48 protein-coding genes and 4 pseudogenes (1 of these 52 cut by a window edge) are annotated in these 57,671 nt (G+C 71.2%); 25 read left to right on the top strand and 27 right to left on the bottom strand.

The window, feature by feature from the left end; translation table 11 throughout:
- The 5 genes from FRADC12_RS23030 to FRADC12_RS23010 form a co-directional block, all read right to left on the bottom strand.
- Positions 1 to 1,775 carry the 5' portion of a potassium transporter Kup gene (locus FRADC12_RS23030; RefSeq protein WP_232303985.1) on the bottom strand. The gene continues 121 nt to the left of window position 1, outside the view, so 1,775 of the gene's 1,896 nt are visible here — the first part of the coding sequence; it begins with the start codon at positions 1,773 to 1,775; the stop codon falls past the left edge of the window.
- A 158-nt stretch (positions 1,776 to 1,933) separates the two neighbouring features.
- Positions 1,934 to 3,598, bottom strand: a complete 1,665-nt coding sequence (locus FRADC12_RS23025) for a SulP family inorganic anion transporter (RefSeq protein ID WP_045878193.1) — start codon at positions 3,596 to 3,598, stop codon at positions 1,934 to 1,936.
- A gap of 88 nt (positions 3,599 to 3,686) precedes the next feature.
- A complete protein-coding gene (locus FRADC12_RS23020) occupies positions 3,687 to 4,238 on the bottom strand; it encodes a dihydrofolate reductase family protein (RefSeq protein ID WP_045878192.1) in 552 nt (183 codons plus the stop codon).
- A gap of 149 nt (positions 4,239 to 4,387) precedes the next feature.
- Positions 4,388 to 5,590, bottom strand: a complete 1,203-nt coding sequence (locus FRADC12_RS23015; RefSeq protein WP_045878191.1) for an RNA polymerase sigma factor — start codon at positions 5,588 to 5,590, stop codon at positions 4,388 to 4,390.
- A gap of 28 nt (positions 5,591 to 5,618) precedes the next feature.
- Positions 5,619 to 6,011 carry a YciI family protein gene (locus FRADC12_RS23010; RefSeq protein ID WP_045878190.1) on the bottom strand — a complete coding sequence of 131 codons (393 nt, stop codon included), beginning with the start codon at positions 6,009 to 6,011 and terminating at the stop codon, positions 5,619 to 5,621.
- Between the two features lie 249 nt (positions 6,012 to 6,260).
- Here FRADC12_RS23010 and FRADC12_RS33920 point away from each other — a divergent pair, with 249 nt between their 5' ends.
- Together FRADC12_RS33920 and FRADC12_RS23005 are read left to right on the top strand one after the other, a co-directional pair.
- Positions 6,261 to 6,383, top strand: a complete 123-nt coding sequence (locus FRADC12_RS33920; protein WP_255355222.1) for a hypothetical protein — start codon at positions 6,261 to 6,263, stop codon at positions 6,381 to 6,383.
- Positions 6,380 to 6,715 (top strand): helix-turn-helix domain-containing protein, encoded by a 336-nt coding sequence (locus FRADC12_RS23005; RefSeq protein WP_045878189.1) that lies wholly within the window; start codon positions 6,380 to 6,382, stop codon positions 6,713 to 6,715. The genes FRADC12_RS33920 and FRADC12_RS23005 overlap by 4 nt, the downstream gene beginning before the upstream one ends.
- Before the next feature lie 93 nt (positions 6,716 to 6,808).
- Here FRADC12_RS23005 and FRADC12_RS23000 read toward each other — a convergent pair whose 3' ends face one another.
- The 3 genes from FRADC12_RS23000 to FRADC12_RS31670 all read right to left on the bottom strand — a co-directional run bounded on the left by FRADC12_RS23000 (position 6,809) and on the right by FRADC12_RS31670 (position 10,729).
- The gene (locus FRADC12_RS23000; protein ID WP_045878188.1) at positions 6,809 to 8,983 is read right to left on the bottom strand and encodes an MMPL family transporter; all 2,175 of its coding nucleotides are present in this window, start codon (positions 8,981 to 8,983) and stop codon (positions 6,809 to 6,811) included.
- Between the two features lie 488 nt (positions 8,984 to 9,471).
- Positions 9,472 to 10,104 carry a DoxX family protein gene (locus FRADC12_RS22995; RefSeq protein ID WP_232303983.1) on the bottom strand — a complete coding sequence of 211 codons (633 nt, stop codon included), beginning with the start codon at positions 10,102 to 10,104 and terminating at the stop codon, positions 9,472 to 9,474.
- Positions 10,105 to 10,141: 37 nt separating this feature from the next.
- Positions 10,142 to 10,729, bottom strand: coding sequence for a transposase (locus tag FRADC12_RS31670; protein WP_232303982.1), 588 nt, complete (start codon positions 10,727 to 10,729; stop codon positions 10,142 to 10,144).
- 16 nt (positions 10,730 to 10,745) lie between these two features.
- Here FRADC12_RS31670 and FRADC12_RS35115 point away from each other — a divergent pair.
- Positions 10,746 to 11,245, top strand: a pseudogene (locus FRADC12_RS35115) (MmyB family transcriptional regulator).
- 19 nt (positions 11,246 to 11,264) lie between these two features.
- Here the strand turns inward: FRADC12_RS35115 and FRADC12_RS22990 are convergent.
- A complete protein-coding gene (locus tag FRADC12_RS22990) occupies positions 11,265 to 11,993 on the bottom strand; it encodes a DNA alkylation repair protein (RefSeq protein ID WP_198153012.1) in 729 nt (242 codons plus the stop codon).
- Between the two features lie 278 nt (positions 11,994 to 12,271).
- On the opposite strand from FRADC12_RS22990, the gene FRADC12_RS22985 reads away from it, so the two are divergent.
- Positions 12,272 to 14,539, top strand: coding sequence for an MMPL family transporter (locus tag FRADC12_RS22985; RefSeq protein ID WP_045878187.1), 2,268 nt, complete (start codon positions 12,272 to 12,274; stop codon positions 14,537 to 14,539).
- Positions 14,540 to 14,829: 290 nt separating this feature from the next.
- Here the strand turns inward: FRADC12_RS22985 and FRADC12_RS22980 are convergent, their stop codons facing one another.
- Positions 14,830 to 15,270: an NUDIX hydrolase gene (locus FRADC12_RS22980; RefSeq protein WP_045878186.1), complete on the bottom strand. Its 441-nt coding sequence runs from the start codon at positions 15,268 to 15,270 to the stop codon at positions 14,830 to 14,832.
- A gap of 839 nt (positions 15,271 to 16,109) precedes the next feature.
- On the opposite strand from FRADC12_RS22980, the gene FRADC12_RS33420 reads away from it, so the two are divergent.
- From FRADC12_RS33420 to FRADC12_RS22940, 8 genes are all read left to right on the top strand, one after another.
- Positions 16,110 to 16,739, top strand: coding sequence for a polysaccharide deacetylase family protein (locus FRADC12_RS33420; protein WP_232303981.1), 630 nt, complete (start codon positions 16,110 to 16,112; stop codon positions 16,737 to 16,739).
- A 512-nt stretch (positions 16,740 to 17,251) separates the two neighbouring features.
- Positions 17,252 to 18,943, top strand: coding sequence for a TIGR02677 family protein (locus tag FRADC12_RS22970; protein WP_157489167.1), 1,692 nt, complete (start codon positions 17,252 to 17,254; stop codon positions 18,941 to 18,943).
- Positions 18,934 to 20,208, top strand: coding sequence for a TIGR02678 family protein (locus tag FRADC12_RS22965; RefSeq protein WP_045878185.1), 1,275 nt, complete (start codon positions 18,934 to 18,936; stop codon positions 20,206 to 20,208). Before FRADC12_RS22970 ends, FRADC12_RS22965 begins: the two co-directional genes overlap by 10 nt.
- The gene (locus tag FRADC12_RS22960; RefSeq protein WP_232303980.1) at positions 20,205 to 24,395 is read left to right on the top strand and encodes a TIGR02680 family protein; all 4,191 of its coding nucleotides are present in this window, start codon (positions 20,205 to 20,207) and stop codon (positions 24,393 to 24,395) included. The genes FRADC12_RS22965 and FRADC12_RS22960 overlap by 4 nt, the downstream gene beginning before the upstream one ends.
- 13 nt (positions 24,396 to 24,408) lie before the next feature.
- Positions 24,409 to 25,815: a TIGR02679 family protein gene (locus tag FRADC12_RS22955; RefSeq protein ID WP_084011128.1), complete on the top strand. Its 1,407-nt coding sequence runs from the start codon at positions 24,409 to 24,411 to the stop codon at positions 25,813 to 25,815.
- A 188-nt stretch (positions 25,816 to 26,003) separates the two neighbouring features.
- The gene (locus FRADC12_RS22950; protein ID WP_232303979.1) at positions 26,004 to 27,518 is read left to right on the top strand and encodes an AAA family ATPase; all 1,515 of its coding nucleotides are present in this window, start codon (positions 26,004 to 26,006) and stop codon (positions 27,516 to 27,518) included.
- 261 nt (positions 27,519 to 27,779) lie between these two features.
- Entirely contained in the window at positions 27,780 to 28,208 is a 429-nt protein-coding gene (locus FRADC12_RS22945) for a hypothetical protein (RefSeq protein ID WP_045878183.1), read from the top strand.
- A gap of 341 nt (positions 28,209 to 28,549) precedes the next feature.
- Positions 28,550 to 29,620 (top strand): polysaccharide deacetylase family protein, encoded by a 1,071-nt coding sequence (locus FRADC12_RS22940; RefSeq protein ID WP_232303978.1) that lies wholly within the window; start codon positions 28,550 to 28,552, stop codon positions 29,618 to 29,620.
- A gap of 420 nt (positions 29,621 to 30,040) precedes the next feature.
- Here the strand turns inward: FRADC12_RS22940 and FRADC12_RS22935 are convergent, their stop codons facing one another.
- Positions 30,041 to 33,244 carry an AAA domain-containing protein gene (locus FRADC12_RS22935; protein WP_198153011.1) on the bottom strand — a complete coding sequence of 1,068 codons (3,204 nt, stop codon included), beginning with the start codon at positions 33,242 to 33,244 and terminating at the stop codon, positions 30,041 to 30,043.
- 474 nt (positions 33,245 to 33,718) lie between these two features.
- The gene (locus tag FRADC12_RS22930) at positions 33,719 to 34,111 is read right to left on the bottom strand and encodes a hypothetical protein (protein ID WP_045878181.1); all 393 of its coding nucleotides are present in this window, start codon (positions 34,109 to 34,111) and stop codon (positions 33,719 to 33,721) included.
- A 550-nt stretch (positions 34,112 to 34,661) separates the two neighbouring features.
- Here FRADC12_RS22930 and FRADC12_RS22920 point away from each other — a divergent pair.
- Positions 34,662 to 36,263 (top strand): NB-ARC domain-containing protein, encoded by a 1,602-nt coding sequence (locus FRADC12_RS22920; RefSeq protein WP_045878179.1) that lies wholly within the window; start codon positions 34,662 to 34,664, stop codon positions 36,261 to 36,263.
- A 526-nt stretch (positions 36,264 to 36,789) separates the two neighbouring features.
- Here FRADC12_RS22920 and FRADC12_RS30350 read toward each other — a convergent pair.
- From FRADC12_RS30350 to FRADC12_RS33410, 3 genes are all read right to left on the bottom strand, one after another.
- A complete protein-coding gene (locus FRADC12_RS30350; protein WP_232303977.1) occupies positions 36,790 to 38,715 on the bottom strand; it encodes a lamin tail domain-containing protein in 1,926 nt (641 codons plus the stop codon).
- Positions 38,716 to 38,923: 208 nt separating this feature from the next.
- The gene (locus tag FRADC12_RS33415) at positions 38,924 to 39,307 is read right to left on the bottom strand and encodes a 2OG-Fe(II) oxygenase family protein (RefSeq protein WP_052711103.1); all 384 of its coding nucleotides are present in this window, start codon (positions 39,305 to 39,307) and stop codon (positions 38,924 to 38,926) included.
- Positions 39,304 to 39,606, bottom strand: coding sequence for a 2-oxoglutarate and iron-dependent oxygenase domain-containing protein (locus tag FRADC12_RS33410; RefSeq protein ID WP_232303976.1), 303 nt, complete (start codon positions 39,604 to 39,606; stop codon positions 39,304 to 39,306). Before FRADC12_RS33410 ends, FRADC12_RS33415 begins: the two co-directional genes overlap by 4 nt.
- A 145-nt stretch (positions 39,607 to 39,751) precedes the next feature.
- Between FRADC12_RS33410 and FRADC12_RS22905 the strand changes: the two genes are divergently transcribed.
- Positions 39,752 to 39,994: a type II toxin-antitoxin system VapB family antitoxin gene (locus FRADC12_RS22905; protein WP_232303975.1), complete on the top strand. Its 243-nt coding sequence runs from the start codon at positions 39,752 to 39,754 to the stop codon at positions 39,992 to 39,994.
- Positions 39,991 to 40,434, top strand: a complete 444-nt coding sequence (locus tag FRADC12_RS22900; protein WP_045878177.1) for a type II toxin-antitoxin system VapC family toxin — start codon at positions 39,991 to 39,993, stop codon at positions 40,432 to 40,434. Before FRADC12_RS22905 ends, FRADC12_RS22900 begins: the two co-directional genes overlap by 4 nt.
- Before the next feature lie 75 nt (positions 40,435 to 40,509).
- Here FRADC12_RS22900 and FRADC12_RS22895 read toward each other — a convergent pair whose 3' ends face one another.
- The 3 genes from FRADC12_RS22895 to FRADC12_RS22885 form a co-directional block, all read right to left on the bottom strand.
- Positions 40,510 to 40,701 (bottom strand): hypothetical protein, encoded by a 192-nt coding sequence (locus FRADC12_RS22895; RefSeq protein WP_045878176.1) that lies wholly within the window; start codon positions 40,699 to 40,701, stop codon positions 40,510 to 40,512.
- A gap of 261 nt (positions 40,702 to 40,962) precedes the next feature.
- Complete coding sequence (locus FRADC12_RS22890; RefSeq protein WP_084011125.1) at positions 40,963 to 41,370, bottom strand: type II toxin-antitoxin system VapC family toxin; 408 nt, start codon at positions 41,368 to 41,370, stop codon at positions 40,963 to 40,965.
- Positions 41,367 to 41,597, bottom strand: a complete 231-nt coding sequence (locus tag FRADC12_RS22885; RefSeq protein ID WP_045878175.1) for a FitA-like ribbon-helix-helix domain-containing protein — start codon at positions 41,595 to 41,597, stop codon at positions 41,367 to 41,369. Before FRADC12_RS22885 ends, FRADC12_RS22890 begins: the two co-directional genes overlap by 4 nt.
- A gap of 158 nt (positions 41,598 to 41,755) precedes the next feature.
- On the opposite strand from FRADC12_RS22885, the gene FRADC12_RS28680 reads away from it, so the two are divergent.
- Positions 41,756 to 43,477 carry a plasmid pRiA4b ORF-3 family protein gene (locus FRADC12_RS28680; protein ID WP_157488993.1) on the top strand — a complete coding sequence of 574 codons (1,722 nt, stop codon included), beginning with the start codon at positions 41,756 to 41,758 and terminating at the stop codon, positions 43,475 to 43,477.
- 955 nt (positions 43,478 to 44,432) lie between these two features.
- On the opposite strand, the gene FRADC12_RS22875 is transcribed toward FRADC12_RS28680, so the two are convergent.
- Genes FRADC12_RS22875 through FRADC12_RS22865 form a run of 3 tightly spaced genes read right to left on the bottom strand, consistent with a single transcriptional unit; the run spans position 44,433 to position 46,158 of the window.
- A complete protein-coding gene (locus FRADC12_RS22875) occupies positions 44,433 to 44,969 on the bottom strand; it encodes a PIN domain-containing protein (protein ID WP_198153010.1) in 537 nt (178 codons plus the stop codon).
- Positions 44,966 to 45,814, bottom strand: a complete 849-nt coding sequence (locus FRADC12_RS22870; protein ID WP_045878174.1) for an ImmA/IrrE family metallo-endopeptidase — start codon at positions 45,812 to 45,814, stop codon at positions 44,966 to 44,968. The genes FRADC12_RS22875 and FRADC12_RS22870 overlap by 4 nt, the downstream gene beginning before the upstream one ends.
- Positions 45,811 to 46,158, bottom strand: a complete 348-nt coding sequence (locus FRADC12_RS22865; protein ID WP_198153163.1) for a helix-turn-helix domain-containing protein — start codon at positions 46,156 to 46,158, stop codon at positions 45,811 to 45,813. The genes FRADC12_RS22870 and FRADC12_RS22865 overlap by 4 nt, the downstream gene beginning before the upstream one ends.
- Before the next feature lie 73 nt (positions 46,159 to 46,231).
- On the opposite strand from FRADC12_RS22865, the gene FRADC12_RS33405 reads away from it, so the two are divergent.
- Entirely contained in the window at positions 46,232 to 46,396 is a 165-nt protein-coding gene (locus FRADC12_RS33405; protein ID WP_232303974.1) for a hypothetical protein, read from the top strand.
- 546 nt (positions 46,397 to 46,942) lie between these two features.
- Positions 46,943 to 47,446 (top strand): annotated as a pseudogene (locus tag FRADC12_RS22855) (HARBI1 family protein); the annotation flags it as partial.
- Between the two features lie 95 nt (positions 47,447 to 47,541).
- Here FRADC12_RS22855 and FRADC12_RS22850 read toward each other — a convergent pair.
- Positions 47,542 to 48,387: a phosphatase PAP2 family protein gene (locus tag FRADC12_RS22850; RefSeq protein ID WP_045878172.1), complete on the bottom strand. Its 846-nt coding sequence runs from the start codon at positions 48,385 to 48,387 to the stop codon at positions 47,542 to 47,544.
- A gap of 366 nt (positions 48,388 to 48,753) precedes the next feature.
- Here FRADC12_RS22850 and FRADC12_RS35110 point away from each other — a divergent pair.
- The 5 genes and pseudogenes from FRADC12_RS35110 to FRADC12_RS22825 form a co-directional block, all read left to right on the top strand.
- Positions 48,754 to 49,383: pseudogene (locus tag FRADC12_RS35110) on the top strand (BREX-2 system ATPase PglY family protein); the annotation flags it as partial.
- A pseudogene (locus FRADC12_RS35105) lies at positions 49,373 to 49,501 on the top strand (hypothetical protein); the annotation flags it as partial. The pseudogenes FRADC12_RS35110 and FRADC12_RS35105, both read left to right, overlap by 11 nt.
- 191 nt (positions 49,502 to 49,692) lie before the next feature.
- Positions 49,693 to 49,995 carry a hypothetical protein gene (locus tag FRADC12_RS22835; RefSeq protein WP_232303972.1) on the top strand — a complete coding sequence of 101 codons (303 nt, stop codon included), beginning with the start codon at positions 49,693 to 49,695 and terminating at the stop codon, positions 49,993 to 49,995.
- Positions 49,992 to 50,201, top strand: a complete 210-nt coding sequence (locus FRADC12_RS22830) for a hypothetical protein (protein WP_045880072.1) — start codon at positions 49,992 to 49,994, stop codon at positions 50,199 to 50,201. Before FRADC12_RS22835 ends, FRADC12_RS22830 begins: the two co-directional genes overlap by 4 nt.
- A gap of 12 nt (positions 50,202 to 50,213) precedes the next feature.
- Positions 50,214 to 50,732, top strand: coding sequence for a hypothetical protein (locus FRADC12_RS22825; protein WP_045878168.1), 519 nt, complete (start codon positions 50,214 to 50,216; stop codon positions 50,730 to 50,732).
- A 245-nt stretch (positions 50,733 to 50,977) separates the two neighbouring features.
- Here FRADC12_RS22825 and FRADC12_RS22820 read toward each other — a convergent pair whose 3' ends face one another.
- The 3 genes from FRADC12_RS22820 to FRADC12_RS22810 all read right to left on the bottom strand — a co-directional run bounded on the left by FRADC12_RS22820 (position 50,978) and on the right by FRADC12_RS22810 (position 54,633).
- Positions 50,978 to 51,697, bottom strand: a complete 720-nt coding sequence (locus FRADC12_RS22820) for a hypothetical protein (protein WP_045878167.1) — start codon at positions 51,695 to 51,697, stop codon at positions 50,978 to 50,980.
- 52 nt (positions 51,698 to 51,749) lie between these two features.
- Positions 51,750 to 52,784 (bottom strand): thiamine pyrophosphate-binding protein, encoded by a 1,035-nt coding sequence (locus FRADC12_RS22815; RefSeq protein WP_198153009.1) that lies wholly within the window; start codon positions 52,782 to 52,784, stop codon positions 51,750 to 51,752.
- A 94-nt stretch (positions 52,785 to 52,878) separates the two neighbouring features.
- Positions 52,879 to 54,633 carry a glutamate synthase-related protein gene (locus FRADC12_RS22810; RefSeq protein ID WP_084011123.1) on the bottom strand — a complete coding sequence of 585 codons (1,755 nt, stop codon included), beginning with the start codon at positions 54,631 to 54,633 and terminating at the stop codon, positions 52,879 to 52,881.
- Positions 54,634 to 54,828: 195 nt separating this feature from the next.
- Between FRADC12_RS22810 and FRADC12_RS22805 the strand changes: the two genes are divergently transcribed.
- On the top strand, positions 54,829 to 55,494 hold the full coding sequence (locus tag FRADC12_RS22805) for an RNA polymerase sigma factor (protein ID WP_045878166.1): 666 nt from the start codon (positions 54,829 to 54,831) through the stop codon (positions 55,492 to 55,494).
- A complete protein-coding gene (locus FRADC12_RS22800; RefSeq protein WP_084011122.1) occupies positions 55,491 to 55,751 on the top strand; it encodes an anti-sigma factor family protein in 261 nt (86 codons plus the stop codon). The genes FRADC12_RS22805 and FRADC12_RS22800 overlap by 4 nt, the downstream gene beginning before the upstream one ends.
- Positions 55,752 to 55,960: 209 nt before the next feature.
- On the opposite strand, the gene FRADC12_RS22795 is transcribed toward FRADC12_RS22800, so the two are convergent.
- Together FRADC12_RS22795 and FRADC12_RS22790 are read right to left on the bottom strand one after the other, a co-directional pair.
- Entirely contained in the window at positions 55,961 to 57,103 is a 1,143-nt protein-coding gene (locus FRADC12_RS22795; protein WP_045878165.1) for a saccharopine dehydrogenase family protein, read from the bottom strand.
- A gap of 33 nt (positions 57,104 to 57,136) precedes the next feature.
- A complete protein-coding gene (locus FRADC12_RS22790; RefSeq protein WP_157488991.1) occupies positions 57,137 to 57,514 on the bottom strand; it encodes a hypothetical protein in 378 nt (125 codons plus the stop codon).
- Positions 57,515 to 57,671 lie beyond the last annotated feature (157 nt).

Genomic DNA, 57,671 nt, shown 5'->3' with positions numbered 1-57,671 from the left:
GTCGGCGCCTCGCCGCTCGTCAGCTGGATCTTGGAAAGGAAGAAGGACGCCTGCGCCAGGTCCAGCTGTCCCTCGGTGACCTCCGGGTCGAGGGCACGCAGGATGCCGATGACATCGGGTGTCTCCATGTAGCCGAACCAGGCGGTCACATGGGTGATGCCGTCGTCGGTGTAGCCGAGGTCGTCCACGGCCGTTCGCCGGCCCGCCGGTACGCGCGGAACCGGCAGCGTCTCGATGGACAGGATCACGACGAGGTCGTGCCGCACGTGGTTGTGCTCGACGTTGGCCCGCAACGCGAGCGGCGCGGTCTGTTTGCCCCGGTTGAGGAAGACCGCCGTCCCCGGCACCCGCGTCGTGGGCAGGGCACCGGTGCGCAGCTGGTCGACGAACTCGCGCAGAGATCCCTCGTGCCGTTGGCGTTGCGCGGTGACGATCTGGCGGCCTCGCTGCCACGTCGTCATGACCGTGAACGCGGTCAGGGCGATGAGCAGCGGTAGCCACGCGCCGTGGACGATCTTGGTCAGGTTCGCCGCGACGAACAGCAGGTCGACGAGCAGCAGCCCGCTCGCGCCCAGGCCGAGCACCCAGCGCGGGACCTGCCATTTCCAGCGGGCGACGTAGAAGAACATCAGGGTGGTGATAGTGATCGTGCCGGTGACCGCCATCCCGAAGGCGAACGCCAGAGCCGCCGAGCTGCGGAACGCGAAGACCAGCGTGAGAACCGAGACCATCAGCACCCAGTTGATCCAGGGAACGTAGATCTGCCCGAAGGTCGACTCCGACGTGTGGACGATCCGCAGCCGGGGCAGGTAGCCGAGCTCCGCGGCCTGGGACGCGACCGAATAGGCCCCGGTGATCACTGCCTGCGACGCGATGACGGTCGCCGCTGTGGCCAGCAGGACCAGTGGCAGCCGGGCCCAGCCGGGGGCGAGCAGGAAGAACGGCCCGCTGCGGTTGTCGGCGTCGTCGAGAATCAGCGCGCCCTGGCCGAGATAGCTGAGCACGCAGGCCGGAAAGACCAGCAGCAGCCAGGCCCGGCTGATCGCCGGCCGGCCGAAGTGACCCATGTCGGCGTACAGCGCCTCGGCCCCGGTGACCGCGAGCACGACCGCCGCCAGGGCGAAGAACGCGGTGCCGAAATGGTTGACCAGAAACCCGAGCGCGTAGGTCGGCGACAACGCCTTGAGAATGGCCGGGTGACCGGCGATGCCGGCCACTCCCAGCGCCCCGACGGTGACGAACCAGACGATCATGACAGGGCCGAACATCCGGCCGACCGCGGCCGCGCCGAAACGCTGGACGAGGAAGAGCACCACGATGATCATCGCGGTGATCGGCACCACCAGCTCCTCCAACGACGGCTCCACGATCTTGATGCCCTCGACGGCCGACAGCACCGAGATCGCCGGGGTGATCATGCTGTCGCCGAAGAACAGCGCCGCGCCGAAGATGCCCAGCCCGGCCAGCAGCGCGGCGGTCCGGCCGCCCCGCCCCTTCCCCATCCGCCGCAGCAAGGTGATCAGGGCCATGATGCCGCCCTCGCCGTCGTTGTCGGCCCGCATCGCCAGCAGCACATAGGTGACCGTGACGATGATCATTACCGACCAGAACACCAGGGAGACGACGCCGAACACATTGCCCTGGCTGACGGGGACGGGATGCGGGTCGTGCGGGTTGAAGACGGTCTGCAGCGTGTAGATCGGGCTCGTCCCGATGTCCCCGAACACCACACCGAGCGCACCGACCACCACGGCGAGCCGCACCGCGTCGCGCACCCCCGGACCGTCAGTCTCCGACGGCGGTGTCGATCCAGGCTCCGGCGCCGGACTAGTCGCCACGCAAACCCCCACATCCGGTCACACCAAGCGCCCTTGCGCATCCTCTCAGCCCGATCAGCTTGTCGCACCCCGGGGATCGCCAGACTTCGTTGAGGTCACGGCGGTCCGGCCAGCGCGGCGACGGCCTGCTCCACGGTCGAGTAGAGGTGCCGCGGCCCGATGGCGTGGACGAGCCCGGCGTGCTGGAGGTCGTGGTGAACGAGATGGGAGGACCGGGCTATCCCCATCGTCACGCCGTGCTGCCGTAGCTCGGTCGCCAGTTCGCCGAGGGTCCGCGCCCCGGTGTAGTCGATGTCGGAAATACCGTTGGCGTCGAGAACAAAAGCACGCACGGGCGGGCTCGTCGCTGCCAGTACCGCCCGGATGCGTATCACGACGAACTCGGCGTTGCCGTACCACAACGGGGCGTAGAGCAGATACACGAGCACGCCGGGTACCTGTTCGACTGGCAGGCCGACATCGGCGGGAATCCAGTGGTCCGTGCCGGGCTCGCGGCCAAGCACCGCGTCACGAGGACGGGCGGCCCGCCAGGTCCGATCGGCCAGGGACAGGAACATCGCCACGACGACGCCCTGCTCGATCCCGACCAGCAACACCGCGAGCACCGTGACAAGGGCGAGGACGAACTCGAAGCCGTCGAACCGCAGGATCGATCGAAGCTCACCCACCCGCAACAGCCGGGAGGCGATGAAAACCAGAATCGCGCCCAGCGCGGCCTGCGGCAGATACCGGAGAGTTCCGGTGGCCGCGGCCAGGAAAGCCAATACGAGGCCGGCGGCGACGACCGACGCCACCTGTGACCGGCCACCCGACGCGACGACCACCTCGGTGCGCGGCGGGCTCGCGTTGACCGCGAACGATCCGCTCAGGCCGGCCGCTACGCTTCCGGCGCCCACTGCCACCAGATCCCGGTTGAAGTCGTCGGCGGCCCGCGGGCCCGGGCCCGACCCGCGAACCGTCGCCGCGGTCTGGACCACGCAGATGAACGCGACGGTCAACGCGGGCCCGACCAGGTGGCGCACATCGGCCCACGACGCCGACGCGAGGCCGAACGCCGGCAGGCCGGCGTGAATCGTGCCGACGACCGCCACCCCGTGCGACGCGAGACCGAACACCGAGAAGACCAGAATCGAGCAGGCCAGGCCGATCAGCGCACCGGGTATACGGCGGTCGACGCGCTCGGCGACCACAATGATCGCGAGCACGCCGAGGGCGATTCCCGCTGCCCACCCGTTCACCTGACCGCTCTGGGCGGCGATGGCCCGCAGGCGGCCGACCGTCGTCGTCCCACCCCCGGGCACGCCGAGAACCGCGGAAAGCTGATGGACCAGGATCTGCGCCGCGATCCCCGCCAGCACCCCCGTGACCACCGGTGTGGACAGGAACTGGGAGATCCACCCCAACCGCAGCAGGCCCACGGCGACGACCAGCCCACCGACCATCAGGGCGAGGATGGCCAACAGGTGGGCGTACCGAAGGGTGCCGACAGCGGCGACGGCCCCGATGCCGGTGGCCATGACGGGAGCGATCGTGGAGTCGGCTCCGATCGACAGCTGGGGTTCGCGGCCGAGCACGGCGAACACCAGCGAGCCGGCGACGAACGCGTAGAGCCCCACCACCGCTGGCGCGCCGGCCAGGCCCGCGGTCGCCATCTGCTCCGGCACGGCGATCGCGACGAGGGTCAGCCCAGCCACGACGTCGCGGCGCAGCCACGCCAGCCGGTAACCGCGCATCGTCGCGACGATCAACCGGCCGGCCATCCCCCATCTCTACACCCCCCGGCCGGTCCACCGATCGGGTGCCGTTCACACGGTCACACCTCGACACCCGACGGCGTGGACGGGCGCTCTACCGGGCCTTCCCCTCCCGGTCGCGGCGCAGGACCGTGAGCGCGGTCAGCGCGTCCGCGTCGGCCGGTTCGGCGACCGTGAAGCGGTAGCCGGCGGTGTTGCCGGTGGCGAGCAGCCGGTCGCCTGTCCCCATGACGGTTGGGAAGGTGATCAGCCGGTACTCGTCGACCAGGTCGGCCGCTGCCAGCGCGTGGACCAGGCTCAGGCTGCCGACCACGACGACGTCGCGTCGCGCCCGCTCGGCGGCGACCCAGGCCAGCGGGTCACCGTCGATGCCCGCCGAGTTCGACCAGGCACTCGCGTCGATGCCGGCCCGGGTGGCGACGCGCTTCGGCACGGCGTTCATCCGCTGGGCGAAGTCCCCGTCGCGGGCCGGCCAGAGCCGGGCGAAATGCTCCCAGGTCCGTCGGCCGTAGAGCTGCACACCCTGATCCATCCGCGCGCCGAGACGGAACTTGTCGCCGTCGACCGGCCCCGCGCCGTGCCGGAACGCCCAGCCGCCGTGGCCCGTCTCCCAACGCCCGTCGGGGTCGGAGACCACACCGTCCAGGGTGACGTTCGCCGACCCGGCGGCCTTCGACCTGCTCGGACTCCCGGGCGTCCCGCCAGACCAGGCACTCGATCACCCGCACGGCGCTGGTGAGGTCTCGGTCTCGAACCGGGAACGGACGCGCCGCTGAGGGCCGAGCCCGCTGCCGGTCAGGTCCAGCGGGCGCGGGTGGCCTGACGCACGAGATGGTCGCGCTCGGCGACGTCCGTGGCCCGGCGGGCCGCCTGCGCGTACGCCGCGCCGGCGGCCGGTAGATCACCGTCGAGCTCGTGGAGGTAGCCGCGGACCGCGTGCCAGCGGTGGCGGTCGCCGAGCACCTCGCGCAGCCGGTCGGTCTCGCGCAGCCCGGCGGCGGCACCGAGGACGTGGCCGACCGCGACAGCGCGGCCCAGCACCGCGGCCGGGTCCTGGCGTACCGGGTCGTCGGTGAGGCCGACCAGGTCGTCGTACCAGGCAAGGATCTGGGGCCAGTCGGTCTCCGGCGCGCTGGCCGCGTCGTCGTGCAGGGCGGCGATGGCGGCCTCGATCTGGTAGCGGCCGGGGCGTCGCACCGCCAGCGCCGACTGCAGGACGCGCACTCCTTCGGCGATCTCGCGCGTGTCCCAGCGGCCCCTGTCCTGCCGGTCCAGGGTGACGATGCGGCCCTGCCCGTCGAGCCGCGCCGGCAGCCGCGCGTGGTTGAGCAGCATCAACGCGAGCAGCCCCCGTGCCTCCGGCTCCTCGGTCGCGAGGGTGAGCTGGCGGGCGAGCCGGATCGCCTCGGCCGCCAGGTCGACCCGGCCCGCGTGCCCGGTCGTGTAGACGAGATACAGGACGCGCAGCACGACCGCGAGGTCGCCGGGCTCGTCCAGGCGCCGCCCGCGCAGGGCGCGCTTGGCCCGGCTGATCCGCTGCGCCATCGTCGCCTCCGGGATGTAGAAGGCGTCGGCGATCTCCCGGGTGCTCAGGCCGCCGACCGCGCGCAGGGTGAGCGCCACCTGGGCGGCCGGCGCCAGATCGGGATGGCAGCAGCAGAAAAACAGGAAGAGAGTGTCGTCTCCGGTCTCGCCGGTGGTCGGCGCCGGCTCCGGCTCCGGCTCCGGCTGTTCGTGCAGCGTGTCCTCGCGGGCGCGCCGGGCGGCTTCGCTACGACGGGCGTCGATCAGTCGCCGGGTCGCGACCGTGGCCAGCCACGCACCCGGATCGCGCGGCGGATGGCCGGGCCAGACACGCAGCGCCTCCAGGAGCGCCTCCTGCAGCGCGTCCTCGGCGGCGTCGAAGTCCTCGCCGCGGCGGACCAGCCCCGCGAGCACCCGGGGGACGAGGGCACGGAGCGCGCCCTCGTCCACCCGGCCGGTGGGCTGGCTGGTCACGCCGGTCGGCCGCAGGTGGCCGACCGGGTCATGACATGACCTCCCGGACGTCGATCCACTCGTAGAGCGGCTCGCCGCCGGGCCCGGGCTCGGAGGAGATGTAGGCCGCGACCTCCAGCGCGCGGTCACGGGACTCCACGTCGATCATGTACCAGCCGGCGACCAGGTCGCTGGTCTCGGGGTGCGGGCCGTCGGTGGTCACCGGCGCCGCCTCCGGGCCGCCGTAACGCACCCAGGTGCGGGTGGGCGTCAGCGCCCGCGCGTCGACGTACTCACCGCGGTCCTCCAGGACCTTCGCGACGTTGTGCAGGAAGGCCATGTGCGCCTCCACGTCCTCCGGCGCCCACTGGTCCATCGGGGCGAAGGGATGGTGCGGCTCAGGGCCACCGCGGTAGTGCTTGAGCAGCAGGTACTTCGGCATGATGATCTCCCGCCGTCGCGGCCGCGCCTCTCACGGCCCTCACCCAGTGAGCGAAGCCGATCCAAGCTTCTCGACATGCAACCACTCATCCAGTCCCAGAACCTTGCCTCAGGGGCCGACCCATCTCTGCCGTGGCGGGGTCCGGACTTCCCTCATGCCGGGCCCCACATCGCTCTGCGATGATGCTTTAGACATTGTCGGAGCGAGATCAGAATCGTCTTCGCGTTCGACCCTTGACGATCGGCGATTTTGCTGATCGGTGGGGACAAGTCGGGCGAATGGTCCGGCTGGTATCAGCGAGCGATTCCGCGCGCGGAGCAGCTGTTCGCCGAGTACGTGAAGGAGCGGGAAGCCGAGGAGGGGCAGAAATGACGGAGTTCCCCGCGTGGAGTGACGTACGCGCCGGCATCGTCAGCGACGCCGGCGGCGAGGAGGCCGTGGCCGAGGCGCGGAAGCGCAACCAGGCCTACATCGACGGCTACCGCCTCGCCGAACGCCGTAAGAGCCTCGGCCTCACGCAGGCGGAAGTTGCTGGCCTCATGCGAATCGCCAAGAGCCGCGTCTCCCAGGTCGAACGCGGCGAGGTCTCCACCGTCGACGCCATCGCCCGCTACGTGCATGCCCTCGGCGGCCAGCCCCAGATCACCGCGGTGTTCGGAGACGACCTCTACATCCTTCGCGGCACCGATACCCGGGCGGCGTGACGGCTCCCCTTGCGAAGGTTCGAACGGTCGGGCAGCCAGGATGCGCGGTCGGCGCCGGCGGGTGGGCCGGCGCCGACCGCGCGGGGTGACGGGTTACTCGGGGACGTGGGACGGGCTGGTGGCGTCGCGCGGCTCGGGCACGGCCACGTCGGCGGTGGCGACCGGCGGGTGCGACGGCGCGACCCGCAGGACGCGAGCCGCCCAGTCCGGCAGCCACCAGTTCCACCCGCCGAACAGCGAGACGAGCGCGGGCACCAGAACCGACCGGACGATCGTCGCGTCGAGAAGGATGCCGAAGCCGAGCGCCGAGGCGAACGTCTTGAGGTCGGTGCCCGGGCCGGTGGCGAGGGCGAGGAACGCCAGGAACAGGATCAGCGCGGCGCTGGTCACGAGCCGCCCGGTGCGGCCGATTCCTTCGACGACGGCCTCATCCGTGTTCCCCGTCCGGTCGTACTCCTCCCGGATGCGGGACAGGATGAACACCTCGTAGTCCATCGACAGCCCGAACAGGAAGGCGAACACCATCAGCGGGATCCAGAAGGTCACCGCGCCGGTGGCATGCACCCCGAAGACCGCGTTGGACCCGTAGCCGTCCTGCCAGAACAGCACCATGAAGCCGAGAGTCGCGCCGAGGGTGATCAGGTTGAGAACGACCGCCTTGATGGGCAGCAGCACCGATCTGAAGGCACGCGCGAGCAGGACGAACGTCAGCAGCGCGATGATCGTCAGCATCAGTGGGAAGTTGCCGTAGACGGCTTTCAGGAAGTCGATCTGGTCGGCACCGATCCCGGCGACGCCGACGACACCGGGCAGGCTGGCCACCGCTGCCTTGACCTGGCGTACCGGCCCCACAGACGTCGAGTTGACCGTCTCCGCCTTCGGGATCACCACCACGATGCTGTGCCCGGCCGCGGTCTGCGCGGTTCCGGTCGCGACCACGGCGCGGTCGACGCCCGCCACCTTGCCCAGGGCCGTGGCGACCGAGCCCGCCCGTGGAGTGTCGACGAGGACCTCCATCGGGGTCAGGACACCCGTCGTCACGCCACCGTTCTTCAGCTCCTGGAACGTCGTGTTCGCCGCACCGTTCTTGGCCAGCGAATCGGACGAGGCAAGGCCGATCTTGATGCCGAAGAACGAGACCACGAGCAGGCCGAGCGCGAGCATGGCCACTCCGGCCGCGATGAACCGGCGCCGCACCATGGCCTGGGCCCACCTGGTCCAGGACCGCCCGGCCCGGTTCTCGTGCCGGATCTTGGGCCAGTCGGCCCTGGGGCCGATGCCACCGAGGATGGCCGGCGTCAGCGTCAGCGTTGTCAACACACTGGCCAGCGGAATCAGCGCGCCGCCCAGACCGATGCTGCGCATGAACGGCACCGGCAGCACCACGAGCGAAAGCAGGCCGATGGCCACGGTGATACCGCTGAACATCACCGCGTGGCCGGCGGTCTCCATGGCGACGACGACGGCCTCGTGGTTGTCACGGCCGCGGTCACGTTCCTCGCGCCAGCGGGTGACGAGGATGAGCGAGTAGTCGATCGCGACACCGAGGCCGATCAGGGCGACCAGGAACTCCACGATGAACGACACGTCGGTGAGGTAGGTCAGCGGCAGCAGCAGGATGAACGTGGTGAGGATCGCGGCCGCCGCGATGACCAGTGGCAGGAGCGCCAGGAACGAGGCGAAGACGAAGGCGAGCACCGCCAGCGCGCCCAGGGCACCGATGAGCACCTCGGCGAACACGCCGAAGCCGCCACCGCCCGAGTCGCCGACCGCGAGCGCGTCCTCGCCGGTCACCCCGACCGTCGCCCCCGCGGGAGCCGCCGACGTCAACGCCGCCTTGATGTCGGCGGTCGGAAGCTTCGCCGTCGGGTCGTGTAGGAACCGGTAGAAGACCAGGGCATAGGCGGTGCGATCATCCTTGGTCCGGAATGCCTTGTCACCGGTGTTCGCCTCGTCGACCACCCGGGTCTGCGGCACCTGCTGCTGCACGGCGGCGAAGGCCTGCCCGATGGCGGTTTCCTGCCCGGATACGGCCTGGCTCGCCGGCATTGTGATGGTCACCACATAGGGCGCGGTTTTACCGCCCGAGTGGAACTCGGAGTCGATCTGGTTGGCGGTCTCGGTACCCGGTTGCCCAGGCAACGAGAAGTCAATGACAAGGCGGCTGTTGGTCCGTCCGGTCAGCGCGATGCCCGCGACCACGACAACGAGCCAACTAACGAGTACCAGCCGACGATGGTGAAGCACGAACTCTGCGATCCGGCGCACGAGGCTCCCCTGCCTTTGAAGATCACATCAAGCGGTTGAACGCTAGCAGGGAAGACCGACAATCTCGCCGCGGCTCATCGGTCGGTCTGGCGACAGCCCTGGGACAGCAGGGTGAAGGACCTGGTACGGCCCCTCGGCACTGGAGCCACCTCGGGAGTGCCCACCCGTCCCGGCGCCCGATGAGGGCGCGGTGTCGATGAAGGCCCTCTCGGCCGACGCTCGGGGGCTGACAGAAATGGTGAGACGATTCTGACGCGCCGGCTGCGAAGCTACCTGACGCGGAAAGTAGCGGACGCGACGGATCGCGCCGGGATCGCCTGTAGGAGGGGATGATCTGGTCATGACCCAGCCGGAGCGAGCGGAGGTCACCGTGCCGGGTCCCGGTCGGCGCGCTGGAGGGCTACGTTGACCGACCTCGGCCTCGAGGTTCCGTAGCCCTTGCCGCGAGGCTATCCACGCCGGTCGACCCACCACGCCGGTCGACCCTCCTACCTCGTGGGAGGCCGTCCAGGTCGCCGCCCGGACCAGGACCCGGGGTCCTCAGGCTCCCGGCCAGCCGGCTCCCGGCCTGGCGACACGCCGACGGCGCCGCCCACCGTCCGCCTGCCTGCCGGACTCCAGCCTCGGTCCGCGTCCGCCAAGCCCGACACGGCAGCGGCATGACGCAGGCGGGCATCGAACGAGTAGGCGCCAGCACCGACGATCAGCAGAAACAGGCTGCCACACAACTGCGCGAGATCCACTCGGGCTTCGTGGAGGAAGTCCCCCCAGCCGGACTCGTCCTTGAACAGCGCCGAACCGCCCCACAGGACCGGGATCTTGGTAACGATCAGGGCGCACGTCATGTCCACGACCATCGGTATCGCGGCGACCCGGGTCAGCAGCCCGACCAGAAGCAGCGTCCCGCAGACGATCTCGAACACACCGGTGAACGGCGCGAAGAAACCGGGCGCGGGGATGCCGATCTTGTCAAAACGGCCGGTGCCCAGCGTGTGAGGACGCAGGAACTTCAGGATTCCCTCGGTAAGGAACACCAGGCCCACGTAAAGGCGGATGAGAACCGTCGCGGCCGGCGCGTCCGTCGCGACCAGCCAGGTCCGCCGGCCGGCCCGCGGCGTCACCCGAAATTCCTTCCAAGCGGAGTCATACCCGGCCCCCTCACCGTCTTCCGGCACCGGCGCTGGCTGGATGCCACGCCCATCCTGCGCCGACGACGCAGACGGACCCGCCGAGCACCTGGGATTCTCGTCCCCCATCCGCAATCCGCAATCCCGCGTTTCTGGCTCTCCGCGGCTCGGTGGAGGCCGCTGTCAGGTGGTCACTCGATGTGTCCGATGGTTGTAACGGTGTACAGCCAGAGCGGGCGACTGCTCCGAGTGGCGATTTGGCGGCGCGGCGTTGCTGGTTGGTGACGTTCGTGAGGCCGAACGCTGATCGGTAGACCAGCCTGATCAGCCAATCGACGCCCTCGGTGGTGGCGTCTGGCAGGCCGCGCAGGATGGCGTTGGCGATCTCCTCGTGCCAGGTGGAGGTGGCCTCGGCGAGGGCGACGATCTCGGGAACGTTCTCGCCGACGGTGGCGCAGTGGGTGAAGAACCTGGTCAGGGCGCTGCTGACCTGTGGACGAAGGCGTGCCCGGCGCCGACCACCTAGGCGGTGCGCAGCCGTCTCAGCTCTCTCTGCCAGGGGGTAGGTCTTCGCGACCTGTTCGGCGGCCCCCTGTTCGCTGCGCCGCCACGACTGCACGCAGGACCACAACGTCGTGTGGCAGTGGTTCAACGACCCGGCGGTGCGGCGCGCGTACCCGGCTGACGAACAGGGCGACCAGGGCCACCGTCTGGTGGCCGACCTGCGCGCGGCCGTGGCGCGCCGAGGTACGACACCGACGCCACCGCGCTCGTCAACAGGCTCAGCGCCACCAGCGAGGAGTTCGTCGCGCTCTGGCAGCCGCATGAGGTGGCGGTGCCCCGCCACAGCCGGATGCGGGTACAGCACCCGGCGATCGGGCCCATCGTGCTCGACTGCGAGATCCTGCTGACGCCGAGCGAGGACCAGCGGCTGTCGACGACGACCAGCGCCTGCTCGCCCACCTGCCCGCCGACGCGGCGACGGCCGCGGCGCTCGACCGTCTCAACCGCGACCGGCCGCAGCCACTACGCCTCGTCACGAGCTGACCCAGCCCTCATCGGTCGATCTGGCCGGCGTCGAGTCCTACGCCGTGGACGCTGTCCGGGCTTACCCACCACCGCGGCGCATGGCTGAACCTCGCGAGCTCCGCGGGCTACTGGGGCGTGATGTTCTTCAGTGCCTCGCGGCGGGACAGCGGCGACAGGGCGTCGCCGCGTGCGGCGACGAAACGGCGGACCTCGCCTGGGTCCGTCCAGGCGTACTGGCGCAGCGCCCAGCCGATCGCCTTGCGGATGAAGAAGTCCCGGTCGGCGAGGTTGGCGTCGATGCAGGCGTACAGCAGGTCGAGGTCCGTCGCCGCCTTGAAGGACAGCTGACAGATGATCGACGTGCGGCGCCGCCACAGGTCGCTGTCCCGGCTCCAGGCCAGCATCTCGGGACGGACGACGGCCGGGTCGGCGGCGAGCAGCGGCCCGATCCGGCGGGAGGCAATCTCGTCCACGTAGTCCCACCAGGCACCGGTGGTGACCATCTCCTCGTACAGGGCCAGCGTCGTCGATCGCTGGTAGGTGCGGTATGCGCGATGGCCGGTCAAGTCAATTGCCGCATACCTCTCTTCCCGATACTCCGCCCGCCGCCACAGCGCGAGGACGGTGGCCGTCCAGCGGTCCGGGTCCGGAAGCGTCCGTGCGGTGAACACGGGGCGAAGCGCGCGTTCGCGGGCCGGCTTCGGTACTCCGAGGAACGGCATCCGCGACTTCATGTACGCCTGCATACCTGGCGCTTTCGCCGGATCGGCCGCAGCGACGAGCGCCACCCGCACCGCCGCCACCAGGTCGTCGTCGCCCGCCTCGCCGGCCAACCCGGCAACCGTCGTCTCCACGCCCGAGATGCTGCTCCGTGCCTGCCAGTGCGCCGATCGCGGGGGTTCCGCGAGGCGGGCCGGGGGCCTCGGCCCTGACCGGCCCCGTCCCGGTCGGCCAATCCGGACTGGCCAGATTGCGCGCGCGGAGCCGCCTCCCACCGGCGGCAGGATGCTCGTCACTCTTTTCCTTCGAGATGCCGACCAGCCAAAAGCCTGTGTAAAACTGCAGCTGATCCGTATTCGGCCGTCGATGTCCTGTTGTTTCGACGGTTGCCAGACGTTGAGCGGGAGTACTGTTGAGAGGGATCGCGGAGTTCGCCGTCCGTCGCCGATGGCTTGTCGTCGCCGGTTGGGTTGTCTTCGTCATCGCGGTGCAGGGTATTGCCGGCGCGATGGGCGGGGCATCATACAAGGACACGTTCAGCCTCCCCCACACTGAGACCGCTTCAGTGGCGAACCTGCTGAAGAATGCGGGGCTGAACAACCAGAACGGCGCGTCGGGCACAGTCGTCCTCAAGGACCGGACCGGCGCGTTCAGCGGGGCACCCGCGCAGCTGCAGCCAGCTCTGGTCAAGCTGTGCGGCTCGGGTGACCACGTGGCCCTGATCGCGACGCCGTGGCAGTCGATCGACTGCTCGAAGAGCGCCGCGGCGGGCCCGGGGAACCCGACCTTGCTCAACCGTTCCCGTGGCTCCACCACTGCGCTGGTCACGGTGATCTGGGAAAATGACCACTACGACGCCACCCTGTTCAAGAACGTCTACGACGAGCTGAAGACCCTGGGCAGCGACCAGCTCCAGGTCGAGTTCACCGGCGACGCCTTCAACGGCATCGGGCAGAGCGGCGGCTCGGGCAACTCGGTCCTCATCGGGTTCCTCGCCGCACTGATCATCCTGGCGTTCGTGTTCCGTACCGTCGCCGCCACGGTGCTTCCGCTGGCCAGCGCGGTGGTCGCCCTCGTCAGCGGCCTCGGGCTCATCTACATCCTCAGCCACGCCATCAATGTGTCAAACATCACCCCGTACCTGGCCGAGTTGATGGTCATCGGCGTCGGTGTCGACTACGCGCTGTTCATCGTCACGCGACATCGCCGCAACCTGCGGCGCGGAATGCCCGTTGCCGAGTCCATCGTGAACGCGATCAACACGTCGGGCCGCGCCGTACTCTTCGCCGGCTCGACCGTCTGCATCGCCATTCTTGGCCTCATTGCGCTCGGCGTGAGCTTCTTCAACGGCATGGCCGTGGCAACAGCGCTCGCGGTCGGCTTCACCATGATCGCCTCGCTTAGCCTACTACCCGCGCTGCTCAGCCTGTTCGGCCTGAAGGTGCTGCCCAGGCGGCACCGGGCGGCCGTGCGGGCCGGCCAGTTCATCGACGACCAGCCGGTGGGGATCTGGGCCCGGTGGTCGCAGTTCGTCGCCCGCAACCGCATTCCGGTCGCGGTTGTCGCGGGAGCGATGATGGTCGTCATCGCACTGCCGTTCTTCTCGCTCCAGCTGGGCGCCAGCGACCAGGGCAGCGATCCGAAGGGCTCCACCACTCGTTCCGGCTACGACCTGATCGCCAGCAGCTTCGGTGTCGGTTACAACTCGGCCCTGGAAGCCGTCGTCAGTGGCCCGGGCGCCTCGGACCAGGCTTATCTGGAGCGCGTGTCGAAGACGCTGGCCGGCATCCCAGGCATCGACCCAGGCAGCCTGGGCACCAGCCAGCTGACCAAGGACGTCGCGTTCGTCACCTTCAAGACGACCACGTCTCCGCAGTCGGAGAAGACCTACACGCTGGTCCGGCACCTGCGTTCGACCGTTCTCCCGCCGTTGTACGACGGTTCAGGCAACCACATCTATGCCTACGGCGGCACGGCCATCAACGTCGACTTCGCCACGGTGCTCGGACGCAAGATGCCGTTGTTCATCACGGTCGTGGTCGGCCTGTCGTTCATCCTGCTGCTGCTCGCGTTCCGCAGCCTGGTCATCCCGGTGACCGCCGCGGTGATGAACCTGCTGGCCGCGGCCGGCTCCTTCGGCGTGGTCGTGGCGGTCTTCCAGTACGGCTGGCTTTCCGACAGCGTCGGCGCAGGACCAGGCGGGCCGATCGACGCCTGGATGCCGGTCATGATGTTCGCCATCCTGTTCGGCCTGTCGATGGACTATCAGGTGTTCCTGGTCAGTCGCATGCACGAGGAATGGGTGCACACCCGCGACAACAGGCGGTCGGTGACGATCGGCCAGGCCGAGACCGGCGGCATCATCACCGCCGCCGCACTGATCATGATTGCCGTCTTCCTCGGCTTCTTCCTGAGCCCGGGCCGGCCGATCAAGCTTTTTGGCACCGGTCTCGCCACTGCGGTCTTCTTGGACGCGTTCATCCTGCGGACGATGCTCGTGCCCGCGCTGATGAACATCTTCGGCAAGGCCAACTGGTATCTCCCCCGGTGGCTCGACCGGATCACTCCGCATTTCTCCGTGGAACCGGCTGACCAGCCGGTCATCGCGGCTTCCGGCGCCGGCCCGTCCGACGACGACCGTCCGGGGGACGAGCGGGAACTGGTCCGCTCCGCACACTAGAAGAATCAAGCGAGCCGCCATCGAACCGGCGGCCGTGGTACGCAGTCGGCGCCGGCGAACTGGCCGGTGCCGACTGCGTTGTGCTCGCTGTCCTCGCCGTCGCCGTGGCGCTAGCCTCCGGCTGCCGTACCGGCGACGGCCCGGCGGGGGCATCCCAGCCGACTCCGGCTGCCAGCCGGAGCACCGCGGCCGCCGCCGGTTCCGACGCGGCGTTCTGCCCCCTCGCGCGGGCGAAAGGGGCCGCGAACCTAGACCAGCCCGGTCGACGGTTGGCCAGCCAGGCACCGGGTTCAGCCGAGCTGATCGATGAGGTCGGCGAGGTTCGGGGGCCAGACGGGTTCGGTCAGGCGGCGGATCTGCTCCGGTCTCTTCCACGCTCGCAGCACGATGCCGTCGGCAGGGTCCGCCAGGGACCGGGGCAGATCGAGGGCGGTGGTCCGGGCCAGGTAGTAGGTCTCGTGCTGAGTGACAAGCCCGTCCGCGAAGCGGAAGCGGTGGCGCCAATGCCAAAGCTCGTCGCCGGGCAGGTCGTCGCGTCCCGTCTCCTCGGCGAGTTCGCGCCGCGCCGCGGCACGCGGGTCCTCTCCGGGTTCTATCCCGCCGCCCGGGCAGGCCCAGTGCGGTTCGTGCGGCCTGTCATGGAGTTGGAGAAGCACCGCGCCGTCGGCATGCAGGAGCACGACCCGTGCGGCGAGGCGGACGATGGGTTCGCCGGTGTGACGTTCGGTCATAGCTCCATCGTCGTGTCGACGCGTCGTGCCGAGGCGAGAACCACCGGGCGAGCGGCGGGGTCGCTCAGCGGCGGCTCCGCCTCACGTTCGACACGTCACGACGCAGGTCGGCCACGCTTGGAATACCCCGGGTAGGGGACAGCGCGTGACGATGACCACAGGCCGGCCGCCGGTCTCACTGTGGGCGAAGGGGAGATGCACACAGTCAGCGACCGGGGGCACCTCTGGCGACGCTAGGTGTTTGCCCGGAGTACAGAGCGCTGTCTATCGTGGGTGCCGTTCCGGTCGGCGGCACGAACCCGCCCGGGCACGAATGCCGGGCCGACATCGAGTTCTGCCCACGGTTCCGGCACCTGTCATCTTCTCTGTTCGCGGGGCAGAAGCGGAACGATCTCAGGCGTTCGTCCGGCTGGTGCCACCGAGCGCCTTCATCGCTGGCACAACAAGCCGGCCGCACTTTCATGCGCCGGGCTGCCGGGATTCCGCAGGTGTCGTGGGAAAGCATTTCTTTGTCGCTCCGCGCCAAGACCACCCCGTCCAACCAGCCTGAAGGCACGCCGCCCACCGATGGCCGGACAAGCGGACTCCGAGCGAGGACCTGGTGGCGTGATCGGTCACCGGAGACGGCCCGTGACCGGGGCGAACGCGACATCCGATCCCGCGTGCTGGTCTGGGCCGTGGCGGGTGCGGTCGGGTTGACGTCGGCGGGAGTGCTGGAGACCGCGCGCCCGGCCCTGGCGTCCGAGTCCCCGAGGGCAACGCGGAGTCCAGCGGCGCAGCAGGCCCCGGCCGCGCACCCGACACCGGCGACACGGCCAGCAGCGGCGGCGTCAGCGGCCGTGCGGAAGCGACCGGTCTACACCGTGCACCAGATCCTTCCGCACGCTCCGGCCAACGCGGTCGCGCTGACCATCGACGACGGGCCGGACCCCACCTGGACACCGCGCATGCTCGCGTTGCTGCGGAAGTACAACGTCCGTGCGACCTTCTGCCTCATCGGCAGGCAGGCACAGGCCCACCCGGATCTCGTCCGGCGGATCGTCGCCGATGGCCACGCGATCTGTAACCACAGCATGACGCATCCGCTGCCGTTCTCGCACCGGTCCGCAGCCGCGATCGGGCAGGAGATCGACCAGGCCCAGTCCGTGATCACGAAGGCCGCAGGCACCGCGCCGCGCCTGTTCCGCGCACCGGGCGGCGACTTCCCGCCGGCCGCGTTCGCGACGGCGGCCAAGAACGGCCTGACCCCGATCGCCTGGAACGTCGACCCCGCGGACTGGTCTCGCCCCGGCACCCAGAAGATCGTCGCGAGCCTCCTCGCGACGAGGCCGGGCGACATCCTGCTCTGCCACGACGGCGACGGGAACCGGCGCGGGGACAGCGGTACGGACCGCTCGGAGACGGTGCAGGCCCTCGCAACGGTCCTGCCTCAGCTGAAGAGCAGGGGCTACACGTTCGTGACCCTGTAACCGGCGGCCGGCGCGCCGAGGTCTGTGGCGGCAGCCGGGTGGGATTCCGCCCCCCTTCCCGGAAAGACGCTGGCGCGGCTCACGCTCGGCGCAGTTGCCACCGCTCGCCCCTCGACCTGCCGGCACGAGAACTGTCTGCTCATGCACTGTCGTAGCCAACGGTACCAGACCGTGATCGAATGCGTACAACTGACCTGCTCGAGCGGCCGCGGCGCCGACAGTCGCTGCCGGCCGCCATTGGGATGCCCGAGTCGAGCGGATCGGATCGCTTCGTCGGCGTGCTCGACGTCATCGTCGGGCTGGACCGTCACCTCAAAACTGGCTCTGCTCGTGCTCCCCTCCCCCCGCCGGCCATGACCGGTCCGGCGCCGCTCGTGAGCCGCCGACTGTGGCTGCCGGGCTGACCAGTCGCACGTTCTCGCCGCCAGTAGCCGTTTGATGACTGAACCGCCCTCCGGGTTGTCGGGCCTTGTCGGGATACTGGACCGATGGCCAACCAAGGGGAAGCTGAGATGCCGGCTACCGGCGGTGTCGCGCCGGGCCCGTCCGCCAATCCTGCGCCGTTCGCGCACCTCGGCGCGCCCAACGCCACGCTTTACCGGGACGTGTTGACCGCCTTCGCCCGTGCGCGGGACCGCTTCATCGTCCATCTGCGGCCCGAGGACGTCAGCGCGGATGTCGGTGGCGCCGTGCTGGCCGAGTCGATGACGGCTGTGCTCGACCAGCTCGCCGAGTGGGGCAACCTGCGTCGTGACCCGGACACGGGCCGGGTCACGACCGTGGCGGACTTCCACCGGGCGCGCTACCTGTACCAGCTGACGCCGGCCGGACAGGCGGCCGAGGAGGCTATCGCGGTCTACGAGCAGGCGATCGGCCGGCGCGGTGCCCTGCAGTCCGTCGCCCTGGCGGACATCGCCTCGCAGCTGCGGGCGCTGCTAGAGCTGGCCTCGGCCGACCGGTCGACGCTGGACCCGGCCAAGGTTCATCTGCTGGTGCTCGGGCTCGCCGAGCGGTTCACCGGCCTGGCCGACAACGCGCAGGCCTTCATGGCGTCACTACGCCGCGTGATCGACTTTTCGGACGGCGACGTCGACGCGTTCGTCGCCTACAAGCAGCGGCTCATCGACTACATCAACCGGTTCATCGCCGACCTGGCGAACCGCGGCGCGGAGATCGCCACCCTGCTGGGCCACCTGGAACAGGCCGACGTCACCCCGCTGCTGCTCGTCGTCGCCCGCCGAGAGGCGAGCGACGCCCTGCCGGACCCGCTTCCTGGCGAGCAGGAGCCGACCGGAGCGAGTGCCGTCCCCGGGTCGGCCTACGACGCGGCCGTCGAGGCGGCGCTGGCCGGCTGGCGCAACCGGTGGCGCGGCCTGCGGGACTGGTTCGTCTCGGGTGCCGGTCATCCCTCGCAGGCCCGGCTGCTGCGGGGCGCGGCCGTCACGGCGATCACCCAGCTCATCGACACCGTGGCCGCGCTCAACGAGCGGCGCTCCGGCCGGTCCGACCGGTCGGCGGATTTTCGTACGCTCGCGCGCTGGTTCGCCCAGGCGCCGGACGACGCGGCGGCGCACCGGCTGTGGCGGGCCGCGTTCGGGCTCTCCCCGGCTCGGCACCTGACGGTCACGCAGGAGACGATCACCGCCTGGGAGGCCGAGACTCCGGCGCCGGGCACACCCTGGCGGGAGGCGCCGCCGGTGCGGATCAGCCCACAGCTGCGCCGGACCGGCTCCTACGAGCGGCGTGGGAGCCCCAACCGGGTCGCCGACCGGGCGGCGCAGCGCCAGCTACTGGAGCAGTACGCGGCCGCGGAGGCCGAGCAGGCCGCGGCCGCCCGCGCCCGGCTGGCCACCGACCGGCCGGTCCTGCTCTCCGAGCTCGGCGCCCTGGACCGTCATGCGTTCCGCCTGTTCCTCAGCCTGCTCGGCGATGCCCTCTCCGCGCGTCTTCCCGGCGACGACGAGGTGACGACGACGTCGAGCGACGGCACGATCCTCGTCCGGTTGTCCGTGGTACCGGACGGCGGCGTCGTGACCGTCGAGACCGAGGACGGAACGCTGCGTGGCCCGCAGCACGTCGTGGAGATCGTCGATCTCGCGGCCGCCGTGGTCCCACCCCAGCGGGTGGGTCCCGGCCGCCACCCGCCGTCGCCGTCGCGCGACGAGCGGGAACCCGTCGGAGCAGGAAATCGACCATGGAGCTAGAGCCGCGCGAGGCCGAGAACCGCGCCGCGCGACGCCGGGCACTGCGCGCGCTGCTGGCCGGGCCGCTGCGCACCGCCGGCGCCGACGACGAGGTGCTGCGGCTGATCCGACGGCACGCGACCGAGCTGCGAGAGTGGCTCGCGTCCGAGACCGGCTGGCGCCTGGTCGTCGGCGCGGACTCCGCCCGGCTGTTCAAGACCGTCGCGACCACCTCGGAAGCCACCTACCCGGCCAGGGACGGCAAGGGCAAGGCGCCCTTCGGCCGGCGCCGCTATGTGCTGCTGTGCCTGGCGCTGTCGGTGCTGGAGGCGGCCGACGCCCAGATCACCCTCGGCCGGCTGGCCGAGGGGGTGCTGGTCGCGGCGAGCGACCCGGAGCTCACCGCGGCGGGAGTCACCTTCACCCTGGGCCGCCGCGACGAACGCTCGGATCTGGTCGCGGTCGTGCGGCTGCTGCTCTCGCTCGGCGTGCTCGAGCGGGTCGCGGGCGACGAGGACGCCTACCTGTCCAACAGCGGCGACGCGCTGTACGACGTGCACCGCCGGGTGCTCGGGTCGATGCTGACCGGCACCCGCGGGCCGTCGACCATCGACGCGGCCGCCTTCGACACCAGGCTGGCCGAGCTCACCGCCGAGCCGGTGCCCGACACCGACGACCTGCGCAACCGGGCGCTGCGCCAGCGGCTGACCCGCCGGCTGCTGGACGAGCCGGTGGTCTACTACGACGAGCTCGCCGACGACGAGCGCGCCTACCTGGCCGGCCAGCGCCACGCGATCACCCGGCGGATCGAGGATGCCACCGGGCTGGTCACGGAGATGCGGGCCGAGGGAATCGCGATGGTCGACCCCGATGACGAGCTCACCGACGTGCGGATGCCCGAACAGCGCACCGACGGCCACCTCACTCTCCTCGTCGCCGAGTACCTGGCCGAGCGCGCCGGCGCCGGCCAGCCGGTGCCGCTCAGCCGGCTGCGCGCCTATGTCCGCCAACAGGCCGCCGAGCACGCCTCGTACTGGCGGCGCGGCGTCACCGAGCCCGGCGCGGACGCCGAGCTTCTCGCGACCGCGCTCGAGAAGCTGCGCGCACTGCGTCTGGTGGCCGACGCGCCCGCCGAGCCGGACGAGCCGCCCGCGGTCCTCGCCCGGCCGGCGATCGCGCGGTACGCCGTCGACGCGCCGACGATCAGGGACCGCCAGACCGACGCCGCGCCTGTCGGCGCCAGCCGCCGGGCCAGGGCCGCGAAGAACCGGGGAGACCGTCGGTGAGCAACACGGCGCAGGCACTGACCAGCCCCGCCGCGGGCGGGGTGCCAGCCAATGGCGTGGGCCCGACGCTGCCACCGGTCCCGCGCCGGGACCGGTGGCAGCCGCTCCGTGCCGGGCTGGTGGACCTCTTTTACTACGACGTGGAGGAGTTTCACTTCTACGACGGGCGGCTGCTGCTGCGCGGCAACAACGGCACCGGCAAGTCGAAGGTGCTCGCGCTGACGCTGCCGTTCCTGCTCGACGGGGAGCTTGCCCCGCACCGGGTCGAGCCCGACGGCGACCGCAACAAGCGGATGGAGTGGAACCTGCTGCTCGGCGGCCGGCACCCGCACCCGGAACGGCTCGGTTACACCTGGCTCGAGTTCGGCCGGGTCGGCGCGGATGGTGCGCCCGAGTACCGCACGATCGGGGCCGGGCTGAAGGCGGTCGCCGGCCGTGGGATCGCCCGTCACTGGTTCTTCGTCACGAGCCGGCGGGTCGGCGCCGACTTCACCCTCGTCGGCCCGACCCGGGTGGCACTGACCAGGGACAAGCTCAAGGAGGTCGTCGAGGGCCACGGGCAGGTGTACGACACTGCGTCCGACTATCGGCGAGCCGTCGACGAGGCGCTGTTCGGCCTCGGGCCGCAGCGCTACGAGACGCTGGTGAACCTGCTCATCCAGCTCCGCCAGCCGCAGCTGTCCAAGAAGCCGGACGAGAAGCTGCTGTCCCGGGCGCTGACCGAGGCGCTCGCGCCACTGGACCCGGCCCTGGTGACCACGGTCGCCGAGGCGTTCCGCGGGCTGGACGAGGAGCGGGAGGTGCTGCGCGCGCTCACCGAGGCCCAGGCCGCGACGCAGGCATTCCTCACCCACTACGGCCGCTACGCCCAGATCGCGGCGAAGCGCTTCGCCGCACCGCCGCGCCAGGCGCACAGCCGCTACGAGCAGCACGGCCGCGAGCTGGCCGAGGCGGAGACCGCCCGCGAGCGCGCGCAGGAGGCGCTGGACTCCGCGGTCACGCGGCTGGAGGCGCTCGCGCGGGAAGCCGAACAGCTCGCGGCCCGGCGTGAGGCCCTGAGCGACAGCCCGGAGATGCGCGACGCCAAGGCGCTGGGCTTCGCCGAGCAGGAGGCCGGCCGGCTCGCCCGGTTCGCGGCGCAGCGCGCGCGGGACAGCCAGCAGGCCGCCCAGGCCGTCGAGAGCTGGCGTGCCCAGGTCGCCGACGCCCAGAGCGCGGTCCACGGCGACGAGGTGTCGTTCGCCGCCGTCGCCGATGACGCCGCCCGCTCCGCCGGCGCCGCCCTGGCCGGCGACCGGCACGCCCGCGTGCTGCGCGAGCTGGAACGGGAGGCGCCGCCGTATCCGGACGCGCGCCGCGCGGCCGACGCGATCCTCACCGACCAGCAGCGGGCCGTGTCGAGCCTGGAGGGACTGCTCGGCACGGCGGCGGCGGTCGCGGCGGCGGCAGTCGCCGCCAGGGTCGCGCTGGACCGGATCATCGGCGAGCAGCAGGCGGTCGCCGCCCGCATCGCGGCGGCCGACGACCAGGTCACCCAGCGCGGCGACCAGCTGCTGGAGGCGGCCGCCGCCTACCTGCGCCGCTGTCTGCACCTGCGGCTGCCGGACCAGGACGTGACGCTGGCCGCCCTCGCCGACTGGGTGGACGCTCCTGACGGCCGCAGCCCGCTGGTGACGGCCGTCGACGAGGCGGCCCGGGACGCGACCGCGGCGCTCGGCCGCCGGCAGGCCGAGGCCGAGACCGAGACCGAGACCACGCGGACCGAGCTCGCGGCGCTGACCGAGGAGATCGACCGGCTGGTCGCCGGCGGCCACGACGCGCCGCCCACGCCGTACACCCGCGCGGCGCCGGCCCGCACGGGTCGCCCTGGCGCGCCGCTGTGGAAGGCGGTGGACTTCGCGGACGGGGTGCCCGCCGAGCACCGGGCCGGCATCGAGGCCGCGCTGGAGGCGGCTGGCATCCTCGACGCCTGGGTCAGCCCCGGCGGCCAGCTGCGCGACGCGGTCACCGACGACGTGCTCGTCGCGGCCGACCGCCCGGCGGCGGGCCGCACTCTCGCGACGGTGCTCGTGCCGGCGGTCGACCGCGCCGACCAGTCGGCCGCGGCGCTCGACGACGCTGTCCTGGCGCGGGTTCTCGCGGCGATCGGCCTGGACGACGACGACGGGGCCACCTGGGTCGGTGTCGACGGCCGCTTCCGCAACGGGGTGCTGGCCGGCTCGTGGCACAAGCCCGCCGCGACCTACCTCGGCGAGGGTGCGCGGGAAGCGGCCCGGCGGGAGCGGCTGGTCCGGCTGCGCGCCGAGGCGGACGGCCTGCGCGAGCGTCTGGCCACCCTTGCCGCGGCGGTGGCCGGCCTCGCCGACCAGCAGCGCGCGCTCGCCGCGGAGCACGGGCAGCTGCCGGCCGACACGGCACTTCGGGACGCCCACGCAGCCCTCGCCCACGAGCACGCCGCACGCCGACGCGTCGATCTCGAACACGAGCAGGCGGTCACCGTCCTTGGCCAGCGCCGAGCCGAAGCGGAGCAGGCACACGCCCTAGCGGTGGAGTTCGCGGGCGACGTCGGGCTACCCATCGACGAGGCAGCGCTCGCGCTCGTGCGCGCGGCCCTCGGTGACTACCGCGCGGCGCTCGCCGGACTGTGGCCGGCGGCGCAGGCGCTCGCCCGGTCCCACCAGACGCAGGACAGGGCCACCGCCGAGCTCGACGACGCGGCCAGCCGGCACACCGCTGCTCTCGAGGACCAGGCCGAAGCCGCGGCGCAGGCCGAGGCCGCCGCCGAACGGCACCGTGTGCTGGTCGAGAACTCCGGCGCCGCCGTCGACGAGCTGCACCGCAGACTCGCCGCCGTCGACGCCGGCCTTGCCACCTGCGGCCGGGAGGAGAAGGCGGCCCGGGCGGCCGAGCGCGCCGCGCTCGGCGAACGGGGCCAGGCGCAGGGCCGCCGGGAGGCCCTGGCCGCCTCCATCGCGCAGGCCGCCGCCGATCGGGAGGCCGCCGTCGACCGGCTGCGGGCGTTCGCCGCGACCGGGCTGCTCGCGGTCGCGGTCCCGGAGCTGGAGATCCCCGACCCGGCGGTGTCCTGGGTCCCCAGCCCGGCGATCACACTCGCCCGGGCCGTCAACGCCGCGCTCGACGGCGTCGACGAGGCCGACCGCCGTTGGGAGCTCGTCCAGCAGCGGGTGTCAGCCGAACACAAGATCCTCACCGACGCGTTGTCCCGCCATGGCCACACGGTCGGGATGGTCGTCACCGACGGTGTGATCGTCGTCGATGTGCTCTTCCAGGGCCGTCGACAGGACGTCCCCGCGCTGGTCGCGGCGCTCGCCGCCGAGACCGAGCAGCGAGCGCTGCTGCTCTCGGCGAAGGAACGCGAGATCCTGGAGAACCATCTGGTCAACGAGGTGGCCGGCGCGTTGCAGGAGCTGATCAGCGCCGCCGAGGAGCAGGTCCGCCAGATCAACGCCGCGCTGGAGACCCGGCCGACCTCGACCGGGATGCGGCTGCGGCTGCAGTGGCGGACCGCCCGCACCGCGCCCGACGGGCTGGGGCCGGTCCGCGACCGGCTGCTGCGCCAGACCACCGACGCGTGGAGCGCCGCCGACCGGGCGGCGGTCGGCGCGTTCCTCCAGGAGGAGATCAGCCGGGAGCACAGCGCCGACACCACCGGCGGCTGGGCCGAGCAGCTGACCCGCGCCCTCGACTACCGGCACTGGCACGAGTTCGCCGTCCAGCGTTTCCAGGACGGGGTGTGGCGCCCGGCGACCGGTCCGGCGTCCGGCGGCGAGCGGGTGCTCGCCGCCTCGGTGCCGCTGTTCGCCGCCGCGTCCTCGTTCTACGACTCGGCCGGCGGACAGCGGGCGCCGCGCCTGATCGCGCTGGACGAGGCCTTCGCGGGCGTCGACGACGACTCCCGCGCCAAATGCCTCGGCCTACTGGCCGCGTTCGACCTGGACGTCGTCATGACGAGCGAACGCGAGTGGGGCTGCTACCCGGAGGTGCCCGGCCTGGCGATCGCCCAGCTCTCCCGCCGCGACGGCGTCGACGCGGTGCTCGTCACCCCCTGGCGCTGGGACGGTCAGGCCCGGTCCCGCCTGGAGCGGCCGGTGCCGCACCTCCCGCAGGCACCGCGAACCGCGCAGGACGCTCCGCCTGACGCCGCCGCCCTGCTTCCGTTCGACTGATGGGCGCCGGTTGATGGGCGCCGACGCCTCGGGTCCGCCTAGCCGCGACAGCGATCGGCTGCGGCGGCTGCTGGGCGGCGAGCACACCGGCTGGCTGGTCAGCCGGGCGCGGCGCCGCCTCGAGCAGGGCCGGCCGCTCACCGGCGTCGTCACCCTTGGCAACGCCAGCCCGGACCAGCGGCGGGCGGCCGAACTGCTGCTCGGCCGCCGAGCGGGTGCCGGCGCGTCGCTGTCGGTGTCCCTGGACGACGTCGACGCCCTGCTGCGCGCCAGCGGCGCAGCGCCCGGGGGGCTCGCCGAGGCCATCCACCTGTTGACCGGCCCCGTCCAGAATCTGGCCGCGCAGGCCGCCGCCGAGGGGTCGGCCTGGTCGGCGGCGCGGGCACCGCTGGACGAGCTCGTCGCCGCGCGTCCGATCCTCACATCCTGGCTGAGCTGGCTGGACGGCACTGGCACGCTGCGCCGGCTGACGGGAACCCCGGAGACGGCCGCGGCCTTGGTCCGCGGACTCGTGGCGGTGCTCGAGGCCTTGCCTTCGCCCGGAATCGCACTCGGCCGGCTGGCCGCGGCCTGCGCCGGCGACGCCCACGCCCTGGACGACGGCCGACCGCTGACGACGCTCGCGCTGCCCGCGGCCCGGGTGCTGGGCGGCTCCAGCCCGACCGGCGACGGCTCCGCCGCGGGCCGCCGAGCCGCCTGGGCCACCGTCGGGGTCCACCGCGACGACCTCTCGTCGACCGTGCTGTGCCTGGGCCTGCCCGGCGGCTCGGCGACCTCGACCGGGCGCGTGCTCGCCGCCGCGGCCGAGACCGGGGAGCCCTGCGTGCTCACGCTGCGCCAGCTCAGCCACAGCCAGCACCAGCCGGACCTCGGCGTCGGCACGCGCACCGTCTTCCTCTGCGAGAACCCCATCGTGCTGGCCAGCGCGGCCGACGAGCTGGGCGCCACCGCCCCGCCCCTCGTTTGCGTGTCGGGCCAGCCGTCGGCCGCGGTGCTGAGCCTGCTCGACGCACTCGCCCGCGACGGCGCCCGGTTCGTCTACCACGGCGACTTCGACTGGGGTGGCCTGCGGATCGCCGGTGGCCTGCTGGAACGGATCACCTGGCAGCCCTGGCGTTTCGATGCCGAGGCCTACCGGGCCGCGCTCGCCGTCGGCGGCGGTGCGCTCACCGGCCGGCCCGTCGACGCGGCCTGGGATCCAGAACTGCGACCCGCCCTCGAGCAGCACGCCATACGCATCGACGAGGAGCTGGTACTCCCGGACCTTCTCGCCGACCTCGCCGCTGATCCTTCCGACCTCGGGCCGACCGGCAGAACGCTGTGGGCGAGGCCAGAGAAGTGGGCGAGGCGACGCACTCCGCAGGCACTCGTCAAGCCGGCGCGTGACCAGCCGACAGGGGGGCGCCGGGGGATGGCATAGCCTTGCGCGCCTGCCCGTCCAGCGGCCTGACGGTCGAACCCCAGAGATCACGAACGATAATGGGCGGATGCGTAGGGTGTGAATGCAGTGATCTATGCCGCCTGGCGTGTGGAGCGTGACGATCGATGGCTCGCCGGTTCCAGACCGCTGGCCCGTGCCGCACCGGGACCGACTACATGGTTCCGGCGGTGTCTCGGCTGCCGGAGGTCCCCGACCTGGTGGAGCAGGAAGGCTACTTCGTCGTCCACGCGCCCCACCAGACCGGCAAGACCACGACACTGACCGCGCTCGCCGACGAACTGACTGCCAAGGGCCGCTATGCCGCGTTGCTGTTCTCCTGCGAGGCGGGGCGGGCCGCCCTCGACGACTATGGCGCAGCGACCCGCGACCTCCTCGCTCGCCTGCGCGCGGTCGCGGAAACGGCTCTGCCGCAGGCCCTGCGGCCGCCGCCGTGGCCAGAGGCGTCCGAGGGCACACTTCTCGCCGCAGGCCTGGCGGCGTGGGCACGGGCCTGCCCCCGGCCGCTGGTGCTGTTCTTCGACGAGATCGACGCGCTGAGCGGGCAGAGCCTGATCAGTGTCCTCAGCCAGCTCCGGGACGGCTACCGCGACCGCCCGACCAGCTTCCCCGCTTCCATCGCCCTGTGCGGCCTCCGCGACGTCCGTGACTATAAGGCGGCCTCGGGGGGCGACCCGTCGCGACTGGGAACGTCCAGCCCGTTCAACATCAAGCTGGAGTCCCTGCGGCTGGGAGACTTCACCGTGGACGAGGTCGCCCACCTGTACGGGCAGCACGCCGCCGACACCGGGCAGGAGATCACCTCGGCGGCCGTGGCCCGAGCGTTCGAGCTGACCGCGGGACAGCCTTGGCTGGTCAACGCCCTGGCTCGCGAGATCGTCGTGAAACTGGAGGTCCCGGCCTCGCGACCGATCACCGTTGATCATGTGGAACAGGCAAAGGAACGGCTGGTCCTTGCCCGGGCAACGCACCTTGACTCGTTGGCGGCTCGGCTGGCCGAACCACGGGTCCGCCGCATCGTGCAGCCCCTGCTGGCCGGTGACCTGGTCCAGCTCGACCCCTACGACGACGATCTCGCCTATACCCGCGACCTCGGCCTGATCGCCACGAGCAACCCGGTCCGGATCGCCAACCCCACCTACCGAGAAGTCATCGTCCGCGTTCTGACCACACAGGTAGAAGCCAACATCGTCACCGACCCCCGCGGCTTCGTCCTGCCGGACGGTCGTCTCGACGTCGAACTGCTCCTACGGGAGTTCGCCGAGTTCTGGATTGAGCACGGCGATGTGCTGACCACAACCGAGCACTACCACGAGGTTGCCCCACAGCTCGTCCTCATGGGATTCCTCCAGCGCGTCGTGAACGGTGGCGGCTACGTGGACCGGGAATACGATGTCGGCCGCGGAAGGATCGACCTGCTGATCCGCCGGCCCTACACCGACGACAACGGCAAACGCCACTGGCAGCGCGAAGCCCTCGAACTCAAGGTCTGGCACCCCGACAAAGCCAACCCGCTACGCCAGGGCCTCACCCAGCTCGACCACTACCTCGACCGCCTCGGCCTCGCCACCGGCACCCTCATCAGCTTCGACCGCCGCCCGGATGCCCCTGACCTGAGCGAACGCACCCAGTTCGACACCGCCACCACCCCAACCGGCCGCACGGTCACCGTCCTACGAGCCTGATTCATGCGCCAGGTCACACTGCCCGATCTTGCTCGGCGCCGGGGCCGCACGGTTCTGGGTGGTTTTGACCGTGGCCGGCGCGCGTCGTAGCGCACGATGTCGACGCGCACCCCAGGTGCGTGACTCTCCGTATGCGGCCGGTTCCCGCGCTTCCGGATGCGTCCATGTGCGGGACCCACGGGCCAGGGTATGGACACCGAGTGCTGACCGGTCAGCCAGAACGGATCAAGGGCCACGAACAGCAGGGGCAGGGAGGTCAGGATGACGACGCTGTTTGAGCAGCTCGACGAGCTGTCCGAGGGAACACGGAAGATCGAGGACGTGGTTTCCGCGGCGCGGGACAGGAACCGCGAGCGGCTGGAGGCGCAGCGGGCCGAGCTGAAGACCTCTGTCGAGCGGGGCAAGGCCAAGGCCAAGCAGGACGCCGCCGGGGCGAAGGCCGGCATGAAGGAGCACTGGGACGCTGTGCGCTCTTCCGTGAACCAGCGTTTCGCCGAGATCCGCGCAGACGCGGAGGAGCGCCGCAAGGACTGGGACGCCCGAAAGGCGGAGCTCCATGCTGAGGCGGCGGAGCAGGACGCCGTCAACGCGATCGACTTCGCGCTCTTCGTCCTCGACGAAGCCGAGTACGCGATCGCCGACGCGGTTATCACACGCGCCGACGCCGACGAACTCGCCAAGAGCGGCTGATCCGTCTTTCGCACACGAGGATTCGATGCGTCGACCGACCCGGTTTCCGATCATGGCGGCCGGGTCGGAGAGCGTAGGGCCTGGCATTGGGATCTCTGCGTGACGAGAGCCCGGCTTCGAGCCAACGTCGACCGGCGTGTCCCGGGAGCAGCCACGAGTCTGATTCTCCCGCATAGCAATTTGACGGCGCTCGCCAGCAGCCGCCCGCCGGCGAGCACGACCCGTCAGGGCCGCGCGCAGCCCGCCGGCCGGGCACCACGAACTTCGTCCAGGGCGATTCCTACCGTGTCACAGGGCCACGCGGAGTGACTCAGTCCCCAGATCCTGGGAAACAGTGAGGTGTGACCGAGACGCCCCAGGTTCATCCGGCCCAGCGAAACCAGGGCCTGACGGCCCCTCGCGACGGCGCCGGGACGCCGCGAAGGCGTCCGTTCTACGACTGGCTGACTCGCCGGGGCCCGCGCAACCCGGCGGCGGGCAGGCACGTCATCTCCACCGTCATTCGCAGCCGCCGCGCGGCCGCCCTCGGCGCGCTCCTCTGCCTGCTGGTGGTCGCGGTCGCTGCCTGCGGAAACGGGAACGGCCGTCCCCGTGCCGCCGTTACGTCCGCCAGCCGGACCACCAGTGGGACTCCGGCCCCGAGTACGCCGACCAGCCAGCTGCCGTCAGGCACCGGCACATCTCCCGCCACCGCTGCGCCGGCCGGCACGACGGCGAAATCGCCGGGCACGCGGCCGTCGACCGGCCTGCCGCCGACACCTGGGCCCGGCCTGCCGGCGTCGCTGCTCGGCCGAGACTGGGAGCGGATGCCCACGGACCGCAAGGTCGTCGCACTGACCTTCGACGCCGGCGCGAACGCCGACGGCGTCGCGCCGATCCTCGCGACGCTGGCGCGCGAGCAGGTGCCGGCGACGTTCTTCCTTACCGGCCAGTTCGCGGAGAGCTACCCGGCGCAGGTGCGGGACATCGCCGCTGGCGGCTACCGGCTGGGCAACCACTCGATGACTCACCCATACTTCACGAAACTGACCGATGCAGAGATCCGCGGCCAGGTGCTTGGCGCCGAGCACGACATCCGGTCGGCTTCCGGCGGCGACCCGCGACCGCTGTTCCGGTTCCCGTTCGGCGATCGCGACCAGCGCACCATCGCCGCGGTGAACGCGCTCGGCTACGTTCCGGTCCGCTGGACTGTCGACACCCTCGGCTGGCAGGGCACCTCCGGCGGGCGCAGCGTGGCTTCGGTCACCGACAGGGTGGTGAGCGCGCTCACGCCGGGGGAGATCGTCCTGATGCACCTGGGTTCGCACCCGCAGGATCACTCGCTGCTCGACGCCGACGCGCTTCCCGGGATCATCACGGCGCTGCGCGACCGCGGCTACGGCGTCGTCACGCTCTCCGCCCTGTTGGCGTAGCCAGCCGCGCGCTGTCTTCGTACCTCGCGGTCGCGCGGCCATGGCGACGTCTCGATACCGAGCTGGCGTGAGAACCCGGCGGCGGCGACTTGGAGCGCGTCGGTGAGCCGGCCACGGCACCGACCAGTCTCAGCATGTCGGCGTCGTCCGCGTCGGCGGCGACCGCACCGCAGCGCCCGTGCGAGCAGACACCTTCAGGTGCCAGAGGCCGCGGGTGAGCTTGACTCACAAGACCGACGCACTCCCGGCGATGGGTCCTCGTCCTCATCCTGGGCGCCGTCGCCATCCTCGTCGCCGTCAACCTCCGCTGACCGCGGCGGGCCGTGCGGATAGCGGAACGTATCGGCGCAGCGGTCGATCTGCTAGCCGGAGACGACGATCAGCAGAGCTCGTTCGCCGCTGGTGTGGCCACCTTCCCGGTCACCGGCGCGGGATCGCCGCATTCCCAATCTCGCTCCGCAGCTTGCAATCTGCCCGGGCACAGGCCCAATACCACGGATAGCCCCTGCGTCGGGAAGAGGATCTCCTGGCCTCCATGGGCCGGCGGTGCTCGGCGCAGGTGGGCGGTTGGGCGAGGATGGCCGCCCGCTCGTGCTCGAGGATCTTCTGGATGAAACGCCGGCCGCGATGACGCACCATGATCTCCCTCCGGCCGCGGCTGGAGAGTGTGTTGTAGCTGCCCAGGAAGATGGTCTCGTCATCGATGATCACGATCTTCTGATGCATCTGCCTGATGCGGACGACCTGACTCGTCACCGCACGCAGGCTTGTCAGGCGTCCGTCGACGTCCACACCCTGTGCCCGCTGGCCCCTGATGACGCTGTCCGAGTCGTCGACGATGAATACCCTGGTGGTGACACCCCGATCCTTCACCAGCGCGAGCGCGGGCAGCACCTCGTCGAGCCGAGCGCCGAACCAGGGCGACCAGATCCAGACCGAATGCTGCGCCCGGCTGATCGCCTCGACCACAGCGGTGATGTAGCCAAACTCGTCGAACACCGCCTCGGCGACGACATGGCCAGCGAACGCCGCCCAGATCTCGGAAACGAGCGGGTCGGGTCGCGCCTGGTCGAGTTCGTCGGCGGGCAGGCCGAGTAGTTGGGCAGCGCGGACGAGCCGAATGGTCCGCTGGTCCACAAGGGCTCTGATGTGGCCGAACGTCGTCCTGGGCGCGGCTGACCGGATGGCCCGGCCGCTCACCAGCAGGTACACGCGTTGGCGCGCTCGGGTCACGGCCACGTTGACCAGGCGCGCGCCGCTGTACTCCCTCGGCCGGGAACTCTCGATCGCCGCGCTCGCGCACCAACCGGCCCATTCGCCGTCCTCGACGGTGTCGACGATGATGACGTCGAACTCTCGGCCCTGAAACGAATGCACGGTACCGGCTTCTATCGCCGGGATGCCACCCAGAGACCCCACGTCGTCGAGATGATCGATGATCGCGAATCGTTCTGCTCGGTACGGCGTCACGATACCGGTGCTCTCGCCGCGTTCGCGGTGATGCTCGGCAATTGCCCGTGAAAGCAGGCTGCCAATGATCCACCACCGGCCCGAACCCGAGTCGGGAACGCGGGCCCGACTGACATCACCCAGGCCATCCACGTCGACCAGGACGATCTGGGCATCGCCCCCGTCGTCGACGGCAGGTCGTCCCTGTGTCGCCGAGGGGATGAGGACGCCACCGTAGGCGATTCGGTTCGCGAGCTCAACGACGTCGGCGCCAAAGCGGCGGGTCTCGCGCAGGGTCACCACCCCCGGCCGCGTCAGGGCGTCCTCAGGGTCTCTGAGGTCGAGCAGATCGAAGCAGGACCGCTCGTCGAGCCATTTCCTGGTCGCATCATTCGGCTGAGCCACATCATCCGGCTGGACCGGGCCAAGCTGCCGGAAATCGCCCAGCAGTACAACCGTCTGGCGGCCCTTCGCCGCGGCCAGCAGGAGTTCGGGCAGCGCGGCCGCTCCAGCTTCGTCGATGAAGACCGCGTCATAGCCGCCTCGGTAGACATGGCGGTTGAGCCGGAACCGGCTGAGGGTGGTCGCGACCAGCCGCGCCTGGCCAATCAAGGTGGGCTCGGTGTCGTTCTGAGCCCGCGCGATGGCCGTCAGGAGCTGCTCGTAGCGTTCTTCGAGTGCCTGTCGGTGAGCGAGAATGGTGCGCATGGCCGCCGCGAGTTCGGCACGCTCCGCCGCAAGCCGGGGCAGGCCGGCTCGATCGGCCGCCGCGAGATAGGCGCTCTCGATGGCGTCGGCGCCTGGCTGCGCCAGCGTCTCCTCCCGCTGGCTCCGGATGTCGGCCCGCTCGCGCTCGGCGTCCCGCAAGGCCCGATCGGCCGTCGCCGCGCCCGACTGGGCGCCGGCGACCGCCTGGTCGAGCCACGCGAGATCGACCTCCGTGACCGGGGCGGCCGCACGCTCATGTTCAGCAATGCGGGGGGCGTTGAGGTTACGGAACCGATCGGCCAGCCGGCGGGCGTCCTCCCAGCTCCTCCCAACGACGGCCAGGTCACGCTCGAATGCGGAAATCTCGGCCGCGAGACGGGAACGCTCCGGCCTGGAGCGCAGCCGTGCGGCCGGGGAACCGCCCGACAGCGATTCCTGCCTCCAGCGCGCTTCGCGTATCCGTGCTTCGACGGTAAGTACGTCCGCCTCGGCCGAGGTGGCAATCGTCTCGAGCCGTTCGGCTTCCGCCCGCAGATTAGCGGCGGCCCTCAACTGGGCCCTGGCCGGCTCGGCGGCCACGTGCCGTTCAACCGCCACCTGGTGGGCGCGACGCCAGTCCTCTCGGGTCCGGCCGGCCGCCTGGACCTGATCTTCGGCTACCGCGAGTCGATCGGTGAGTTCGGCCAGTCGACGGTCGCGTTCGTGCCGGGCGGCCGCCGCACGGTAGCGGTCCGGGTCGAAACCAGCCAGGCGCTGGTCAAGCTCCCGCAAGTGGGCGATCTCGGGCCGCGCGGCCAGCTCCTTGATCTCCTGTCCGACCTGGACCTGCTCCGCCGTCAGCTTCGCCACCGCCGCCTCGGCCAGCCGGGGCAGCACGACCCGGTCGTCCCGCGCGATCTCGGCCATGGTCGGCGGCCCGACACGAACCAGCTCGCCGGGTGGCGGTTGGCGCAGGCGGATGACCGCCGCCAGGGCGTTGTCGACCGCGATGTTGGTGCTCGACACGAGCAGGACGCGGCGCCCGCGGGTGACCAGATCATCGATCGCACGGGCAAGGACGGTCGTCTTGCCGGTCCCGGGTGGACCCCAGATCACCCGTACCCCCGGTGTCGTGCAGGCGAGGTAGGCGGAGATCTGAGCTCGGCTCAGACCAGCGACGTCGCCTGCGGCACCTGTGGGTACCGGGTCCAGCCGGCCCGTCACGATGCGCGTCGCGAGGCCGGGGTCGTCCAGGCGCTGCCAGGCTTCAAGGAGGTTGCGTTCCAGCTCGCCCGGCGGACGCGCGGTGCCCCACAGCCACAACCCGCCGTCCGGTGCGTGCGGGGCGACCGTTACCAGCAGCTCAGACTGCCCCTCCTCCACCGTCGAGACCCGGTAGGTCGAGCGATTCCCGCCGTCAGCGTCTCGCGGGGCAAGATGGAGATCGGTGAACGATTCCGTCTTGATAGGCCGTCGAACGGTCGACACGACGTACCGCCCCTCACCGACCCAACGGGCTTCAGCCAGCGGCTTCGGACGGGAGCGAGGGGTTCGTGTACTGGGCACCAACCGCTGAACGGCATCGACGATCTCCGCGACCCACCCGGTCGGCATACGGATCCCCCAGGTCGCCGGAGCAGTGTCGACTTGTTAGAAATGCTAACCAGCTATCGTTACTCAATCAACCCAGTTACTTTCTGCAATGCCCGGGGATGGCGTGAGAACCCGCACGGGAAGGCACGAGTCGCTGGAGAGCCGTCATGGCGACGTTCACCAAGGGAGACCAGGTGCGTTGGTCCAGTCATGGAGGCACCGCGACAGGAAGGGTCCTGCGCCTGACGTCTTCCTCGGTCATCGATAGCCTCCCTTCTGGCGTAGCCAGGCGTCGACGAGCACCTCACCGCGCGCTGCGGCGCTGAAGACGTCCCCTCGCTGAGGTGGCCGGGCTCCCCCGCGGCTGCCTCAACGATCAGTAGGCCCGGTCAAGAGTCCGTTGGTGCCCGTTTCGAGGATTGGTCGCAGTTCGTCGATCAGCGAGTCGATGCTCGCGTCGCGGGCGGCGGCCTGCGCGATCGCGGAGGCTACGGCCGGTTGTGCGACCGCCGTGACAAGGTCGGGCCGTTCCGCACGCCAGGCGACGCTCTGCACTCCTCGTCCTGGCCTGCGGTAGAAGTAGTGGCAGGTCACCAGGAGCCCGGTCACCGCCTCCACGACGCCCTCGGCGGGTCCAACGACGGCGAAGCTGCGCCGGCTGAGCTGGGGATTGCTCACGACCATCGAGGTCGCCGCTCCGGCGTACGGGTCCCGCCAGCCGTAGTGGAGAACACCAACACCGGTCTGGAGAGCGGCCCCCATGCACAGGCAGCAGGGCTCAGCGTTCGGACTGCGGGCTCACCGCCGCGGGCGAAAAGGCATAACGTCTCACACCGTGGCAGAACGCCCAGGTAGTTTGGGCCCGGCGCAGGGCCGGCCGAGCGTGATTCCGCTGGACATGGATGATGCTGCCGTGCCACCGATCGGCTCTGACCGCTACACGGCGATGTCGACAGATCAGCTGTTCGCCGCCGCGCTGGGCGAGGTCGCCGAAGACGACGGTGAACGGCGACCGGATCATCTGGTGGCCCTACACCAACGGGATACCCGCGAGGTGTTCGACACCGCCGCGGCGCTACTGGCGGAGGCCGACGCGGTCCGGCGGAACTCGGCGCCCGCGTGCTGCGCGAACTCGGACCTCCAGCTGAGGACCACCGCCGTACCTTCAGCGCCGCGACCGTACCGCTCCTGCGGAACCGGCTGTCGATCGAGACGGACCCGCGGGTGCTGTCCTGGCTGATCTCGGCGTTGGGCTACCACGTCGCCACCCCGCGTCGCCGACTGCGCGCGGCTGGGCCTACTGGCCCAGGTCGTGACACTCGACCTGTTCGACCTCGCCGAGACAGAGGCGCGGCACCGGCTGGCGGACGCCGCCGGCCTCGCGGTGTCGGGTGGCCGCGCCAGGCCGCAGAGCGCGCCTCCGTTCCCGCCCTCGGCGCGTGCGGTGCCCGCGCGCGCCGACTTTCCCGGCAGATCGTCGACGCGGACCCAGCCGCCGCGGGACCTGCTGCCGGACCTGCCGGTGATGTTCGTTCCCCGGGTCGCCGAGATCGAGCGGGCCCGGCGCCTCCTGCTCGATCCGGGCAAAGGCCCGGTCGTGGGCCTGATCGGGATGGGCGGCATCGGCAAGTCGACGGTGGCCCGGGCGCTCGTCCACGACGCGGACGTGCAGGAGCGCTTCCCGGACGGCATCGTCTGGGTGGAGGTCAATCCCGATCCGGACGTGCCCGGCCTGGTCGCCGCGCTGCTCGCCGCGTTCGGCGACCTCGCGCCCCCGTTCACGGCGGCCGAAGGCACCGCCCGGTTGCGCCGGCTGCTGGCGGACGCGCCCTGCCTGGTCGTCCTGGACAACGTGTGGAGCCCGGGCGTGCTGCGCGCGGTTCCGGCCAGCGGGCGCACCCGGCTGCTGGTGACGGCGCGCAACCGCGACGCGCTGTTCACAGCCAGCACGGTGATGGATCTCGGGGCTGCCGACGAGCCGACCGCGCGCGAGGTGCTCGCGGCGTATGCGGGGTGCACGCCGGCGCGGCTGCCCCCGGAGGCCGACGCGGCGCTCGACCGCTGCGGGGGCCTCGTCCTGGCGTTGGCGCTCGTCGGCGGCATGGTCCCAGAGGGAACGCCCTGGGGGACGGTCGTGGACCTCCTACACCAGTCCGACCTGGGACGGCTTGCCGGCAGGTTCATCGACTACCCGCACACCGACCTGCTCGCCGCGCTGAACGCCTCGGGCGCGGCGCTGGACCCCGTCGCGGCCACGCGGTTCCGCGAGCTCGCCTTCTTCGCCGGCCGGGGCAGCGTGCCGGCGGCCGTCCTGCGCCTGTGGGCCGTCACCGGTGGGCTGGTGCGCCTGGAGGCCGACGAGCTGCTGCGGACGCTCGCCCACCGGTCTCTGGTCCAGGTCGATCGCGCGAACGGCACTGCCGATGAGCGCCGCGCGGCGGCGCAGAGCCTGACAAGCGAGCTGTCGGGCGACCTACTCGCTCGTCTGCCGGAGATGATCCGGTTCATGGGGCCCGCTGATGGGTCCGCGCTGCCGGATTTCGTGTTCGACGCCTCCGAGCTGCCGGCCCGCGATCCCAGCGAGGCGCGAAAAGGCGGTCGCCGACTTCCTGGCCGCGCGCGGGGTCGAAGATCGGGCTTCGAGGAGCTCGATCTTCCGGTGGTTTCTCCCGAGGTCCTGGCGCTCGCGTTCGAGCTGGCCGCGGCCATCGAGGAGCGGCCGGACCGGGCCGCGGTGCTGGCGACTCTCGTCCCGCATCTCACGCCCAGGCATCGGCGGGCGGCGTTGCGTTCCTGGGCGAAGGCCACTCCCTCTATCCGCCGGCGCCGCGGAAGCCAGCCCCGGACGAGGCGTTCGCCGCGGCGCTGGAGGTCGCCGACCCGCTGGATCGGCTGGAGACCCTGGGTTGGCTGATCAGGCCTACGCCCGCCGACAGGCGTGAGCCGGCGGCGCTGGCGATCCTCGACGGCGTCTCGGCCGTAGAGGACCCGTCGGAACGGGCCGACGGCCTGGCCAACCTGCTGGTCTACCTGGCGCCGGCCTGCGAGCGCAGGGCGATCGCCGATCTCCTCACCGCTGCCGCCACCGAGGGACGCGGCACTCTGATCGAGAAACTGCCCGCGGTGCTGAGCATTGTCGTCGGCGACGAGATTATCGACCGGGTGGTGTCGTCCATCACGAAGGCGTTCACGTGGTGGCCGTGACGCCAGCCAATACAGGTCGGACCGGAGCCCCGCGACGGCCGGGCGACCGTCAGCGAGCCACGGACGGGAACACGACGGGCTTGACGACCTTGCCTGACGTCAGCGCCGCCTCTACGGCATTGATCTCTGCCACGGGAAAGGTCTCGACCAGCCGGTCGAAGCTCCTGGCAGGTGGGGCTCGTTGGGGGGCGTGAGCCTGCCTGCCAGGAGCTTCGTCGCTATGCGGTCGCGGGCCTTCAGCAGGGGAAGGTGCCGCTGTAGAGGGCGTGTCCGTAGGAGGATGTGCCGGCGCCGAAGCCGTAGACGCCGTCGTCGGACCAGACCGCCTCGCGGGAGCCGTTGACGCAGGTCGAGGTCGGCGCGAGCGCGAAGCCCTCAAGGTTGTCGATCGGCATGACAGCCGGGTTCGTGTAGGCCACGTCCGGGACGATCACGCCGCTGGCGTTGATCTTCAGCAGGGTGTGTGTCTCGCCGCAGGTGTTGTCGCAGGTCGCGACGACACGCTGCGTTCCGGCGTCGAACAGCACGTCCATCACGAAGGCCTCGCCGGTCGCCACCGTGCCGAAGGTGGTGAACGTGCCGTCGGAGTTCAGTCCGTACACGTGCAGCGTGCCGTCCCACTCCAGGCCGGCTAAGAACAGGCCCGACCCGTGCAGCGGATAGTTCGCCGGGTTGTACGCGGCGCCGGTGAGCGGATCCTTCCAGCCGTTCGCGGTCAGCCAGCTGTCCGGCACGTAGCCGACGCCCTCGAAGCCCAGGTTGGCGTCGTCCTTGTCGCCGGTGTTGAGCTGCGGGAACTGCGAGGTCATGTCCCACTGGTGCAGCGGCGTCAGCGTCGAGCCGGTCGCCGCCGGGTCGAACTCCATGATCGTGTCCTTGGGCACCGTGTTCGCGGCATTGTCACGCTCGGACGTCACGTAGACGTGGCCGTTCGCGCCGACCGTCAGGCCCTCCGTGTCCGGCTGGCCGGAGCCGCCCAGGAAACGCAGCTGCTTTCCGGCCGCGCTCCACGACGGGTCCGGAATCCACTTTCCGCTGCTCTTGACGAGCTTGAACAGCCAGTTCTTGTTCTTGGCCGCCCACAGCACGGAGGGGTTCGCCGGGTCGAACGCCAGCCCGCTCAGGTCTCGGCCCTCGGGACCGGTCGACGTGGTGAACGCGCAGACGTTGTCGGCAATCGTGACGTCGAGGCCACCCGGCCAGGCCAACGTGCCCGCCGGGCTTGCGCCCGTGCCGATGGGGGCCTCGGGGGTGCAACCACTGGTCAGCGCGCCGCCGCCGCCCAGCAGCTGACCCGTACCGCCACCGGTACCGCCGCCGGAGCCCGTGCAGGGGTTCGCGCCGCCGAGGGTCGCGGTCGTGGCGGTCCGGAACCAGCCAGAACCGTTCGCGCAGCGCTCATCGGATGGCTTCGCGCCGTCAGTCGCCCAGGTCACCGAGTCGATCGTGTTGCCGCTGCTGTCCAGCAGAAACAGCGAGTCGTTGTCACCCAGGCCGATGGTCGAGTTGAACGTGACGTAGCCCCCCGCGGGGATGCTGGTCGCGCTCGGCGACGAGGACGAGATCGTCGCCGCGGAGTGGCTGGTGTCGCCGTCGACGTACTTCCACGACCCGACGCTGACCGCACTCGTTCCACCGTTGAAAAGCTCCACGGTGTCGGAGCCGTTCGAGGTGACCTCGTTGATCCGCACCCGGCTCGCCGCCGGGATCGACGAGGGGCAGCCGGCCGCGTTCGCGGCGCCGAACGTGGCCGCGGTCGTCGTGGTCACCCACGCGCCGGTGCCATCGCCGCCGCAGCGCGCCATCGCCGGCTTCGCCTTGTCGGTGGCCCACTCGACCCGGTCGACCACCGTGCCGCCGGACGTGTAGATCACCAGCTTGTCCGCGTCGCCGAGCCCCTTGGGCGAGTTGAACGTGACGAAGCCGCCGGCCGGGATCGTGCTGGCCGAGGGGCTGAACGACTGCGGCGAGAAGCTGTCGTCGGACATCTTCCAGCCGCTGACACTCACCGAGGCCGAACCGGCGTTGTACAGCTCCACCGTGTCGTTGTTCGACGAGGTGACCTCGTTGATCCGGACGTTCTGATAGCCGGCCGGGTCCGCGGCGGCCGCGGGCTGCGCGGCGAGCACTCCGGCGACGGCGAATCCCGAAAGGGTCAACACTCCGGCGCACACCGAGGCGACGCTGACACGCGGGCGAGAAACAGGCACGGGGCTGCACTCTGCCGGCAGTACCTCGGCGGCGGCGGGTACTCCGATGGAATGTCACCTACTGGCCATTGCGCCGCCACGCGTACGTCAATCAGCGGGCCGAGCCGAGCCTGCCGGCCTGTCCTCGTCCGGCCCCGTCGTCGGGCTCGTTCAGGAGCGTTCAGGAGGGGACGCGCCGGTCGTACTCGGCGAGGAACATGGCCTCCCAGACGTAGGGCGTGACCGGCTCGTAGCGCGGGCCATCGGCACCCACGAACGGCTCCAGCGGGGCGATCACGGTGTCGACGTTGGGCAGGTGGAAGGCCGCGATCGAGTCGCGGGTCGAGGTGGTGTCCGGGGCGGCGACGACGCGGTGGCGGGTCGACGGCCAGCGGTCGTTGGTCCAGCGGGCCATCAGGTCACCGATGTTGATGACCAGGGTGTCGGGGCTGACGGGTACGGTGATCCAGCTGTCGTCGAGGTCCCTGACCTGGAGGCCGGCGTAGTCGCCGCGCTGGTGAAGCACGGTCAGCATGCCGGAGTCGGAGCGCTCCCAGAACGTCACCGGAGGCTCGGCGGCCGGGTCCTGGTCGGGCTGGGCCGGTCGAACGTCTCCGGCGCGATCCCGTGCCCGACGACCTGCAGGAAGCTCACCAGCGGGTAGACCTCGGCGATCCGCCGCACCACCGGCGCCGGGTCGCCGCCTGTGAGAAAGGGTGCCAGGTCGATGACGGCGATCTCGTCGACGGGGGGCGCGGCAGGCGCGGCGTCAGCGGGAGCCGAAGGCGTATCTGTCCAGGTGACGCGGTCAGCGTAGGCACGCCACTGGTCGCCGCACCGTCTCTCAAAGCAAACGAAACACACTCGCGACACCCCTTCCCCCTGCATCTGGCACTCAGCCGCACACTCCTGCCGACTCGGACACTGTCGGACCAGTCAGGTAGCCTGGCACTTGCCCACGGTCAGTACGGGAGTACGGGAGTACGGGAGGCGAAGTATGGTCAGCAGTATGAAGACGACCGTGGACCTGCCCGACGCGCTTGTGCGCGAGGCGCAGGACGTCGCCCGCGCCGAGGGCACGACGCTGCGGGCACTCCTCGAGGACGGCCTGCGCGCCGTACTCGCCCGACGTCGCTCGGCAACCCGGTTCGAACTCCCAGACGCATCGGTCGGCGGCAAGGGCGTACGACCTGAGTTACGCGGTGCCGGCTGGGATGACCTGCTCGCCGCCAGCTACGGCGACCGCACGTGATCGCGGTCGACACCAACGTCCTCGTCTACGCCCACCGCCGCGACTCGGCGTTCCACGAACCCGCGGCAGCCGTCATGCGTGGCCTCGCGGAATCCGCCGCCGCCTGGGCGATCCCATGGCCCTGCGTCCACGAGTTCTACTCGATCACGACCCACACCCGGATCTACGATCCACCCAGCCAGCCCGACCAAGCCCTCGCCCAGATCGAGGCCTGGCTCGGCTCCCCGTCGCTCGACCTCCTGCACGAGGGCGTCACCTACTGGCCGACCCTGCGAACGATGCTCGAATCCGGCAAGGTCCAAGGGCCCCTCGTCCACGACGCCCGCATCGCCGCTCTCTGCCTGGCCAACGGCGTCCGCGAACTCTGGAGCGCAGACCGCGACTTCGGCCGGTTCCCCGACCTGACCGTGCGCAATCCGCTCATCCACAGCGCACGCTGACAGCGGCGCCTGGCCGCTCAGCGAGCGTGGCACGGACATTTGCCGGGGGTTGGAGCGCAGCAGAATTGATCCTGGTCAGCGGCGCAGCGCGGGGCGTTCGTGCAACGCGGTAAGAAGCGAGGCCAGCCTGGCGACCAAGGCGCCGCCGACCGCGATAGACCGACCCGGCTGCACCTGCCACGCGCTGGCGAGGTCCTCGACCGCGCCGCCGGAAGCGGACCTGGTGAGCCCGAGGCAGGCCCCGTCGCGGTCGATCGCGTTGACCATGAGCAGGTCACGACGCTCCGGCGAGGCGGCGACGTCGCCCTGCTCACGTTGTAGAGAAAACCCAGCAGCGGCCGCGGCTCGGCGAGATCGAGGTCCGTCAGCAGGCCGTCCGTCGCCTGGCCGAGCCGGCCCCGGTGATCAGGCCGCCGAACATAGCGGCGGCCCGCCAGACGAGGACCGTTCATCGTCCGAACCCGGCGTCAGGCCGACTCGAGGAAGACTCGGATTCCTCGGCGGCGTAATCGGCCCGGATCGCCCGCGTCACGCGAAGACCTCGACGGGGCACCTGGCGGCGCCGCTGCGCTCGATCCGGCCGTCGCTGGTGATCAGCGGCAATCTCAAGGTCTCAGCGAGGGCGACGTACTGGGCGTCGTAGGCGCTGAGGTTGTGGTGCAGGTCGCGGACGCGTGTCCAGAGGATCAGTGTCTCGTGTCGCACAAGCGGCAGAAGCTGGTAATCACCGATGGCCTTCTCCGCCTCCCCCGCGGTGAGCTTGCGGCCACGGACCATCCCGAACAGAGCCGAGACCATCTCGTAGTCAAGCAGCCCAGGCGCGACGAGCGACGTGATGCGGGCGATCCGGTGACGCACCGCCTGCCCGGTCGGGCCGTGATCGGTCAACGTACGTACCAGCGCCGAGCAGTCGATCACGGCTGCCGGATCGCTCACCCGCGTTCCCGGCCCTCGTCGATCGCGGCCAGGATGTCCGAGGTAGCGAGCTCGGTGCGCGTTTCACGGTCGAGGCGGGCCATCATGTCCGCCAGGGTCGGCGTACGGGCATCTCGGGTGACCAGGTCGAGCAGGTAGGCCTGCAGGCTGCGGCCCGTCTGCGCGGCCTTCAGCTTCAGCGCCTCTAGGGCCGGGTCCGGGACGTCGCGGATCGTGATCGCGGTCATGCCTGCATTTTACCTGCAATGCCAGCAGTCTGCCAGTCCGGCCGACAAGGCGGACTCGCAACGCCCGTGACTGTGCCGAGGCAGGCGACAGGCGGACCCCTCCCGCCCGGGCCATCTCGCCGCGAGGCCGGCAACGAGGCGGTTCTAGTCTCGTGATCGTGACCAAGACTCTGGACTCCGCCGCCGCGCTCGACGATCCTGACACGCTCGCACGCGCCGCCGAGAGCTGCCTGCTTTTCATCCGCGGGCGGGGGCTCGCCGCCTGGGCGGGCGCCGGCCGGCCGGTGACGCCAGCGGGGGCGCCGAGGCCCGCCGACCTCGCGGCAGTGTGCGCCGCGGCCGGTGTCGCGCTGCCGCCGACGTCGCGGCGGGCGATCGACATCCGGGATCTGCAGCAGGCCTGGACGGCGGCCCGGGCGGCGGGTCTGCTGGTCGTCGAGGGCCGCCAGGCGAGGGCGGCCGACGACGGGCCGGCCGAGCCCGGCGACGGCGAGCAGCCCGGCCGGGACGTACTGGGACGCTGGGTCGCGGTGTTCGACGAGGTATGCCTCAACGCGGCGCGGCCGAGCGAACCGCGCGGCCCGCGCGAAGCCTGCGTCTCGCTGCTGTCCGCGGTCGCCGAGGCAGCGGTCGACGAGACCGACGCGCGCGGCAGCTTCCGCGAACAGGCCCGCTCCGCCGGGAGCTGGATCTCCAGCGACACGTTCCGGCGCTGGGACGACCCGTACGACGGGGCGCGCGACATCCTGGCCGTGCTCGGCGCTCTCGACGCGGCAGACGGGCAGGTGCGGATCACCCCGCTCGGCCGTTGGCTGCGCACGATCACACAGCGGGCGCGCCCGACGCGCGGCATGCCGGCCGAGGCGGTGGTACCGCTGCTCGCCGCCGCGAAGTCGCCCGAGGACGTCGCGGCGGTGCTCACGGAGTGGCTGCCCGACCGCTTCGGCCTTCGGGGCGACCCGGCCGACCGGGTCCCGGCTCTCACCGAGCTGCTGCGCGCCGCCGCCGGCGCCGGGCCAGCGGTGCGCCAGCGCCTCGTCGACGCGGGCCTCCCCGAACTTCTTCCGGCGCTCAGGGCGCTGCGCGACGTGCCGGCACTCGCGCCCCACCTCGCCGAGGTCCTGTTCGCCTACGACGCTGGCCCCCCGCCCGACGAGCGCACGAGCCGGTGGCTCGCGGCCGAGTCGGCGCTCGCCACGCTCGCGACCGACGGCGCCCAGGCGGCCGCCGACGAGTTGGTCATCCAGGGCGGGGTCGAGGCCACGCTTGGCGGCGGCCATCCCGACGAGGCCGAGCTCCGCGACGCCGTCGCCGCGTTCGTCGCGGCGGGCGGCGCGCCCCGACGCTTCCAGCTGAAGGTGGAGCTCACCGTGCTGTCTCCGGCGCCGTGGCGGCGGGTGACGGTGCCGGCCGCGATCACCCTAGGCGACCTGCACGACGTCCTCCAGGTCCTGTTCGGCTGGGATGACGACCACCTCCACGCGTTCAGGACAGCGTCGGGCGACGTCTACGGCGACCCGGAGGACGCCGACAGCGAGTACCACGTCACGCTCTACCAGGTGGTACCCAAGAAAGGTGCGAAGCTGACCTACATCTACGACTTCGGTGACACCTGGCGCCACACGATCACCCTGGAAGCCGTCGGCACCTACGACGGCGCCGATGTCACCGCCGGGACGGAGCTGGCGCCGGTCTGCACGGGCGGGCACGGCGACGCACCGGTCGAAGACTGGAACGAGGACTGCGACGGCGACGACTCGGTGCCCTTCGACCAGGACGCTATCAACACACGGCTCGCCAAGGTGCTCACCGGCCACCGCGACGACGAGGACGGCACCTGGGACGAGATCGCGGTCCCGCTCCCCGCTGACGCGGGTTAGCCTCCTCGCCGTGGACAGGCGCGGCCGGCTCGCGCGATGACACGGCCAAGGCCTGGTTTGCCGGCCTGCGGCCCGGTCGCGAAGTGCCAGGTCAGCCAGGGTTTCGGAGCTACCCAACCCCCTGTCCATCGGACTACCGGGTGGACCGTGGACACGGAGGTCGCGCGTCCGCCAGCTCAACCCTTCGGCACGACGAACCCCACCACGATCGACCCCACGTCGGCCTGACCGCAACAGCCCACAAGCGCCGAATCTTCGCGCACCATGGTGCGCCTCGACGACGGCGCCGCATTGCTGCCGGGGTAGCCCGGGGCATCTCAGTTGCGGGCTACCCGGCAGATCACGGACGTGAATCTCTCGATTCATCCGGCTCCTGCTGCGTGTCACGGGCGGTGCCCGCCTGACCACCAACGGCTCCTGCTCATCCCCAGAGGTTGGCCGAGTCCGCCGGTTGCCGCACCGCCCTACGGGGCGCTCAGTACCGCAACCGCCAGTGTGCAAACAGGCCAGGGGACCGTTTCCGGACCCTCTTCAGCCATGCCCATGCCCGACGATTGCTTCTCCTCAGCCGCTTGAATTTTCCCTTTGCCCAGCGCACCAGACGGCCGTCGATGCGCCTGCCGATGGGGAGCACGACCGCCGGGTGGTCTGGAGCCTCCCCCGCAGGACGGCTCCGGAGGGCCGCGCGGATCCCCGTACCAAGGAGCACCGCTTCCCCCATCTCTCACACAGCACCACGCTTAGTAAGCATGCCATCACATAGCGCCCACCTTCCATGTTCACGTTCACAAGACCAGCGAAAACAGCAGCAAGATCAGCCCTTCAACCCCTCTGTGCTCGGCGCCGACCGTCACGGCAACATCTGCGCGGGAGCCTTCGCGGTCCAACGGTCTGGCGAGAGGAGGCGGGTTCGCTCGATAGGCGGAAGACCATCGTCCCGCTCACGCAGACGCGATTAGACGCTTCTCATGGCTGCCTTGTCAGGCAGGTGCACGCTTCCGGCAGCGCGTTCGAGCACGGTCAGCGTACTGATAAGCCTCAGCTCGCCGACTGGCATTCCGCCGAGCCGTAGCCGTTCAAGACGCCGGCGCTCCGCAGCGGCCATCGCGGCGCCAGCACCGTCGTCGATGAGCACGGTGGCCACCGCGCCGGCCTCGGCCGCGACCACCGCGTGCGCGATGACCATTGTCTCGCCCAGGTCTTTCTTCTGATTCATGCGTTCGCGCATGGGTAGACGCGCGATCCGCGCGACGACCGCGGCGAGCTCTGGCGTAACGTCGTCGGGCAGGATCTCGATCCATTTCGGCGTCAGCTTCTGCCAAACGGCCTCGGCTGCTTCGAACCGGCCATCGGACCGGCTCTTTCGGAGAACCTCATCCGCGACGGTCTCCGGAGCGCTCAAGCGTCCGAGGACGCTGATGAGCAGCCGCTCCTTGTTGATGGCCAGGAAGCCCAGAGCGGGCCCGGCGTCGATGACGGGCCGTGCGGTCATTGGGCGGATGCCTCGGAAGAACGATCTGCAAGGTCATCCAGCTCGGTCAGATCGACGTCCGCCTCAGGCAGATCGGAGCCGTCCGAGCACGCGGAGATGGATTCTCCAGGTTCGATGCCGGCGTCGCGCAGCTCAGCCTCGACGATGGCGGCATCGACACCGCGAAGCGTGGCAAGCGTCTGAACGGAGACCACGCCTTCCTGGTAACCGACTATTGCCCGGGCGAGAAGACGCTGGGGCGCTCGACGTCGATTGGACTCGTCCTGGAGGGCGCGATACTGGTCGATCCATCCGAACCGTGAGGCCAGCGGAGGCGTGGTCACCGCCATCCAGTTCGATTTGGTGGCGCCGGAGATGTAACCCGCCTGACGGAGGGCGATCGTTGCCATCACCGGAGACACCAGGAAACGCTGTACCACCTGGGAGAGTAAGACCAGAGAAAGATCACCGGGTCCACGGTCGCCCAGGAACTCGCTTAGCCCTTCGACCGGGACGAGCAGATGACGGGCGAACGCGTCGGCACGAACTTCCTCGGGCCTGCGTTCGCTCCAGGGGCCTTCCGGCAGATCGCCCCAGTCCGCGAACAGCACGTGCGCTAGTTCATGTGCGAGAGTGCTGCGCTGACGCATCGGCTGGATCGTGCGCGCTACGCCGATGAAGACCGAGTCCCGGACCGGATCGCGCATTGTCAGCCCGTGCTCGTCCTTCCCGACGTCGAGCACGGCCACGTCGATGCCGGTGGTCTGCTCGACGATCGCGACGAGATCACCCAACGGCTGCGCACCCAGGCGGTGGTCGTGGCGGAAGCGCGCCGCCGCATCCCCGCCTTCCGCTTCGGGCGTCATTCGACCACCGGAAGCGACGGGAGGCCCTGGTCGTCCAGGTAGGCGTCCAGGTCGAGGAAGCGCAGTAGTTCCCTGCGCATCTCGGCCATCTCGGCGCCGCCTGTGGCCCGGGCGGCGTACTGGACCCGCTCGGCCACAGAACCCACGCCCGTCAGCTCCGCCACGGAGTGCCCCGTCGCATCGGCGATCAGGAGGATGTCGGGCATCTTGGCCGGTCGCTCGCCGCTCATGATGCGGGAAAGCGTCGACTGCGAGATGCCCGTTGCCTGGGCCAGGGCGCGCTGGCTCAGGTTGGCCGTGCTCGCAGCCTCCCTGATCTTGCCGGCGATGGCAGCCAACTCCACGACAGCCCCCTCCTGAATCACTGTGACGAAAACTGATTCAAGTCTAGCGTCAGCAGCTCCAGGGTGACAGCCCTTGGGCACCGGGCAGGGCATCAGCGTCGCCCCGACGTCCAGGGTGCCGGTCATGGGCAGCGCGTGGCAGTCGATCCACGTCCAGGTCTACGCGGGCCAGCACGTCATGTCCCTCGTCCTCATCCTGGGCATAGCCGCCATCGTCATCGGCGTCACCCTCGGCTGACCGCGACCTGGAACATCGCCGGAGAACCGGCCTCCGCCCTTCACGGCCCGTGGTGATATGCCGGGCTGACCTGGCCGGAACGTGATCGAGGTGCACCTGACCAGCAACGATGTGATTTGTCTAGGATCACTTCTCGTTGAAACGGGTGCACCTCTTCCGTGCAGGCTACGCCATGCTCCGCGTGGGCCGATCGACTTGAGTTCGTCGGCGACGACGACCGGCTTGTCGCCTCCGTCGGCGTGTTACCGATCCGGCTTCTGGCCGAAAAGCTCGGCCTGCGGGCCGCGCTGTCCGCGGCGTGGGCCCGGCCCGGGTTCACCCCGGTCTACGACCGCGGCCAGCTCGCGGTCGACCTCGGGCTGGCGCTGCTGCTCGGCGGGGAGGCGATCAGCGACTTCCAGGGCCTGCGCCACCTGGCCCCGGTGACCGGGCCGGTGGCCTCGACCCCGACGGTGTGGCGGTTCCTCGACGAGGCCGACGAGGAGACCCTCGACGGACTGCACCGGGCCGTGGCCGCGTTCCCTCGCCGAGGGATTCCAGATCGGGGTGGCCACCGTGTGCCGCTACGTCCACGAGGCCGTCGCGCTGCTCGCCGGCCGTGGCCGGACCCTGCTCGCCGCCGTCTGGGCCTTCGCCTGGTGCCGGAGCAACTTCCTCATCCTCGACGGCACCGTCATCCGCATCAACCGGATCCGCGCCCACAACAGGCTCTACTACTCCGGCAAACACAAACACCACGGCGTCAACCTCCAGGGCCTGATGGACCCCTACGGACGGATGATCTGGATCTCCAACGGACTGCCCGGATCCACCCACGACCTCTCCGCGGCGAGGTCCCACAACGTCCTCCACGTGATCAACCAGGCGGAGACGATCTACCTTTACGCCGACAAGGGCTACGTCGGCGGCGAGAGCGAAAAGCTCCTCACCCCCCGCAAGAAACCCCAGAACGCCGAACTACCCGACGCCGACAAGGAGAAGAACCGCGCCCTCTCGGCCACCCGCGCCGTCTGCGAACGAGGATTCGCCGTCCTCAAGAACTGGCATGTCCTCGACCGCTACCGCGGCTGCCCCCGCCGCGTCGGCACAAACGCGCGGCATAGCGAACCTCACCACCAACCCCTCGGCCGCGCGCAGACCGCCGGTCATTCGCTGGCGACCTCGCGCCGAGCCGGCTCGCGTGACGTCGTCTCTCTCGCGCCGAGGCACACGTGGACCAGCGCGCTCGACAGCGGCAGGAGCACCGCGGCCGCGGCAGCGTCCGCCAGAAGATGATTTCCCGTCGCTATCACAACGAAGGTGGTGAGGGCCGGATAACACCACGCCAGGGCACGTAGCAACCGGTTGTCCGTCAGTGCACGGCTGGCCATCGCTACCCACAGCGCCCATCCGACGTGAAGCGATGGCATTGAGGCGAAAGGGTTTTCCGCGGAGGTGATCCCATGCTGTCCACCCGCACCGAATGTCCGCACCCGCGCGACCGTGTCGACGAACCCGGCCGAGGGCAGCAGCCGCGGCGGTCCGACCGGGCAGAGCCAGAACACGACCAGCGCCAGCAGGCTCGCGACCAGCAGAATGTCCCGGTACAGCCGGTACCGGTGAGGCCGCAGCACCAACAACAGCGTCAGCACCAAGGCAGTCACAATGAAGTGCGGACCGTCGTAGTAGTAGTTCCCGACCGTCTCCCGAAGATGGGACCGCGCCCACCAGGTGTTCACCCACAGTTCCGGGGACAGGTGGACCGCGCGCTCGGCCCGCAACACCCGGTCGGTGCGGCCCAGTGCCTGCTGGGCGTGGCGAGGCGCGTGGTCAGCGATGATCGAATACAGCTGGAAGCCGACGATGATGAGCAGCGTCTCGAGGGCCAGATGCACCGCCAGGAAGCGGCTGCGACTCGCCGTGGCGTTCTCGAACGACAGCCAGTCCCACGCCTGCCCCAGCGATGCCCGGCGAGAACCGGGCGCTTCCGACGGTCTCGCCAGCTCAGCCATGCCACTCACGGCGGCGGGCGCAGGTGTGGACCTGATGGACAGGGCGGGGTGTGGCGTCCAGGGCCAGGGCCGACGCCGGCAACTGACGACGGCCAGCGGTCGTCCATATTCCGTTCACTCCGCCGACAGTAGTGCGGCACCGTCCCGACAGGTCCTGCGACCGAGAGGCGGCCCGCGCCGACACGAGCGCCGACCAGGAACGACCTGGGCCGGAGGCCCGGCCCTCGACGACGCCGAGCAGGCCGTGGCCGCCGGTCGCGTCGATCAGTACGGTCTGCCAGCGGTCGGCGTCCGCGACGGACCGGCCGGTCACCGGGTCGCGGTGCCAGCGCGGCGAGCCCCGCCGGTGGTCGTCGAGCCCCGCCGGTGGTCGTCGAGCCCCAGCACCCCGACCTCCGGCAGCGGCCTGGACACCGACCGGCCCGGCCCCGGACCAGCGGACTCCCGGTTGGCGGGCTCCCGATCGGCCTCGGCGGGCGGGTCGGCCTGGTCGGCCTCCGCCGCCTCGACCGGATCGGTGAGCACGATCCCGGCCTGGTCGGCGACCCGCACGAAGCCGTCGTGCGCGGTGTGCCAGCTCGCGCCGAGCACGCCGGCGACCCGGCTGACCACTGGGCAGATCATCTCGGCCGCCGGACCGTCGAGGCCGAGGCCGCGGGCAAGCCGGTCACCGTCGGCGACCTTCGGAACTGGCTCGACGACCCGAAGCCGATGGGGCTCCTGCCCGAGCACGCGGATCTCGTCGTCCAGGTGTTCGTCGAGCAGACCAACCGCGCGCTCGTCCACCACGACGAGCCGGTCGACCTGACCAGCCTGCGCCGGCTGCCCGCCGATGCGCGGGTCGTCGCCGAGCCTCTGCCCCGCGAGGATTCCTGGACGGAGGCACGCAGCCGGGCATCGGCCATCTTCGGCATCAGCGGCGTCAGCGAGATGCGGACCGCCCGCAACGTCGCGATGCTGGCGACCCAGGTCCGCCAGGCGGCCGACACCCAGGAAACGCGGCTTCGCTGCGCAGCGCATCCTCAACATCGACGGCTACGAGATCCTGCGCACCGAAGGCGACACGGTCGCGCTCAACAGCGAGTTGCTGGAGACTCAGCTCGGCCTTCGCTGAGCGTCCGCCGACCGGGCTGCTCAGCCCGGTCGGCGGCAGTGCCCCTCTCCTGGAAGTGCGGCACCCGGTACGTCAGCCGTCCGCGATCAACCTGGTACTGCATGACCCATCACGGATGGCTCCGTCACGTTCGCGGTGGCGGGCCGATCGTCGGGTTGTCGTCTGGTTGCGTCGGGGAGAGGGGAGCGGCTGTGGCTACGATTGCGCTCGTGGCGCCGGAGGAGGAGCGTGCCAAAGCGCACGCGCTGGTCAGGGCCCTGTTCGGCCCGTCAGACGCGGCTGCCGACCGGTCGGTCGACGTGCTGGGCGCCCACGCCGCCGCGCTCGCCTGGATCCGCGAGGCGGTCGGCAGCTACCCGACACCACTGCCGATCGCCACCCAGCTCGAACAGGTTGCGGCCGACCTGCGCGCCCCCGGCGACGACCGGGACCCCGCCCTGACCCTCGGCCACGCCGCGCTCGACGCGCTCACGGCGTACCGCGCCGGATCATGACCGGCTACGTCCTCGACGACCTCGCGCTCACCGCCGGCCTCGGCGCCGCCAGCAGCGAACACCACCGCCGCGAGCTCTCCCGCCTGATCAGCGGCGCCATCGACGGCGGCCCCACGCTGGATCTGCCCGCGCTCTGCCTCGCCGAGGCCAGCACCGCCCGCTCGGCGATCGGCACCCACATCGCCGAACTGATCGCACACTCATGAACGAACGAACGGATGCGGTTGACGGTGATATATCGCATCCGATTTGGAAGCCCGCGCTCGCCCGGGCCGGACGGGTCCCGTCGGGATCTATGCGCCGGCCACAGTGCCCTCAGCCCTACACCCAGCCACACGGACACAGCCGAGCCGGAGCGGCTCCCCGGCTCCGTCCACCCCGGCGACGAGGCGCCGCGCGCCGAGGTTGGCCGGGCGCGGCTGACGGCGGAAGGTCAGTTCGAGGTGACGGTCCGCCCGGACGACGACGTCGCGGGCGTGCTCACCCTCCTGCGCCGGCTGCCGGCCACGGCCCGGTTCGTCGAGTGGTTCGGCGACGTCGACACCACGTTGGCGTTCCTGCCCACAGCCATCTCGGAGCCGTTGGCTGACCGGGTGCCGCTCGGACACACGAAGGCCACCGGAAGGCAGAGCCTCCCGGGCCCTCTCGGCGTCGAGCACGATAGGCACATCGGCCGGCGCAGGATGTACGGCCGGAGCGGCACGCTGTACCTGTCAGCCTCCACCAGACGCCGGTAGCGCTCGGCGACCCTGGCCTGCAGGCAGAAGACCATCAGCAGCACGCCGACACCGAGGTCCTTCTCCAGCCCCGCCGCGGACGCGGCGTGGTCGAAAGGTTCCAGCGGACCGTCCGGATCCCCTGCTAGCCCGGGTTCGGAGCCGGTCGGCAGCAGCACCGCATCGCCCGGCATCAGTCGCGGCGGCGGGATCGACGGGGATGCGCAGTCAGGCGGCGCCGCTGCGCGTCGATGGCCCGCCGCGCGTCAGCGCCGGGCGAGTCGGCGGCCCTGGCGGAAGAAGTCGACGGCGTCTGCGACGGAGTGCACCTTGTCCCAGGTGAGGTAGGCCCCGAAGGGCGCGTTCCAGAACCCGTCCTCGGTGGGCGGCGGGGGCGCCGGCGGGCCGACATAGAGGTAGGGATCGGCGACGTACTCGTCGCCGGGCGACGCGCCGTAGTTGATGTCCGCGGCACGGATCGCGACGTCAGCGTGCTCGGGCCAGAGCGTGATGTCGCTGGGTTCGTCGGCGGCGATCTCGGCGCACCACTGGCGCAGCGCCGCATCGCCGAGCGTGTACCAGTCCGCGATGCGGCGGGCCGCGTCCGGGTCGACCTCCAGCGCCGCATCCGGGTCGCACGGCGTGTTCAGGTGGTAGACGCCGGCCGGTCCCCCGGGCGCGGGCACCCCGGCGAGCGCCGCGGCAGCGGCCAGCGTGCGCAGCGGCGCCCTTGTCACGGCCGAGCCCGAAGCCCCGTCCGAGCCGCCGGACCTGACGACCAGGTCGGTGCCGTCGACCGCGACGACCCGGCCCTCGTCACCGGACGGCGGCGTACCGAACCCACCCGGGGTGACGACCAGACCGATGCGGCCCGTGGCGCGGTACCGCGCGGCGGCCAGCACATGCTCGGCGACGGCGTGCAGCGCCGCGCGGGTACGGACGAAGGTGTCGTCGACACCGCTGTGCTGGCTCATGTTCTCGGTCATCTCGTCTCCCCACGAGTCGTGTTGGTTGTTGCCGGTTGTCGTTGTCGCCCGCTCAGAGCAGGTCGGCGTCGGTCCGTATGTGCACCAGAGCCGGCCCGTCGGCGGTGAACAGCGCGGCCATGGCGTCGTCCAGCTCGCCGGGCCGGCGGACGGAGCTGGCCTGCGCCCCGCAGAGCCGGGCGTAGGCGGCGAAGTCGGGGTTGTGCAGGCTGGTCTGCCAGACCTGGAACTGCTCGGCCAGCTGCTCCTTGCCGATCTTTCCGAGGGTTCCGTTGTCGAGCAGGACGTGCTTGATGGCGATGCCGTACTTCACGGCGATGGTGACCTCGGCCAGGTACTGGCCGAATCCGCCGTCGCCGGTGAAAGCGACCACCGGTCGGTCCGGTGCGGCCATCGCGGCGCCGAGTGCCGCGGGGTAGCCGAAACCGATGGAGCCGAGGTAGCCCGACATCAGCACCGGCCGGCCAGCGGACTCGAAATAGCGGCCGAACGAGTAGGCATGGTTCCCGACGTCGACCGTCATGACGGCGTCCACCGGCGTGTGCCGGGACAGTGCGTCGAACACGGCGGCGGAGCTGAGGCCGCGGCCACGGTCGTCGCCGGCCCGGCGGGCCTTCTCCGCCCGCCACAGCCGCCACCGCTCGGCCACGTCGCCGCGCTGGTCGACGGCGGCGGTCGGCGCCGCGCCGAGGGCGTCGGCGAGGGCGTCCAGGGTGAGTGCCGCGTCTCCGAGCAGGCCGACGTCGACCTTCTGGAACCGGCCTATGGCTGCGTGGTCGTCGTCGATCTGAATGACGGGCTTGTAGGGCGCGATCCCGGTGTGGTTGGAGAACGAGGCGCCGGCCACGACGAGCAGGTCACAGGTGCTCATCAGCCAGCTGGCGACCGGGGTCCCGCTGCGGCCAAGCACCCCGGCGCCGAGCGGATGCGTGTCGGGCACGAGGCCTTTCGCGCGGAAGGTCGTCAGCACCGGCGCCCCCAGCCGTTCGGCGAGCGCCCGCACCTGCTCCCGGGCCTGCGCGGCGCCGTGGCCGACGATGAACACCGGCCGGCGGGCAGCGCGCAGCAGCCCCGCTGCCCGCTCCACGTCGGCGCCGGCAGGCTGGACCCGCCGCAGCGAAGGAAGAGAAGGAAAGAAAGGTGGGCGCGCCGGAGCGGCGTGGGCTGCCGGCGGCGTGGCGTCAGCGGACGCCGGCGTAGGCCACGCCGACCAGGTCGGCCACGTCCCGCTTGAAACTCGTCAGATCGTCCGCGCTGAACCCGGACAGGTGCCGGTGGCCGCAGGCCCGGGCCAGTACCGCCATCAGCTCGACCGACGACGTCAGGAACCGGGTCAGCTGGGCGGCGGCCCGCTCGACCGGCAGCCGGGCGCGTAGGTGCGGCTTCTGGGTCGCGATGCCCATCGGGCAGTTGTCGGTGTGGCAGGCGCGCATTCCCACGCATCCGATGGCCTGCAGCGCGGAGTTCGACACCGCCACGGCGTCCGCGCCCAGCGCGAGTGCCTTGACGAAGTCCGCGGGCCGGCGCAGCCCGCCCGTCGCGACCAGGCTGACCTGGTCCGCGCCGACCCGGTCGAGATGGCGGCGGGCCCGGGCCAGCGCCGCCATCGACGGCACGCTGATGTTGTCTCGGAAGATCGTCGGTGCGGCACCGGTACCGCCACCCCGGCCGTCGAGGATCACGTAGTCCACGCCCAGCGAAAGCGCGGCGTCCAGGTCGGCCTCCACGTGCTGCGCGGACATCTTCACCCCGACCGGGATGCCCCCGGAGACCTCGCGCACCCGGTTCACCAGGTCGCGGGCGTCATCCAGCGAGCGCCAGTCCGGGAACCGGGCCGGCGAGATCGCCGGCTGGCCCTCCGCCAGCCCGCGGACCTGCGCGATCCGGCCGGTCACCTTGTGGCCTGGCAGGTGCCCGCCGGTGCCGGTCTTCGCGCCCTGCCCGAGCTTGAGGTGCAGCGCCTGCACCCGCGCCAGGTGCGCCTCGTCCCAGCCGAACCGCGCCGACGCCAGCTCGTAGAGATATCGGGAGCAGGCCTGCTGCTCCTCCGGCAGCATCCCGCCCTCGCCCGAGCAGATCGCGGTCCCGGCCGCCTCCGCGCCGGTAGCCAGCGCTCGCTTGGCCTCGGCGGACAGCGCCCCGAAGCTCATGTCGGAGACGAACAGCGGAATGTCCAGCCGCAACGGCCGCGCCGCTCCTGGCCCGATCACCACGTCGGTGCCGACCGGTTCGTCGTCCAGCAGCGGAAAGCGGGACAGCTGCGCGGTGAGGATCTGCAGGTCCTCCCATTTCGGCAGCTCGGTCCGTGGCACTCCCATCGCCGCCGTCCGGCCGTGGTGACCCAGCCTGCTCAGCCCGTCCGCCGCCAGCTCGTGGATCTCCCCGACGTACGGCTCCTCCGCACTGGCCTGGTGCGGGTCGACGAACAGCCGCGCATACACGTCGGTCACCGCCGTCTGCGGTTTCACCGCCCGGTAGGCGTCCAGCTCGCGCCGGTCGACCATGACCATCCCATCCGCGCGCACCCGGGCCGGGAAGCGGTGCAGCCGCTGCGAAGGGTCGTAGTCACTCAGCCCGGTGTCCAGCCGGAAGTCCCAGCCGTGCACGCCGCACACGATGCTGTGCCCCTCGATCCGGCCGTCGGCCAGGAGCGCGCCGCGGTGCGGGCACCGCCCCTCGAACACCGCCACGGCCCCGTCAGCCAGGTGCGCGCCAGCAGGCCCATCGGGACCGTCCGGGCCGAACGCGGTTGGCGCGCCGATCCCCGGGCTATCCGGGCGTAGACGCACCACCACCAGGTCGAGGCCGTCCACCACCGCCCGGGCGGGCTCCCGCGCCGGCAGCGCCGCCCAGTCGGCAACCACAACCTCCCAGGTCGCACCGCCCGCGACTTCGCCGGCCGCCGCCGTTTCGACGACCATCTCCACACCCGTCATCCGGGCCTCCCCGTCACCGCGCTACTCGGACGCCAGCACAGTCGTCGCAGAAGGCCAGGCGTTACACCGAACCCCACACAACGTCGCGCGAGCGACCGCCTCGGGGCGTCGCCCAAGGCCGCGCCGCACAATCTCCGTCGGCCCGGTGGGCGCGGGAGATTGTGGCGCGGCCCGGCGCCGCCTAGGTTCCGTTTCGTGGAGGTTCGAGGGACTGTGCCGGTCGGCCCGGCTCCGGGCACCGAAGGCGCCCGCGTCGTGCAGGCGCTGCGGGCCGGCGACGAGGCGGCCTTCGCGGACCTGGTCGACCGGATGGCACCGGCGATGCTGGCGGTCGCGGCGGGCCATGTGCCCAGCCGGACCGTGGCCGAGGAGGTCGTACAGGAGACGTGGCTGGCCGTGCTGACCGGCCTCGACCGGTTCGAGGGCCGGTCCAGCCTCCGAACCTGGGTGTTCGCCATCCTGCTCAATCTCGCCCGGAGCCGGGGCGTGCGCGAGCGCCGCAGCGTCCCGTTCAGCAGTGCCTTTCCCGAGGACGAGACCGGCCCGACGGTCGACCCCAGCCGGTTCCGCCCACCCGGCGACGAGTGGCCGGGGCACTGGGCGACCGCGCCGCGGCCCTGGGACCTGCCCGAGCCGGCCCTGCTGTCCCACGAGGTCCGCACCCGGCTGCGCGCCGCCCTCGACGCGCTGCCGCCCCGGCAGCGCACCGTGGTGCACCTACGCGACGTGCAGGGGCTGGAAGCCGACGAGGTCTGCGCGCTGCTCGGCATCGAACCCGGCAACCAGCGGGTGCTGCTGCACCGCGGGCGGGCCCGGCTGCGGCAGGTGCTGGAGGACTACATGAACGAGGCACAGGCATGACCCGCGGCCTGGAGATCGACTGCAACGAGCTCGTCGAGATCGTCACCGGCTACCTCGAAGGAACGCTGGACGCCGACACCCACCGGCGATTCACCGAACACCTCGAGCTCTGCGACGGCTGCGACGCCTACGTCGAGCAGCTGCGCGACACCGTCCGGCTGGCCGGCACGCTCCAGCAGGACGAGCTGCGACCGGACATGCGCGACAAGCTGCTCGCGGCCTTCCGGCGATGGAAGGCCGCCACCGCGCCGCCCTGACGGTCCGCGGCCGGCGCCGGCTGGTGGCGTACCGCCGGTCATCGACCTGCACGCGAGCACCGCCCGCCGCTACCTGTCCGAATGGCGCCGCCAGGCCACCACCCAACCCGCTGCGGCCTGAAAACGAAGGCAGCTGACAGCGAGAATCTGCGGCGGAGGCTGCGTCGCCTCGCGGGCGACCTGGCCGGCTTCCGTCAGCAGCTGGCCGGCTAACTCGATCCGGAGCTGGCTCCGGGCAGGCCCGCGCGGCGTAGGCCAGCCGCCGCGACGGCGTGTTCGAGCTCGTCGACGCCGAACGCTTCCACCGGGCCGAGGGCGCCGTGCCCGGCCGCCGCGCCGGACGCCAGCTGGCCGGCGATCCAGGCCATGATCCGGCCGGTGAAGACGTAGGGGTCCACACCCTGCAGACGGACCGTGGCCAGTTGTCGGCCGGTGGCATCGGCCACGGCGGCGAGCACGACGGTGCTGGTGGCGGCCTGGGCCGCCGGATCCGGCCCGCGTCCGGTGACCCGCAGCGCCGGCGCCGTCGCCAGGCCCGCCAGCCGGGTGAAGGCGCGCAGCCGGGACAGCGTCGCGAGCGGGTAGGACGCGGCCCGAGCCAGCCGGGCCGGGACGCCGCCTGTCACCATGTAGGTCGCGACCTCTGTGAGCCGCGGCGCGAGCCGGGGCAGCGTGCGCGCCTCGGTGCCTGCCCACAGCACGCCGGTCAAGACCGACCTGTCCTGTTGAAAGGCCCGCACCTCGCGCCCGTAGGGAAGGGTGACGAGCCGGCCGGCGCGCAACGCCTCCACCGGGCTGAGGGCGGACGCCAGCATCGTCGCCCTCGTGCCGCTGCTGACTCCGAGCCGGTGCAGCCGCCCGCCCGGAGGGACGACCTGGTAGGCGACATAGACCCGGCGGGCTTCCTCGCCGGCGTCGCGCAGCGCGAGCGCGCCGGCCAGATTGCCGGGCACGCAGTCGAACCCGGACGCCGGCAGCAGCACGACGCCCGCGCATTCGGCCCGTGGGCCCGCGTCGTCGTACACCTGGCGCAGGAAATCAGCCTCGCCGCTGCTGTCCAGGTAGTGCGCCCCGGCCACGATGGCCGCGTCGACGGCGGGCCGGCCGAACCGAGAGAACGGGCCCACCGTGGCGACCAGGACGTCGCCAGGCCCGACCAGCCGGCGCACCGAGTCAGCGTCGGCCGCGTCGGCCAGAGCGCCGGGCAGGTCACCGTGGCGGGCACGCAGCGCGTCGACCCGCGCCCGGTCGCGCCCCGCGACCACCGGTCGGTGCCCCGCCGCGACCAGCTCCGCGGTCACGAGCCGGCCGGTGTAGCCGGTGGCGCCGAACACCACAATGCGTCCGCCCATGCCCACAAACGGTACGGCCCCCGGGCGCGGGAGCTACTCCGACTCGCCCCGCACCGAGGCCCTGACCGTGCCGTGGTGGTCGCAGCGCGGGTGGAACCGTCGGCCGTAGGCATGCGGTCCTGGCGATGCCTGTCCTGGGTCCCGGGCGAGGTCGGGCCACGTGGTGTAGATCCCGTCGAGGATCGGGCGGCGGGACATACGGGCGTGGATGCGGGTCAACGCCGCGACCTGAAGGTCTGTAGGGGCCGTGGTGGTGACGGCGACGAAATCGACGTCGCTGGCCCCGGGACGGAAATCGTCCAGGGCCGCGGACCCGATCGCGTAGAAGCCTTCCACGAGATCGGGATCTACGGCATCGACCGCCAGGAGGTAGGCGTCCACGGCATCACGTACCGCAGCAGGCAGCGTCATGCCGTGATTTTCTGCCCGCGCCGAGGTGCCCTCCGGCGCGGGGCCGTCCGAGGATCCCGGCACGTGGCAAAGTGGCTGGGCAGACGTGTTGGCGGAGATATCGGGCGACCCAAGTGGCCAAGCTCCGTGGACCAGTAGGCGTGCGGTTGACGCCTTC

It is taken from the genome of Pseudofrankia sp. DC12 (assembly GCF_000966285.1).
GTDB lineage: Bacteria > Actinomycetota > Actinomycetes > Frankiales > Frankiaceae > Pseudofrankia.
Note: the sequence above shows the minus strand (reverse complement) of the source record. Positions and strands in the feature narration are given on the sequence as shown.

Coding starts and splice junctions, on each gene's coding strand:
- FRADC12_RS23025 (WP_045878193.1), bottom strand. CDS start 3,598: ATGGCCGGCCGGTTGATCGTCGCGACGATGCGCGGTTACCGGCTGGCG.
- FRADC12_RS23010 (WP_045878190.1), bottom strand. CDS start 6,011: ATGCCGAAGTACCTGCTGCTCAAGCACTACCGCGGTGGCCCTGAGCCG.
- FRADC12_RS23005 (WP_045878189.1), top strand. CDS start 6,380: ATGACGGAGTTCCCCGCGTGGAGTGACGTACGCGCCGGCATCGTCAGC.
- FRADC12_RS22980 (WP_045878186.1), bottom strand. CDS start 15,270: ATGACCGAACGTCACACCGGCGAACCCATCGTCCGCCTCGCCGCACGG.
- FRADC12_RS22970 (WP_157489167.1), top strand. CDS start 17,252: ATGCCGGCTACCGGCGGTGTCGCGCCGGGCCCGTCCGCCAATCCTGCG.
- FRADC12_RS22965 (WP_045878185.1), top strand. CDS start 18,934: ATGGAGCTAGAGCCGCGCGAGGCCGAGAACCGCGCCGCGCGACGCCGG.
- FRADC12_RS22955 (WP_084011128.1), top strand. CDS start 24,409: ATGGGCGCCGACGCCTCGGGTCCGCCTAGCCGCGACAGCGATCGGCTG.
- FRADC12_RS22945 (WP_045878183.1), top strand. CDS start 27,780: ATGACGACGCTGTTTGAGCAGCTCGACGAGCTGTCCGAGGGAACACGG.
- FRADC12_RS22930 (WP_045878181.1), bottom strand. CDS start 34,111: ATGGGGGCCGCTCTCCAGACCGGTGTTGGTGTTCTCCACTACGGCTGG.
- FRADC12_RS22905 (WP_232303975.1), top strand. CDS start 39,752: ATGAAGACGACCGTGGACCTGCCCGACGCGCTTGTGCGCGAGGCGCAG.
- FRADC12_RS22895 (WP_045878176.1), bottom strand. CDS start 40,701: ATGGTCAACGCGATCGACCGCGACGGGGCCTGCCTCGGGCTCACCAGG.
- FRADC12_RS22885 (WP_045878175.1), bottom strand. CDS start 41,597: ATGACCGCGATCACGATCCGCGACGTCCCGGACCCGGCCCTAGAGGCG.
- FRADC12_RS22875 (WP_198153010.1), bottom strand. CDS start 44,969: ATGACCGCACGGCCCGTCATCGACGCCGGGCCCGCTCTGGGCTTCCTG.
- FRADC12_RS22870 (WP_045878174.1), bottom strand. CDS start 45,814: ATGACGCCCGAAGCGGAAGGCGGGGATGCGGCGGCGCGCTTCCGCCAC.
- FRADC12_RS22850 (WP_045878172.1), bottom strand. CDS start 48,387: ATGGCTGAGCTGGCGAGACCGTCGGAAGCGCCCGGTTCTCGCCGGGCA.
- FRADC12_RS22830 (WP_045880072.1), top strand. CDS start 49,992: ATGACCGGCTACGTCCTCGACGACCTCGCGCTCACCGCCGGCCTCGGC.
- FRADC12_RS22825 (WP_045878168.1), top strand. CDS start 50,214: ATGCGGTTGACGGTGATATATCGCATCCGATTTGGAAGCCCGCGCTCG.
- FRADC12_RS22820 (WP_045878167.1), bottom strand. CDS start 51,697: ATGACCGAGAACATGAGCCAGCACAGCGGTGTCGACGACACCTTCGTC.
- FRADC12_RS22810 (WP_084011123.1), bottom strand. CDS start 54,633: ATGACGGGTGTGGAGATGGTCGTCGAAACGGCGGCGGCCGGCGAAGTC.
- FRADC12_RS22800 (WP_084011122.1), top strand. CDS start 55,491: ATGACCCGCGGCCTGGAGATCGACTGCAACGAGCTCGTCGAGATCGTC.
- FRADC12_RS22795 (WP_045878165.1), bottom strand. CDS start 57,103: ATGGGCGGACGCATTGTGGTGTTCGGCGCCACCGGCTACACCGGCCGG.
- FRADC12_RS22790 (WP_157488991.1), bottom strand. CDS start 57,514: ATGACGCTGCCTGCTGCGGTACGTGATGCCGTGGACGCCTACCTCCTG.